General features: G+C 42.0%; 50 protein-coding genes and 4 pseudogenes. 44 read left to right on the top strand and 10 right to left on the bottom strand.

Features of this window, described 5'->3' with window-relative positions:
- Positions 1-483, top strand: a pseudogene (locus T501_RS14015) (radical SAM mobile pair protein B); the annotation flags it as partial.
- Positions 484-815: 332 nt separating this feature from the next.
- Here T501_RS14015 and T501_RS14020 read toward each other — a convergent pair.
- A complete protein-coding gene (locus T501_RS14020) occupies positions 816-1,148 on the bottom strand; it encodes a winged helix-turn-helix transcriptional regulator (protein ID WP_013282515.1) in 333 nt (110 codons plus the stop codon).
- A gap of 145 nt (positions 1,149-1,293) precedes the next feature.
- Here T501_RS14020 and T501_RS14025 point away from each other — a divergent pair, with 145 nt between their 5' ends.
- The 9 genes and pseudogenes from T501_RS14025 to T501_RS14065 all read left to right on the top strand — a co-directional run bounded on the left by T501_RS14025 (position 1,294) and on the right by T501_RS14065 (position 6,417).
- Positions 1,294-1,647, top strand: coding sequence for a cupin domain-containing protein (locus T501_RS14025; RefSeq protein WP_013282514.1), 354 nt, complete (start codon positions 1,294-1,296; stop codon positions 1,645-1,647).
- A 31-nt stretch (positions 1,648-1,678) separates the two neighbouring features.
- Complete coding sequence (locus tag T501_RS14030; RefSeq protein ID WP_334291526.1) at positions 1,679-2,164, top strand: macro domain-containing protein; 486 nt, start codon at positions 1,679-1,681, stop codon at positions 2,162-2,164.
- Positions 2,165-2,327: 163 nt separating this feature from the next.
- A complete protein-coding gene (locus T501_RS14035) occupies positions 2,328-3,263 on the top strand; it encodes an SIR2 family NAD-dependent protein deacylase (protein ID WP_197027964.1) in 936 nt (311 codons plus the stop codon).
- 242 nt (positions 3,264-3,505) lie between these two features.
- The gene (locus T501_RS14040) at positions 3,506-4,054 is read left to right on the top strand and encodes a GNAT family N-acetyltransferase (protein WP_044915488.1); all 549 of its coding nucleotides are present in this window, start codon (positions 3,506-3,508) and stop codon (positions 4,052-4,054) included.
- Between the two features lie 7 nt (positions 4,055-4,061).
- Complete coding sequence (locus T501_RS14045; RefSeq protein ID WP_044915490.1) at positions 4,062-4,463, top strand: hypothetical protein; 402 nt, start codon at positions 4,062-4,064, stop codon at positions 4,461-4,463.
- 67 nt (positions 4,464-4,530) lie between these two features.
- On the top strand, positions 4,531-4,728 hold the full coding sequence (locus tag T501_RS14050) for a DUF3795 domain-containing protein (protein WP_044915492.1): 198 nt from the start codon (positions 4,531-4,533) through the stop codon (positions 4,726-4,728).
- The gene (locus T501_RS14055) at positions 4,722-5,285 is read left to right on the top strand and encodes a GNAT family N-acetyltransferase (protein WP_044915494.1); all 564 of its coding nucleotides are present in this window, start codon (positions 4,722-4,724) and stop codon (positions 5,283-5,285) included. Before T501_RS14050 ends, T501_RS14055 begins: the two co-directional genes overlap by 7 nt.
- Before the next feature lie 169 nt (positions 5,286-5,454).
- Positions 5,455-5,544: pseudogene (locus tag T501_RS22725) on the top strand (MerR family DNA-binding transcriptional regulator); the annotation flags it as partial.
- Positions 5,545-5,670: 126 nt separating this feature from the next.
- Positions 5,671-6,417 (top strand): N-acetyltransferase, encoded by a 747-nt coding sequence (locus T501_RS14065; protein ID WP_044915498.1) that lies wholly within the window; start codon positions 5,671-5,673, stop codon positions 6,415-6,417.
- Positions 6,418-6,436: 19 nt separating this feature from the next.
- On the opposite strand, the gene T501_RS14070 is transcribed toward T501_RS14065, so the two are convergent.
- A complete protein-coding gene (locus T501_RS14070; protein ID WP_330377072.1) occupies positions 6,437-7,351 on the bottom strand; it encodes a LysR family transcriptional regulator in 915 nt (304 codons plus the stop codon).
- A gap of 119 nt (positions 7,352-7,470) precedes the next feature.
- On the opposite strand from T501_RS14070, the gene T501_RS14075 reads away from it, so the two are divergent.
- From T501_RS14075 to T501_RS14095, 6 genes are all read left to right on the top strand, one after another.
- Complete coding sequence (locus tag T501_RS14075; RefSeq protein WP_044915501.1) at positions 7,471-7,992, top strand: flavodoxin; 522 nt, start codon at positions 7,471-7,473, stop codon at positions 7,990-7,992.
- A 20-nt stretch (positions 7,993-8,012) separates the two neighbouring features.
- Entirely contained in the window at positions 8,013-8,135 is a 123-nt protein-coding gene (locus T501_RS22400; protein ID WP_255347439.1) for a hypothetical protein, read from the top strand.
- Positions 8,136-8,139: 4 nt separating this feature from the next.
- Positions 8,140-8,508 (top strand): nuclear transport factor 2 family protein, encoded by a 369-nt coding sequence (locus T501_RS14080; RefSeq protein ID WP_044915502.1) that lies wholly within the window; start codon positions 8,140-8,142, stop codon positions 8,506-8,508.
- A gap of 18 nt (positions 8,509-8,526) precedes the next feature.
- Complete coding sequence (locus T501_RS14085; protein ID WP_044915504.1) at positions 8,527-9,369, top strand: aldo/keto reductase; 843 nt, start codon at positions 8,527-8,529, stop codon at positions 9,367-9,369.
- 171 nt (positions 9,370-9,540) lie between these two features.
- Positions 9,541-10,179 (top strand): class I SAM-dependent methyltransferase, encoded by a 639-nt coding sequence (locus T501_RS14090; RefSeq protein ID WP_026511080.1) that lies wholly within the window; start codon positions 9,541-9,543, stop codon positions 10,177-10,179.
- Between the two features lie 12 nt (positions 10,180-10,191).
- On the top strand, positions 10,192-10,959 hold the full coding sequence (locus tag T501_RS14095; RefSeq protein ID WP_044915505.1) for a hypothetical protein: 768 nt from the start codon (positions 10,192-10,194) through the stop codon (positions 10,957-10,959).
- A 389-nt stretch (positions 10,960-11,348) separates the two neighbouring features.
- On the opposite strand, the gene T501_RS14100 is transcribed toward T501_RS14095, so the two are convergent.
- From T501_RS14100 to T501_RS14110, 3 genes are read right to left on the bottom strand one after another with little or no spacing between them, the layout of a single operon-like run.
- The gene (locus T501_RS14100; RefSeq protein WP_044915506.1) at positions 11,349-11,741 is read right to left on the bottom strand and encodes a C-GCAxxG-C-C family protein; all 393 of its coding nucleotides are present in this window, start codon (positions 11,739-11,741) and stop codon (positions 11,349-11,351) included.
- Positions 11,738-12,328: a 4Fe-4S binding protein gene (locus T501_RS14105; RefSeq protein WP_044915507.1), complete on the bottom strand. Its 591-nt coding sequence runs from the start codon at positions 12,326-12,328 to the stop codon at positions 11,738-11,740. Before T501_RS14105 ends, T501_RS14100 begins: the two co-directional genes overlap by 4 nt.
- Positions 12,321-12,527: a 4Fe-4S binding protein gene (locus T501_RS14110; RefSeq protein WP_026511084.1), complete on the bottom strand. Its 207-nt coding sequence runs from the start codon at positions 12,525-12,527 to the stop codon at positions 12,321-12,323. Before T501_RS14110 ends, T501_RS14105 begins: the two co-directional genes overlap by 8 nt.
- A 104-nt stretch (positions 12,528-12,631) precedes the next feature.
- Here T501_RS14110 and T501_RS14115 point away from each other — a divergent pair, with 104 nt between their 5' ends.
- The 5 genes from T501_RS14115 to T501_RS20860 all read left to right on the top strand — a co-directional run bounded on the left by T501_RS14115 (position 12,632) and on the right by T501_RS20860 (position 14,645).
- A complete protein-coding gene (locus tag T501_RS14115; RefSeq protein ID WP_026511085.1) occupies positions 12,632-12,964 on the top strand; it encodes a winged helix-turn-helix transcriptional regulator in 333 nt (110 codons plus the stop codon).
- Positions 12,943-13,149 (top strand): nucleoside triphosphate pyrophosphohydrolase family protein, encoded by a 207-nt coding sequence (locus tag T501_RS22920; RefSeq protein WP_155994867.1) that lies wholly within the window; start codon positions 12,943-12,945, stop codon positions 13,147-13,149. Before T501_RS14115 ends, T501_RS22920 begins: the two co-directional genes overlap by 22 nt.
- Positions 13,150-13,692: 543 nt before the next feature.
- On the top strand, positions 13,693-14,007 hold the full coding sequence (locus T501_RS22925; protein WP_081843170.1) for a PspC domain-containing protein: 315 nt from the start codon (positions 13,693-13,695) through the stop codon (positions 14,005-14,007).
- Positions 14,008-14,054: 47 nt separating this feature from the next.
- On the top strand, positions 14,055-14,219 hold the full coding sequence (locus tag T501_RS21395; protein WP_155831487.1) for a hypothetical protein: 165 nt from the start codon (positions 14,055-14,057) through the stop codon (positions 14,217-14,219).
- A 249-nt stretch (positions 14,220-14,468) separates the two neighbouring features.
- Positions 14,469-14,645, top strand: coding sequence for an ATP-binding protein (locus T501_RS20860; protein ID WP_081675315.1), 177 nt, complete (start codon positions 14,469-14,471; stop codon positions 14,643-14,645).
- 309 nt (positions 14,646-14,954) lie between these two features.
- On the opposite strand, the gene T501_RS14125 is transcribed toward T501_RS20860, so the two are convergent.
- The gene (locus T501_RS14125; protein WP_044915510.1) at positions 14,955-16,154 is read right to left on the bottom strand and encodes a helix-turn-helix transcriptional regulator; all 1,200 of its coding nucleotides are present in this window, start codon (positions 16,152-16,154) and stop codon (positions 14,955-14,957) included.
- Positions 16,155-16,309: 155 nt separating this feature from the next.
- Here T501_RS14125 and T501_RS14130 point away from each other — a divergent pair, with 155 nt between their 5' ends.
- From T501_RS14130 to T501_RS14155, 7 genes are all read left to right on the top strand, one after another.
- A complete protein-coding gene (locus tag T501_RS14130; protein ID WP_044915512.1) occupies positions 16,310-17,824 on the top strand; it encodes an MFS transporter in 1,515 nt (504 codons plus the stop codon).
- A gap of 18 nt (positions 17,825-17,842) precedes the next feature.
- Positions 17,843-20,056, top strand: a complete 2,214-nt coding sequence (locus T501_RS14135) for a glycoside hydrolase family 2 protein (RefSeq protein WP_044915514.1) — start codon at positions 17,843-17,845, stop codon at positions 20,054-20,056.
- A 19-nt stretch (positions 20,057-20,075) separates the two neighbouring features.
- A complete protein-coding gene (locus T501_RS14140; RefSeq protein ID WP_044915515.1) occupies positions 20,076-22,355 on the top strand; it encodes a family 78 glycoside hydrolase catalytic domain in 2,280 nt (759 codons plus the stop codon).
- Positions 22,356-22,371: 16 nt separating this feature from the next.
- On the top strand, positions 22,372-23,676 hold the full coding sequence (locus tag T501_RS14145; protein ID WP_026511090.1) for a glycoside hydrolase family 1 protein: 1,305 nt from the start codon (positions 22,372-22,374) through the stop codon (positions 23,674-23,676).
- Positions 23,676-24,536, top strand: a complete 861-nt coding sequence (locus T501_RS14150; protein WP_044915516.1) for a sugar phosphate isomerase/epimerase family protein — start codon at positions 23,676-23,678, stop codon at positions 24,534-24,536. Before T501_RS14145 ends, T501_RS14150 begins: the two co-directional genes overlap by 1 nt.
- A 25-nt stretch (positions 24,537-24,561) precedes the next feature.
- Positions 24,562-24,723: a GTP-binding protein gene (locus T501_RS21400; protein WP_242845534.1), complete on the top strand. Its 162-nt coding sequence runs from the start codon at positions 24,562-24,564 to the stop codon at positions 24,721-24,723.
- A gap of 114 nt (positions 24,724-24,837) precedes the next feature.
- The gene (locus T501_RS14155; protein WP_026511092.1) at positions 24,838-25,605 is read left to right on the top strand and encodes a P-loop NTPase family protein; all 768 of its coding nucleotides are present in this window, start codon (positions 24,838-24,840) and stop codon (positions 25,603-25,605) included.
- Between the two features lie 136 nt (positions 25,606-25,741).
- Here the strand turns inward: T501_RS14155 and T501_RS14160 are convergent, their stop codons facing one another.
- Positions 25,742-27,817 (bottom strand): heavy metal translocating P-type ATPase, encoded by a 2,076-nt coding sequence (locus T501_RS14160; RefSeq protein ID WP_044915517.1) that lies wholly within the window; start codon positions 27,815-27,817, stop codon positions 25,742-25,744.
- Positions 27,818-27,819: 2 nt separating this feature from the next.
- On the bottom strand, positions 27,820-28,101 hold the full coding sequence (locus T501_RS14165; protein WP_081843172.1) for a DUF6110 family protein: 282 nt from the start codon (positions 28,099-28,101) through the stop codon (positions 27,820-27,822).
- 196 nt (positions 28,102-28,297) lie between these two features.
- On the opposite strand from T501_RS14165, the gene T501_RS14170 reads away from it, so the two are divergent.
- The 15 genes and pseudogenes from T501_RS14170 to T501_RS14240 all read left to right on the top strand — a co-directional run bounded on the left by T501_RS14170 (position 28,298) and on the right by T501_RS14240 (position 40,866).
- Complete coding sequence (locus T501_RS14170; RefSeq protein WP_050008324.1) at positions 28,298-29,287, top strand: helix-turn-helix domain-containing protein; 990 nt, start codon at positions 28,298-28,300, stop codon at positions 29,285-29,287.
- A 110-nt stretch (positions 29,288-29,397) separates the two neighbouring features.
- Positions 29,398-31,197 (top strand): ABC transporter ATP-binding protein, encoded by a 1,800-nt coding sequence (locus T501_RS14175; protein WP_044915520.1) that lies wholly within the window; start codon positions 29,398-29,400, stop codon positions 31,195-31,197.
- The gene (locus tag T501_RS14180) at positions 31,175-32,908 is read left to right on the top strand and encodes an ABC transporter ATP-binding protein (RefSeq protein WP_044915521.1); all 1,734 of its coding nucleotides are present in this window, start codon (positions 31,175-31,177) and stop codon (positions 32,906-32,908) included. The genes T501_RS14175 and T501_RS14180 overlap by 23 nt, the downstream gene beginning before the upstream one ends.
- A 163-nt stretch (positions 32,909-33,071) precedes the next feature.
- Positions 33,072-33,305: pseudogene (locus T501_RS20870) on the top strand (GNAT family N-acetyltransferase); the annotation flags it as partial.
- Between the two features lie 52 nt (positions 33,306-33,357).
- A complete protein-coding gene (locus T501_RS14185; RefSeq protein ID WP_044915522.1) occupies positions 33,358-33,834 on the top strand; it encodes a pyridoxamine 5'-phosphate oxidase family protein in 477 nt (158 codons plus the stop codon).
- A gap of 208 nt (positions 33,835-34,042) precedes the next feature.
- Positions 34,043-34,519, top strand: a complete 477-nt coding sequence (locus T501_RS14190) for a hypothetical protein (protein ID WP_044915524.1) — start codon at positions 34,043-34,045, stop codon at positions 34,517-34,519.
- Positions 34,520-34,780: 261 nt separating this feature from the next.
- The gene (locus T501_RS14195) at positions 34,781-35,368 is read left to right on the top strand and encodes an HD domain-containing protein (protein WP_026511102.1); all 588 of its coding nucleotides are present in this window, start codon (positions 34,781-34,783) and stop codon (positions 35,366-35,368) included.
- A 12-nt stretch (positions 35,369-35,380) separates the two neighbouring features.
- Positions 35,381-36,196 carry an MBL fold metallo-hydrolase gene (locus T501_RS14200; protein ID WP_442856374.1) on the top strand — a complete coding sequence of 272 codons (816 nt, stop codon included), beginning with the start codon at positions 35,381-35,383 and terminating at the stop codon, positions 36,194-36,196.
- A 172-nt stretch (positions 36,197-36,368) separates the two neighbouring features.
- The gene (locus T501_RS22595; protein ID WP_081843173.1) at positions 36,369-37,493 is read left to right on the top strand and encodes an AlkZ-related protein; all 1,125 of its coding nucleotides are present in this window, start codon (positions 36,369-36,371) and stop codon (positions 37,491-37,493) included.
- Between the two features lie 94 nt (positions 37,494-37,587).
- A complete protein-coding gene (locus tag T501_RS14210) occupies positions 37,588-37,929 on the top strand; it encodes an arsenate reductase family protein (protein WP_026511103.1) in 342 nt (113 codons plus the stop codon).
- 56 nt (positions 37,930-37,985) lie between these two features.
- Positions 37,986-38,465 (top strand): cupin domain-containing protein, encoded by a 480-nt coding sequence (locus T501_RS14215; RefSeq protein WP_044915526.1) that lies wholly within the window; start codon positions 37,986-37,988, stop codon positions 38,463-38,465.
- Between the two features lie 136 nt (positions 38,466-38,601).
- Complete coding sequence (locus T501_RS14220; protein ID WP_044915527.1) at positions 38,602-39,408, top strand: class I SAM-dependent methyltransferase; 807 nt, start codon at positions 38,602-38,604, stop codon at positions 39,406-39,408.
- 71 nt (positions 39,409-39,479) lie between these two features.
- Positions 39,480-40,145, top strand: coding sequence for a DUF4298 domain-containing protein (locus tag T501_RS20880; RefSeq protein ID WP_081843174.1), 666 nt, complete (start codon positions 39,480-39,482; stop codon positions 40,143-40,145).
- Positions 40,146-40,159: 14 nt separating this feature from the next.
- Positions 40,160-40,570, top strand: a complete 411-nt coding sequence (locus T501_RS14235; protein WP_026511105.1) for a peptide deformylase — start codon at positions 40,160-40,162, stop codon at positions 40,568-40,570.
- A 47-nt stretch (positions 40,571-40,617) separates the two neighbouring features.
- Entirely contained in the window at positions 40,618-40,866 is a 249-nt protein-coding gene (locus T501_RS14240; protein ID WP_044915528.1) for a YoaK family protein, read from the top strand.
- Here the strand turns inward: T501_RS14240 and T501_RS14245 are convergent.
- The gene (locus T501_RS14245) at positions 40,832-41,968 is read right to left on the bottom strand and encodes an ArsR/SmtB family transcription factor (RefSeq protein ID WP_044915529.1); all 1,137 of its coding nucleotides are present in this window, start codon (positions 41,966-41,968) and stop codon (positions 40,832-40,834) included. The genes T501_RS14240 and T501_RS14245 overlap by 35 nt on opposite strands.
- Positions 41,965-43,242 carry an MFS transporter gene (locus T501_RS14250; RefSeq protein ID WP_049945851.1) on the bottom strand — a complete coding sequence of 426 codons (1,278 nt, stop codon included), beginning with the start codon at positions 43,240-43,242 and terminating at the stop codon, positions 41,965-41,967. The genes T501_RS14245 and T501_RS14250 overlap by 4 nt, the downstream gene beginning before the upstream one ends.
- A 246-nt stretch (positions 43,243-43,488) precedes the next feature.
- Here T501_RS14250 and T501_RS21925 point away from each other — a divergent pair.
- Positions 43,489-43,699 (top strand): annotated as a pseudogene (locus T501_RS21925) (IS5/IS1182 family transposase); the annotation flags it as partial.

Below are 43,699 nucleotides of genomic sequence, written 5' to 3' on the forward strand. Positions count from 1 at the left end.
GATGAAGAGTTTAAAGATGATATGGATGCGGCAGTAAGCATAGAAAGAAGGCTTGCTGCAATGAAAGAGGTATATGCGGCAGGCATTCGTACAATTTGCTTCATTTCACCCGTGTTCCCGGGGATTACGGATATAGAAGCAATCATAGACAGGACAAAAGATCAGTGTGACCTTGTATGGCTTGAGAATCTGAATCTTCGCGGAGGTTTTAAGGCAGATATCATGAAATACATTTCCGATAAACATCCGGATCTGGTGCCGCTGTATGACGAAATCTATAACAAAAAGAACCGCAGCTATTTTGAAGCGCTGGAAAAGAAAGCAGAAGAGCTGGCTAAAAAGTATGATTGCAGGTTTGTTGATAATGAAACTCCGTATGAGAGAGTAGAGAAAGGACATCCAACAATCGTAGATTACTTTTACCACGAAGAAGTAAGAGGAACTGCCAATAGTGGAAAGAGAAATGTAATACATAATCCTTGATGGAAGAATAAACGGAAGTTAATCGCACAACTTCAAATTTGTGCATATAGAAACACTTTTGTAAAAAGGGAGATACATTTTTATGATAGAGATCCCGTAAAAGAAGCTGATTGTCGATTATGGCAGTCAGCTTTATTTTTTGCATTGGCATGCACGCAATGACTACATTAAAATGAGGGTAGATAAATACACGCATTGACTACATTGATGGAGGTAGCCTATGAAGAAAGATATTTGCGATCGCAGATGCAAAGCATGTCGTAGAGGCTTTTTCAGATGGAAAGAAGCTCTTTTGATGGACAACAATTTACAATAATGAAAAAGCTGAGGGCTCAACCTTCAGCTTTTTCTATTTCTTTAATATATTCAAAGCCGAAAAGTTCAATCTGATCCAAGACCTTCCTGAATTTTTCGCCCATTTCGCTAAGACTATATTCAACTCTGGGAGGAACTTCGGCATATACCTTTCTGGTTATCAGTTTGTCATTTTCCAATTGTCTTAACTGTCTGGTCAGCATAGCTCTGGTGATGTCTGGAATATTCCTTTCAAGTTCGTTAAAACGTTGTGTTCCTGTACTAAGCTGAAAGAGTATAACTATGGCCCACTTACCTTGAAGGACTCTTTGAGTTGTGGCATAAGGACATTGACCGTAAATGCTTTTCATTAATATTTTCTCCTTGTATTTCCACAATAGTATCAAAAATGTGACTATGTATTATAAATGTTCGTACTTGTTTGAAATTGCCTAAGGGATAAAATGATGATACAACAAACAAAAACAAATATCAAATACATGGAGGAAAACAAAAATGTCAAATTTCAAAAAAGTAAACGTAACAGAGGCTCCTAGAACAGAACTTCATGATGCTCTTGGTTTAACGGGAGCAGAGATAAGTATCAATCATCTTCCTGCAGGAGCAGGTGTTCCCTTTGTACACTCACATAAAAATAATGAGGAAATCTATCTTATTCTTTCCGGAAAGGGTAAGGCTGTAATTGATGGAGAGGATGTTGAAATCGCTAAAGGTGATGTGGTTAGAATTTCACCTGAAGGAAAGAGACAGTTTCTTGCTGCGGAAGATTCAGAGTTAAGCTATGCATGTATCCAGGTCAAGGCAGGTTCAATTGGTGGATTCACTGCAGAGGATGCAGTGATGTACTGATCCTCAAAAGACACCAGCTTTTTCCATAACCATGCCGAGTCTCGCAGTGATGAGCTGTGTGATTCAGAAGGGTGTCGCAAACTGTATCCATACTTTTGCAGGAGTGCAATTAAGAGCTGAGTGCTACAGGCAGATGAATGAACTTCGAATCAGATATGGAAGAGACTATGAACAGCCGACCGCCGTTCCAATGCTTACTGAAGCTTATAATCTTCCAGCAAAGAAAGTAATTCATATAGTAGGACCAATTGTTCAGTACAAACTTACTCCTGAATTGGAAAAGGATTTGGAGAACTGCTATAGAAACACTTTGGATATGTGTGCTGAAAATAGCTTGAAGAGCGTTGCTTTTTGCTGTATTTCAACAGGAGTATTTCATTTTCCTAACAAAAAAGCAGCTGAGATTGCCGTTGAGACTGTATCAGAATGGCTCATTGATAATCCTGGTAAGGTAGAAAGGGTGATATTCAATGTTTTCAAAGATGAAGATAAGGCCATTTATGAAAAACTTATATGATGATATGACTTCTTGTGGGCTTCTTAAGGAAAAGCCCACAAGAACTTGGCTTCGCCAAGCAACATTTTCTTTCTAAAAATATTGGTCCATTTCCGGTTCTTGTTTTTCTGAGGAAAAACAAAAACCTATGCCTAATGGTTATCAGGAAACTATAGAGAAAGGAATGAATGCTGTGAGATACTTTACTACAAGCATGTCCTATGGTAAGGGAAGCAAAGAAGAGCAAATAGAAAGGCTTTTGCATGAAATCAAGGAAGCAGACGCAATTGTCATTGGAGCAGGAGCGGGACTATCAGCATCTGCTGGCTTAACATATAGCGGCAAGCGTTTTGAAAAATACTTCTATGACTTTGCCAAAAGATTTGGAATAAGAGATATGTATTCAGGTGGTTTCTATCCGTTTCCGAGCGAAGAAATACGTTGGGCCTGGTGGGCGAGACATATTTATTTTAACAGATATATTGATGCTCCAAAGCCAGTGTATAGGGATCTTCTTAAGATGGTTTTCGATAAGGATTATTTTGTTATCACAACAAATGTAGATCACCAGTTTCAAAGAGCAGGTTTTGACAAGAAAAGACTGTTCTATACTCAGGGTGATTATGGTTTGTTTCAGAGCGTGAATCCTGCTATTCAGAAAACCTTTGATAATGAAGAGTGGGTAATGAAAGCTATGGAAGCACAAGGTTTTGTAAGAGATGATCAGGGAGTATTTCAGGTACCGATTGATGGTAAGCTACTGATGGAAATTCCTTCTGAGCTGATTCCAAAGTGTCCTGATGACAGCTCTGATATGACTATGAATTTGAGAGCTGATGATTCTTTTGTCGAAGATGAAGGATGGCATAGGGCTTCTGCAGCATATGCTGATTTTATTCGCAGACATGAGAATCTTCATGTTCTTTATCTTGAATTGGGAGTAGGAGCTAATACGCCCGTAATAATAAAGTATCCGTTCTGGCAGATGACGCAGGCAAATGAAAAAGCGGTATATGCCTGCTTAAATTATGGTGAATCATTCTGCCCAGAGGAAATTGCAGATAGAAGTATATGCATTGATGGTGATATAGGAGAAGTATTTGAGACGCAGATTCTTTAAATGTCTGCAAAATGTGGTTTTCTCGCTATGAAATATTACAAAACCAGATTGAAAATACAAGTTTAACGTTGGCGTTTTTGCAATTAGATTAAAAACGATAACGTTAAAACTATGATTGTAATAGCTCTGGAATCAAGATTTGATTAGTTGATGTCCGGAGCTATTTTATTTTTGTCTGAAAAAAGGTATGATAATCCATAAGTTGTCGAAAAAAAAGATAGGAAAAGGGAAAGTAGGATAAGATGAAGCATTGCGGAACACAGACTATCGAAACAGAAAGACTTATACTGAGGCAATTCAAGAGAGAAGATGCCGATGCCATGTTTAAGAACTGGGCAAATGATGAAGAAGTTACTAAGTATCTTACTTGGTCACCTCATGGAACGGTGGATGTTACAAAAGAGATTTTAAAACAGTGGGTGGATTTATATAAGGATGAAAAGTACTATCAGTGGGCCATTGTTCTAAAAGAAATAGATGAACCAATAGGCAGTATCTCTGCAGTTGGTATGAAAGAGAGTATAAACATGATTCATATCGGATACTGTATCGGAAAGCGCTGGTGGAATCAGGGTATTACATCTGAAGCATTAAAAGCAGTCATAGATTTCTTTTTTGACAAGGTGGAAGCAAATCGTATCGAATCAAGGCATGATGTTAATAATCCACACTCCGGTATGGTCATGAAAAAATGTGGAATGAAGTACGAAGGGACACTCCGTAGCTCAGATATTAACAACCAGGGACTTAATGATTCCAGTTGGTACGCAATTCTAAAATCAGATAGGTGAGGGAAGAATGAAAAGGTTAATAAGCAAGATTCTTGCTGGGCTAGGAATTACGATAGTGGCGATTCCGGTTCTTCTTATAGAGCTATTTGTAGTGATAGAGGTAGTGGGATATGTGGCTAATCATGCAGCAACTGATAAGCAGACAAAAGAGCTGACGGCATATATAGAGAAGTTTGTAGAAGATGCAACTATTGTTGACTCACATTCTTTTACCGGAAACACTTCTGGATCAGGTAACCATGTCGAGTGTGAGTCCATGGTCACATTCAATTCAGACATGGCTGAAGATGAAGTGGACCGCATATTTGATGCAAAATACGAGTATCGTGAGCTGGAAAAGACTGATGGGAGCTATATCGTTACAGTATATGGTGATGCGCCTTTCCCAGACAACTTAGAAGGGCATTAAAAATATAACTTCCAGGATTATTAACGATGAGTGAGGAAGATAATTATATAAAGGCTAGGGGATAAGGATGATAGAAAAGATAATAGCGGCTTGTGGAAACGATTGTGCTGCATGCCCCAGATATGTTGGACATCCATATGAAAAGACAGGCGAAGAACTCCGCCACACTGCAGAGCTTTGGATGAAGATTGGGTACCGGGATCATCTCGTGACGAATGAAGAGATTTCCTGTACGGGTTGGAATTTAATGGAGAAACTATGTTAAAAGATTATGAAATAGATAAGCCAATGCTTGAAACTGATAGACTGATCATTCGAACTCTTAACGAAGCTGATGTGCCGGATTTGAGAGAATGGTTGGGGAGAGACGAAATTTATACCTATTGGGGACGAAAAGCAAGTAAGGGTGAGAAAAATCCTGAACTTATGTTTATTGACCCCCGCCCTTGGGTAAAAAGAAAACTTTCTCCTGATTTTGATTGGGGAATCATATTGAAAGAATCCAATAGAGTGGTAGGCATGATCTCGGTATTTGATATCCAAAATGCCAGAATGGGTGATATAGCATACAGAATTAATCCTGAGTACTGGAATATGGGAATTACTACAGAAGCCCTAAAGGAAGTTGTACGGTTTATATTTGAGAACACGGAAATAGAACGATTGAATGGGCGCGCTGATGTAAGAAACATTGCCTCAAATAAGGTTATGGAAAAATGTGGATTTATAAAAGAAGGAACCATTCGCCAAGGAAAAATGGTTTCTGTTTATTGCGATTATAACATTTATGGCATGCTTAGAAATGATTATGGGGTACTGTAAATATGAGTTTTTACGATCCCGGCAATAATGTTATCTACTTTATTCTCTTTAAAATGAGTAAAATCACGAAGGGAGAAATTTTTGCTAAAAAGTGTATTGACTCTCACATTATGTGAGGGATTATCGTTGTAGTGAGCTCAAGAAAATACATCCATGGAGGTTGAAACAAATGCTTAAGATAGGCGAATTTTCAAAGTTATCCAGAGTAAGCATCAGGATGTTACGCCACTACGATGATATCGGACTCTTGAAACCGGCAGACCCGTGCCTTGCGGCGGCTGAATTTCTTGATCCCGAGTACAAGGAAGAAAATTCCCTATTGAGTAAATACTATCTATGCCAAGGAGCTTAAGTGTTCATTGGCATATTATTGAAAGGAGCGGTTATGGAATATATTCATGTAACAAAAGATAACCTCGAAGAGGAGCATATTTGCTGCGCGATATCAAATAATAAGGATGTTCAGGTTTCTTCTAAGAAGGCATGGCTTTCGGAGAGGTTTGATGAAGGACTTGTTTTCCTAAAGAGCGTAGAGCGCGGAAAGTGCTTTATCGAATATATCCCGGCGGAAAACGCATGGATTCCGATAGAGGCAGATGGATATATGTACATTGACTGTCTCTGGGTGTCCGGGGCTTTCAAAGGACATGGATATTCTACTGATCTACTTACTGCCTGCATCGAGGATAGTAAGGAAAAGGGGAAAAAAGGGATTTGTATTCTTTGCGCTTCAAAGAAGAAACCGTTTCTGGCTGATCCGAAGTTTCTGAAGTACAAAGGATTTGTCGTGAGCGATGAAGCTGATAATGGTATTCAGCTTTGGTATATGCCGTTCGATAAAAATGCAAAAGCTCCGGTGTTTAAGGAATGTGCAAAACATCCGCATATAGAAGAGAAGGGATATGTTCTGTACTATACGAATCAGTGCCCATTCAATGCAAAATATGTCCCGGCTTTGGAGCAGACAGCAAAAGAAAATGGTATTGCATTCAAGGCAATACACCTTGAAAGCAAAGAAGAAGCACAGAATGCACCGACACCGATTACGAATTATGCATTATTCCATGATGGGGAGTATGTTACAAACGAGCAAATGAACGATAAGAAATTCTTAAAACTTACAGGAAAGTGATAGTCGTTTATATACGAAGTTAAAGTGGAAAAGCCACTGCATCTTTGTACAGCTTTTGAAGCGTCTTGATAAATGAGGCAAGGCTCTCACGACTATCCGTCTTGTGGGTGCATAGGACGCAGTGAAAACATTCCCTGCAGTCATAAGGGATCCACGCAAATTGTCCGCTATGGTCGTTTAAGAATCCGGGAGCAAGGCAGATACCTTTGCCGGATGCGACATTTACAAGAGTAGAGTCGTGATCGGGACTGTTAAAATACTCGATCTTCCCGGAGGAGATTAGTTTTTGCTGGACGGATCGTAAAGCGTTCGGAGAGCCGCCGCCTACCATGAGGGTGCGTCCGTAGATGTCTTCATCCGTGATGATGTTCTTTTTAGCCAGAGGATCGTTTTTATCGGTAATAAGGTAGATACCAGAATCAAAGAGTTTGTGGATGTTGATTCCCGGGATATGTTTAGTCTGTTCTATAAGTGCAAAGAGGATGTCGGACTCATCCTTTAAAAAGCTTTCTACACCGTTATCGTACTGAAACAGAGGAGTAACCTGGACACCGGGTTGCTCCTTTTCAAATATGCGGATAGCTTCGGGCAGAAAGTATATGGCTTGTCTGACCATCATGGAAACAGTTATGTTGTCCCTGTATCTGGCACTGAAATTCTGTCCCTGTTCGATGGCGCGTTTCATATCCTCACGCATACCGGAAAGATAGGTTACGAACTGCGCACCGGCCGGAGTGAGTGCAGCTCCTTTGCCGTTTCTTTCAAATATCTTAAAGCCTACCTCATCTTCCAAAAGCTTTAGCTGATAAGAAAAGGTTGGCTGACTTACAAATGTGTTCTCAGCCGCCCGGCTGAAGTTAAGGGTATGAGCCAGTTCTATGCAGTAATCTATCTGCTTGGTTGTCGTCGATATATCTCCTTGAAAGTCAGCTATTTAAAAATTAAATCAATTATAGGATATTTGAATTGGATTATTCAAGTGTTTTGCGTGATAATCAAGTCATAGAAACAAAAATAAATGTAAACACCTGTAGATAAAAGGAGGAGATCAAGATGGCAAAAACATTGATTACATTCTTTTCAAGAGCGGATGAAAACTATTTCGGCGGAGCAATGAGATACGTAAAGGTCGGAAATACAGAAATCGTTGCAGGTCTTATGAAAGAGCTGATCGACGCGGATACATTCAAGATCGAGATGAAGGATCCATATTCACCGGTATACATGTCCTGCATCGATGAAGCAAAGAAAGACAAGCAGAACAATGCACGACCTGAGCTTACAAATTATCTTGATAGTATCGATGAGTATGACACCATAGTACTTGGCTACCCGAACTACTGGGGGACCTTCCCGATGGCAGTCGCAACTTTCCTTGAGAGATATGACTTTACAGGAAAGGCCATCCTTCCGCTTTGCACAAATGAGGGAAGCGGTATGGGTTCCAGCGAGAGTGATATAAAGAAATGTGCTAAAGGGGCAACAGTAAAGAGTGGTCTTGCAATCACGGGTTCAAAAGCCGCAGATTCCCAAGATGCCGTAAAAAAATGGTTTGCAGCAAACGGACTGGTTTAAGAAGAAGGATGGTGACGGAGATGGATTACGAAAGAGGATATGTATTTGATCTGATGGAACAGGGCGGTCCCACGGATGCAGTAGTCGGAGGCGTACCTGCCAAAGTGATCAGGATGCAGGATCCATCTGAGCAGAGGGAATGATCCGATGAATGAGGAAGAACAGATCAGAGAATTATACAGGCTCTATTGGAAATACATGATAGATAAGGATGCAGAAGGGCTTCATTCAATCCAATCAGAAGACTATTTTCTTTGCCATATGACAGGTGTAAGGCAAATGAGAGCAGAATTTGAAAAAGGACTTTTAAACGGCACCTTCAACTACTATTCGGCAGACCATGACAGCATTGAGGTCATGATAGATGGAGATACAGCAAGGATGATCGGATGCAGCACAGTGATCGCAGAGGTTTATGGCGGAGGAAAGGGAAGCTGGAGACTGCAGGGAGATTTTACCTTAAGAAAAGAAAATGGAACATGGAAATTGATGAGTTCAAAGGCGTCAACATATTAATGAATGGAGGATTATGCAATGGAATATGTAACACTAAATAATAAACTGGAATGTCCCGCAGCCGGAATCGGAACCTTTATGCTTTCGCCTGCCGATGCAGAGAACAGTGTAAGAGAAGCACTTAAGATGGGATATCGCCTCATTGATACTGCCAATGCATATGTAAACGAGCGGGCCGTTGGAAGAGGCATGAAGGATAGCGGAGTAAAGAGAGATGAGATCTTTCTTTCCACCAAACTCTGGCCCAGTGAATATGAAAATCCAAATGCTGTGGATGAGACTTTGGAGCGCCTTGGTGTAGATTACGTAGATCTTCTTTATATACATCAGCCGGCCGGCAACTGGCTTGCTGGATACAGACAGCTTGAGAAGGCTTATAAGGAAGGCAAGGCAAAGAGCATCGGTATCTCTAACTTTGAAGGAAAGTATATCGAAGAACTTGAGACGAAGTGGGAGATCGCACCGCAGTTTATCCAGGTGGAGGCGCATCCTTATTTTACCCAGAAGGAACTGCGAAAGACTCTTGATAAGTATGGGATCAGGCTTATGAGCTGGTATCCGTTAGGACACGGCGATAAGAGCCTGATAAATGAGCCGGTTTTTGCCGAACTTGGAAAGAAGTACGGAAAAACTCCTGCACAGATCATCCTCCGCTGGCATACACAGATGGGATTTGTTGTGATCCCCGGCAGCAAGAACGTGGATCACATCAAAGATAATCTCAACATCCTTGATTTTATGCTGACAGACGATGAGATGGCAAAGATCGCTAAACTTGATAAGAATGAGAGATATTATCACAGGACAGATGAGCAGCTGGTCCAGTTTGCAGGATGGAAACCTGATTTTGAAAAGGCGTAATGATATGAAGAAAATACTAAAACAATTAGGAAGTGAACATATGAGATTACAAGTAATTGGGACTGTTATTAAGCAGTCCTTTTTATTTTGAAATGAAGTTAGCCAAAGCTAACGCTATGGTGTATCATTGACTATGGTGATCTAAATATTTGACATATGGGGGCATTTATAATGAAAACAGCAGAGCAATACAAGAAACTTACAATTAGTGAATTTACCAAAGCAGCGGAAATATATGAAACCGATCATGCAGGAATTTATGAAATGTGCAAGGATGATTACCCGTATATTGAGGCAGAACTCTCACATATAGAATACCAGGATCTGTTGGACTGTGGATGCGGTACAGGTCCTATGATATCTCTTTTACATGAAAAAGACAGTTCCAAGCATTATGTAGGACTGGATCTAACGCCTAAGATGATAGAGGTTGCCAAAAGCAAGAACCTTAAGGGAACGGAATGGGTAGTTGGGGATTGTGAAGATTTGCCCTTTGAGGACGAGTCTTTTGATGTCATCATATGCACAAACAGTTTTCATCACTATCCAAATCCCCAGAAGTTCTTTGACAATGTAAAAAGAGTATTAAGACAAGGTGGAAAGCTCATCCTTCAAGACTATACAGCACCGACTCCTATTTTATGGCTCATGAACCATACAGAGATGCCGCTTGCTAATTTGATAGGTCATGGTGATGTTGGGGCATATTCTCTTGGTCAGATCAGGGATTTTTGCGATAATTGCGGACTATATATTGAGAAGTTGGAAGCGGCAAGGAAATTTAGGATGCATCTGGTGGCAAGGAAGTAAGGAGATTGCGATATGAAATACGAAGAAATGGGACTTAAGACAGGAAAGACACTTATGCTACTGCCTGGAACATGCTGTGACTATCAGACCAACTTTGCTAATGTCCTGCCAAAGCTCTCTGAGAAATATCATCTTATCTGCGTTAACTATGATGGTTTCGATGGAGGGGATGAAATATTTCCTGACATGATAACTGTGACGGAGAAGATTGAGAAGTATATTATCGAAAAACATGGTGGGAAGATTGATGGTGCAATAGGATCGTCTCTTGGTTCAAGTTTTGTGGGACAGCTTGTGCAAAGAAGAAATGTGCATATTGATCATGCGATATTTGGGAGTCCCGACCTGGACCAGAGCGGTAAGTTTAGTGCATGGCTTCAGTCCAAAATGGTAGTTCCGCTTCTCACAAGCTTTACCAAAAGTGAAAAGAAGCAGCAAAAGACCAAGGAAAAGCTGAAGAATATTTTTCTTATGAGTGACGAACTTGCAGACCAGTTCATGGCCTGCTTTTCCAAATTCAAACCGGAGTCGATTAAGAATGAGTACTATACGGATCTTATCACATATCTTGAAGATGATATAAACGTGAAGCACACAAAAGCTCATTTTATCTATGCAAACAAGATGGGTGAAAAGTACCTGAAAAGATATAAGAAGTACTTTCATGATCCTGATATCAGGGAATTTGATATGCAGCATGAGCAGTGGCTTTTTGGAGAGGAAAAGTATGCCCTGCAGGTACTTACTGTGATAGATGAATTTATGGAAATGCCGGTTTGACATGACTATACTGTACCAACAATTATGACCTCCTTGTAAAAATCTTAAGACAGGAGTGGGATTTGATGGTGTGGTAATGAGTGATTGGGATTCTATGAAAGCAGATCAGGGTGTTTGTATGAAGGCTGTAACCGGAGATGTTTTAAAGGCAATGGGGCCCAGTGCGACCTGATCTGCCCCGGAAGACCAGATCAGGCAAACGAAGGCAGTGCCTTGCTATTACATGACCTGGACATAAGAAAATAATGAGCAGTTTCAACAAGAGTAATGCTTAATGCCATGCTTGATAAGGCAAAAGAACTTGGTTTTATAGAAGTTACGTTCACAACCAAGCCTGAAGTGATGAAGGTTGGATATGAGCTGTATAAGCGTATGGCTTTACATATTGATCAAATCGAATCTATTACTTCTCCAAGAGAAATAACTGCATTTCTTACACAATCAGGACATTCACAAATAACATTGCCGGTGGTGATTCCCTTTAGATCTTTGCAGATAGTTGCGCCGCACTTATCATTGAATTTATTAACCAGATTCTTGGAATACCTGGGAGTGCCCTTTCCATCCGTGATCATGCCGGCAACCATGACTGCTCCAATAAGAGCACCGCATGTACTCTCCATACAGCCCATTCCTGCTGCGAATCCGGAAGAAAGCTTGGAGAGTTCTTCCGGGGCGATATCAATCTTATCTTCAAAAACTTTAAGCACAGACTGTGTGCAGTTGCACTGGCCTGTAGCTTTCAAATTTGCTGCAATATTAGCTCTTTCTTCTATAGTCATTTTGAAGCTCCTTTTTCTTTTATCTTACAGATACCTTGTGTCATTGTTCCCATGGGGCAAAATGTACACCAGGTCCTTTCTCTATATAGTACCATCACGATCAGCCCGATCAAAGTGGATGTGAGCATAAGGCTGTAAAAACCAAAACCAAACTGAGCTACCCAGTCCGGGAAAATACTACCGGAATATGCCCATTTCCATGGCAGCTTGAAAGTCCAGAATAGTTTGATGGCTTTACGCAATGTGTCTGCACCTGCAAAGACCTGATAGGTCTGAAATATCATTGTGCCAAACATCGTCATGAAAAATGTCAGAAATCCATATCGGAACCATTTTGACGACAGCCACCTGGGAGCAGGCTTCTTTCTGGAACATCCTGCCTTTCTTCCGAGTATCCAGAACAGTTGTCCCCTTCCGCACATATTGTTGCAGAACCATTTGTTGCCTCCAGCGATAGCAAATATAAGCGGCAATATGAAATCAATAAGCCCAAGCCAAGCAAAGAGTATATTAAAGAATCCAAGCGAAAAGTAAATGATGCTCCAGATCCACAAATAGCTGTACCAGTGTTTTTTCTTGTTAGTCATTAACTGATATCCTCTCTTTCAACTCAATAACGCTTGCAGGACATGCCTTTTCACATAATCCGCATCCTACACATAAGCCATCTTCAACAACTGCATAGCAGCCTTTGTATATGGATATTGCCTGTCTTGGACACTGCAGTGCACAAACACCGCAGGCAACACACCTTTCGACATTCACATTTGCTTTTCTCTTAACCATGTGCAGATTCCTCTCAATTTTTCTGTTCGACAAGCTAATTATACGTGGTACAATAAACTTATCAAGTACGCAATTTTTATTAACCTGGTAAGGAAAAACTGACTATGAAAAAAGAACCATTATGCGATGAAATCGCAGGAGAAGGCTGTGGATTAAAGAAAGTGTTAAACATTGTTGGAGGCAAGTGGAAGATTATGATTCTCTGCGTAATAGACAACAATGAAGTGGCAAGATATGGAGATCTGCGCCGCGCAGTGTTTGGAATCACCAATACGATGCTGGCTCAGTCTCTTAAAGAATTAGAGGGTGACGGCCTTATAAACAGGACTCAATATGATGAGATGCCTGTACGTGTTGAATACACACTGACCGATAAAGCCAAAAGTATGATACCAATCTTGCTACAGCTGAAAAAATGGGGAGAGGAGAATTTGTAGATGATCATCTACAAAGCAATGAAATGACAGAGATAAGCAGGCTGAAACGTATAGTAGAGACACTTCGAAGTGAAAACGGCTGCTCATGGGATAAGGTGCAGACACATTCCAGCTTGAAAGCGGCGTGCACAGAGGATGCTTTATGGTCGATAAAAAGCGTGTTCCTATGGAAGGTCTTGAGATAATCATGAAGTATCTTGATAAAAAAGACTGATTATTTGATGTACATATGTTTGGAGATTATCTGTGGCAAGAGAACTAACTGACAGCTACTAAGAGAATAATGCATGACTATGATAGAGCCGTGGTATTTGTATTGATTTACAAGTACCGCGGTATTGTTTTTTTAAGGGTGCCCGGAACTGCGCTATTCCGGGCGTGTTGTTATGAAGATTGTATGAAAAAACTTTCTATTATAATTTCCAGAAGATTTTCATCTCCCGATGGATGTATATTAGCATCCGAAACTTAAGCGAACATAAAAAGAATTGAAATTTTAATTCATGTATTATAAATGATTTTCGTGCAAATTGGACCATCTTTAGTGCGCTTAGGTTTGCTTTTCTGCACGAGTGATATCATTCGTGCAGGATAAATTAGTAAAAAACTCTGTAAAAGAAGAATAGATATGCCGTTTTTGCAGTGGCAGACATTTATCTGAAGACAAGAGGAATTTACAATCGTTATATGAACAGATGGTGCTTTTAGAAATCGGAGGGTTAGCAGTTATGAATGGAAAGAAATTGTACAAGAGTACAGATAAAAAGGTTTGTGGCGTGTGCGGAGGCATAGCAGAATACTTTGGCATCGATCCGACAATTATAAGACTTGTATATGTGATACTTGTCATATTTACAGGAGTCGGAATCCTGCCATACATAATAGCAGCAATCATCATGGATGATAATCCTAAAAATATAGTATCCGTTAAGAGAATCGAAGAAAACAGTTACTCGGCAGAAAATGTCTATGAATCGGCTGAGCCGGTAGGTTTCAAGTCAGGTTCTTATGACAATGGTAAAATCAAAGGCTTTAATCTTTGATCAGATACCCAGGATGGAATTTCTAGAACTTTTATGAGGAGGACAGCATGAACCGCAGATTAAAGAAATATGCAGGTGTATTAGCAGTTATCGTTGGGGTGCTATTTACATGGGAAGCAGCCACTGAAGTAAATATGATGTTCATGGCAGAGAGCATCTGTCTTGCTGTCATTGGAATATGCTATGCATTTCCTATGCTTGGGGACGAGTAAGTTATACTGGGAGTTATTTACAACTATGCCCATGACTATATAATAGTTCTTTTTGAAGGGATACCATTCACCTTTATCTACAATTACTTTTTAGTGCACAAGATTGCCAAATTTATCGGGCGCATATACTATAAAAATATAGTTGACCGCCCAATAAATTCAGAATTCAATACAGTTAGATTTTAATGGGCGAATTTAAACGATTGGATATTTATTCAGCCCGATAAATATCACTGCAAGAGGTGCCAAATGATTGGAAGAGAGAAAGAAATAAAAGAATTAGAAAAGATATATAGTTCTAATAAGGCGGAAATGGTTGCTGTATATGGAAGGCGAAGAGTTGGAAAGACATATTTGGTTGATGAAGTGTTTCAGGGCAGCGGAATATTTGTTAAGACAATCACTTTTGATGATTTGTTTAGATAAAGTCTGAAGATTCAAATTGTTATTGTGTGGGAATAATCATAGAAAGTTCAGAATAATGTTAAAATGGCCAGGTAGTAGGATATGCATATGCCGGAGCTTATAGTGCAAGAGAAGCGTACAAGTGGAGTGTAAGCACTTCGATTTATGGCGCAGGCTATGAAAATGCCCACGGAAGATTTGAATACGTCCCCATCAGATCCATGGAAAAGAACGTGGAGATCCTCCTCAATATCTGTGAGGAGTATGCTGATATTCGATGAGCTGCCCCTCCAAAAAGCGCAGGGCTGGCGGGTCAGATAAACACCTCCCTCAGGCATTTTTCCTGAATTCTGTAGGCGTCATATTATAGTTTTTTCTGAATACTTTAACGAAGTAATTATTGTCGGAGTATCCGACATAGCTGCTGATCTCCTGAATAGGAAGATTCGTCTTCTTCAGGAGGCCGGCAGCTTTTTTGCAGCGCATGGAAGCGGCGTATTCCGTCATGGTCACGCCTGTTTCCTTTTTGAACAGCCTTGCAAGGTGGGAAACAGACATACTTGCGGCACTTGCAAGGTCTTCGTTTGATATGTGATCTCCGAAATGGAGACTAATGTACTCAAGGACTCTCTGAATTGGCGCAGAAAACCTGTCCAGGGACAGTTTGTGATTTCGAACTGCTTTCGTGAGCTCAACGATCATTTCGATCAGGTAGCGGGTCTGCAGCTCCGGTCTTTTTGTAGCTGATGAGAGCTGAGTATACTTCTGAGTGATCTCATCTATTGTAATGACCGAAAGCCCTGATTCTTCCGCAGCTTTTCTGGAAAGGGCTTTAAGTATTGCCAGACCATAGCCCGAGGCATAGTAGTTAAGGGTCTCTTTAGAAAAGTCGGAAAGAGACTCAGGGCCGGATAATTTTTCAAATGCTGACATGACGTTTTTGGTATCCCCGTTCCTTATCATTGAGAGGAACTGTTTTTCCTGGTCGTATCGCCTGTAGATCTCGCTGTAATTCTTTTCAGACAGCTCCGTCCTGTCGTCTTCCTCGGATACATTCTGGATAAAACCCGTAAGCCTTCTGTACGAATACTCTGACTCCGCAGGAGAAAAAGAGATTATGCATTTGTTTACCACGCTGGTGATCTGCTCAGTATATACTATTGGAAATGCAGTGTAATACAGCTTAAACGCCAGTGATTTCGAGGAGGATTCATCGTTTCTTGCAAGCACGGTCTCTGTCTTAAGTTCCGAGTATTTCTCTTTTACATAAGGTCCGATTAAATAATACCTGTTATCAAATGTAAAAAAAGACATACAAATGCCCAGCTGGTCTATGAGTTCATAGATCATTTCTCCTTTGGACGAGCTCAGAAGATAGTGCAGGGCATCCTGTGTAAACATGGGCTGCATCCTGATACTGAAGCAGTATTTCTTTTCGAAGGCCTCAAGAGATATGTCCATATCCGTGGCATCCGTTACATCTACTGAGAGCAGATTATTTAGAAGAGCTGAAAAAAGAGCATAATCCATATTCATTCCTCAAAAGTAGCAAAATAATACTATAATAGACAAAATAATTCTAACATATCCCGGAGCTGAATGGTACTATGACCCTACCAGGAAAGCTTTCACTATTTAACAGATTCTCAAAACAGCAATAAAGATGTAATTGAAAGGGGCTTACAATGGGCAAGGACAGATCTCTTTTTAGGGAAGAAAATGGGGTAACTTACAAGAGGGCAAGGACGTGGCATATCGCTCTTGCAATGATGACAGGTGCCGGGCAGATGGCTTTTTATCTGCTGATGAACGGGGCAACCTATATAGGAAATTCGAACTTTGGAATACTCGTGGCAGTTACAGGCCTTATTATCACGGGATCAAGGCTTTTGGACGGTATTACAGATCCGGTAATAGCTTTTTTCTTGGAAAGATTTAATTCAAGATTTGGAAAAGTACGTTTTTCGATCATGTTCGGATGGCTGCTGATGGCAGTTTCAACCACACTGATGTGCAATATTGGGGCGAAGCTTTCGCTATCCGGAGCGGCAGGGATAACTTTCTTTGTTCTCTGCTATGTGATCTACATCATTGGTTATACCTTCGTAAGTATAGCCGGCCAGATCAACATGAGCATTCTGACCAATGATCCCAAGCAGCGTCCCACCATCGGCGTCTGGAGCACAGCATATTCATACCTGGTTCCAATGATCATGAGCGTTGTGGCATCGGCTGTGATCCTCCCGAGATTTAACAACATTCAGGGAACGGAATACTTCGCAACTTACAACATAGTGGTGGTACTTGTTTCGCTCTTTTTCTATATTCTGGCATGTATAGGAATTGCTCCTTATGACATCCCCGAGAATTTTGAAGGAATTAAAAAGGATGGCGAGACCGATGAAAAGCCAAGCTTTAAGGACATGCTGGCGCTGATAAAAGAGAATAAAGAGCTTCAGAGATTCATCATGGCTGCAACCTCGGATAAGCTGGCTCAGACCATAGGTTCAGCTGCGGTGGTATCCACAATGCTCAACGGCATTATGCTGGGATCAATGGCTATCTCATCGATTCTCTCTGCTGTGGCAATGCTTCCGTCCATCATCTTCGCCATCATAGGTGCAAAAATTGCAGGTAAGCAGGGTAGCAGAAAAGTCATGATCGACTGGACCAAAAACTGCATTGGACTGAACATCGCATTTGCCGTATATCTGCTGTTTACTCCTACAACCCTTGTGGGAACGGTATTTGGCGGCAATTTATCAACAGGCGCAGTTCTTATGGCCATTACTTATGTGCTCTTCACCTTCGGAAACAATGCGATGAAGATGGTGGTTTCCGTTTCGACAAGCGCATTCAGGATGGATGTGGTCGACTATGAGATGGATCGCTCCGGAAAATACATGCCTGCGACAGTATCTGCCACCTACAGCTTCGTTGACAAAATAGTTTCATCATTCGGTGCAACCATCGCAACACTAATGATCGGACTTATAGGATATACGACTACAGCTCCCCAGCAGGGAGATCCGCTTAACTTCGGCGTCAAAGCCATGACTGTTGTGCTTCTGATCGGCTTCCCCATTATCGGATGGGTCTGCACACTTCTGGCAATGAAGAATTCCGAGCTCACATACGAGAAGATGGAGGAGATCCAAAAGAGTATTGGCGAAAAGAAAAAGGCAACAATGGAGCAGTAAAAGCAGGAGAGGAGAAGCATGAGAACAACAATTCTTTGGAATGATAACTGGATATTTGAAAAAGAGGGCAGGAGCGAGGCAGTAACTCTCCCCCACACATGGAATGCTGTTGACGGACAGACAGGTCCGGATCCGTATTACAGGGGAACCTGCACTTATAAAAAGACATTTGAACGGCCTGTAACAGAGGAAGGCCAGCGGGTGTTTGTGGAATTTCGCGGGGTCAATTCTTCCGCCAAAGTTGTTTTAAACGGCCGTGAACTCATAAATCATGACGGCGGATATTCCTGCTTCAGGGCGGATATTACGCAGGCGCTTTCAGATTCAAACGAGATTGAAGTCTCTGTCTCCAATGAGCCCAATACAAGGGTGTATCCTCAGAAAGCGGACTTTACCTTTTACGGCGGGATATACCGGGATGTCTATCTTGTGATCGTGGATGAAAAGCACTTTGACATGAACTGTTATGGCGGCAGGGGACTGTATGTCACACCAAAAATAAACGGAAATGAAGCTGAAGTTGAGGTCAAAGCCTATGTAAACGGCGGCGAAAGTGTAAAAATATCCATAGACGGCGTAACAGAGAAGGAATTCGAGGTGGTTCCGTCAGATGAAGCCACCGCCGGATATATGGCCTGCGGCACTATCATTATAAATGATCCGCATTTATGGAACGGGCTTAAGGATCCGTTTTTATACAATATCACAGCGACTCTTTTAGATGAATCAAAAGAGTGCGACAGGATATATGACAGATTTGGAGTGCGGCAGTTTCATGTTGACCCTGAAAAGGGATTTTTCCTAAACGGAGCAAGCTACCCTCTTCGAGGCGTCTCAAGGCACCAGGACAGGGCAGGAGTCGGCAATGCACTGACAAAAGAAATGCACAGGGAGGACCTTGAGCTTATCCTCTCCATGGGAGCCAACTCTATAAGGCTCGCGCACTATCAGCATGATCAGTATTTCTATGATCTGTGCGATGAAAAAGGCGTAGTAGTATGGGCTGAGATCCCATATATCACCGTACACATGGACAGCGGAAGGCAGAACACCATATCCCAGATGAAAGAACTGATAAGCCAGAATTACAATCATGCATCAATAATGTGCTGGGCACTTTCAAATGAGATATCTCTGCAGGGCGTGACCGAGGACCTCCTGGAGAACCACAGGATATTAAACGATATTGTCCACGAGATGGATCCTGTAAGGTTTTCTGCCATGGCAAATCTGTTCCTTCTTAAGACAGATTCTCCCCTGGTGACACTTCCCGATATTCGCGGATACAACCTGTACTATGGCTGGTATGTAGGAGAAATGGAGGACAATGACAGGTGGTTTGACGACTTCCACAGAGACCATCCGGGTGTCGCAATAGGACTTACGGAGTACGGCGCAGATTCAGTGATCACGCTTCAGTCTCCAATGCCTGAAAAAGGTGATTATACTGAGAGCTATCAGGCTGTTTATCACGAGCATATGCTTGAAATGTTCAGTACCCGCCCATATATCTGGGGTACCTACCTCTGGAATATGTTTGAATTTGCCGCAGCCGGACGAGACGAGGCCGGAGATCCGGGCAAAAACCACAAGGGTGTCATCACCTTTGACAGGAAGCAGAAAAAAGACGCTTATTATATCTATAAAGCTTGGTGGTCAGATGAGCCCTTCATCCACCTTTGCGGGAAAAGATATCACGACCGCATAGAGGATATTACCGAGATCAAGGTGTATTCAAATCAAAATAAAGTCACACTCTTTGTGGACGGGAAAGAAACAGGATGCTTAAGCGGAGAACACGTATTTAAGTTTAATGTGCCCATAAGCGGAGTTCATACAATAAAAGCCGTCTCAGGAAATCTCTCTGATGAAATGGAGATAGCAAAGGTTTCCGAGCCCAATCCCGCTTACTTTGCTCCTGACAAAAAGGTCAGGAACTGGTTTGACAAGAAAGATGCGCCTGAGGAAAAAGAGGGCTACCTTTCCCTTTCGAGTACAATGGCAGAGATTCAGGCTATACCTGAAGGAAAGGCAATACTCGACAGAATGATGGCTGCAATGACTGCAAAGACAGCTGGCGGCATGGGTGAAGGAGTGGAGATATCCGAAGCCATGCAGCAGATGATCGCCCGCCAGCCCCTCATCAAACTTTTGCAGCAGGGCGGCATGGACATAGAATCTGACGAGATTAAGGCACTTTCAAATGCTCTTATGAATATTAAAAAGCAGTAAAGAATGCAAGAGGTGTTAAATGGAAGCGGCTAAGATTTTTGAAAAATCAAAGTGGATATCGCCTGAAAACGTCACAGAACCTGAAAAGAGAAAAGGAGCAGGGTATCTCAGGACTACATTCTTTTATAAAGAGGGAGATGTCAGGGTATTTGCCACAGCCCATGGCCTGTATGAAATACTTATAAACGGACGTAAGGTCACCAAAGCACGACTGACTCCGGGATGTGATGAGTATGATAAAAGGCTTCAGTATCAGGAGTTTGCGATCACAGAGGCGCTTAAAGTAGGAGAAAACGAGATATTCGTCACACTGGGCGACGGCTGGTACAGAGGCTGCAGCGGAATTGACGGTATAAGAAATCTGTACGGTGAGGATATTTCTTTTTTGTGCTCGCTCATAGCCGGAGACGACTTTGATAATCCCATCCTTGTATCTGACACAGTGTGGGATGCCTGTGAAAACGGGCCCATAAAACTTACGGACCTTGAACTTGGAGAAACTTATGATGCCAATGTACCGTTTGATGAATGGCATAAGGCAAGGGAGATGTCTTTTGACAAGGGAAACCTCGTGGCCCAGTCCGCGCCATTTGTTACGGAGCATGAGGTGTTTGAGGGAAGGCTCATCACCACCCCTAATGGAGAAAATGTCTTTGATTTCGGGCAGAACCTTGCCGGTTATACGTCTTTTGTCGTAGAAAATGCCAGGGGAGGCGAAAAGATCTGTCTCATCCACGGTGAAACCCTGGATGAGAATGGAAACTTCACAATAGAAAACTTCCAGCCCGGAGAGCGCAACAAATCCGGCGGAATAAAGCAGGAGATAAACTACATCTGCAAGCAGGGCAGGAATGAGTTTAAGCCGCTTTTTTCCATGTTTGGATTCAGATACGCAAAGATAACTGGTGATATTTTACCGCCTGACATCCGGATAAAGAGCATTGCCGTGTATTCAGACATGAAGGAAACAGCATACTTTGAATGCGGCATGAGTGAAGTAAACAGGCTCTTTAAAAACAGCGTATGGTCCATGAAGTCAAACTTCTGCGATATACCGACTGACTGTCCCACAAGAGAGAGGGCAGGCTGGACCGGGGATGCGGCGGTTTTTGTGAGGACGGGCGCATATCTCATGGACTGTAAGGGCGTATATGAGAAATGGCTTGCAAACGTCAGGATAGGGCAGCATCCTGATGGCAAGATGGCCTATATCTGCCCCAGAAATTCCAATCCCGGCAAAATAGCAGAGATGTTCTCAGCTTCTGTGGGCTGGGGCGATGCAGCGGTCATCGTGCCCTGGAATCTTTACAGAATATACGGCGATGAGCAGATACTTAAAGACAATTATGAAATGATGAAGAAGTGGGTGGACTTCCTCGGAAGAAGAGCTGGAAAGAGCAAGCTCAAGAACCGGTTTGGGAAGAACCCCTACAGAAAGTACATCATCGACACGGGAATGGACTACGGCGAGTGGTGCGAGCCCGGGGCAGATGTCATGAAGACCATGATGGCGGCCTTTAAGGACGGACAGCCCGAAGTAGCCACAGCTTACTACGCCTATTCTTCAGGAATCCTTGCCAAAATATCAGACATCCTGGGATTCAAAGACGATGCCGACAAATACAGAGAGATCTCAGAGAAGGTGACAGAGGCATACCGATATCTGGTTTTAAAAGACGGGCATATAAGATCTGAGAGGCAGTGTGAGTATGTAAGGCCTCTTGCGTTTTCTCTTTTAACGGAAAAAGAGGCAGAGGATGCAGCGGCGGATCTGAATGACCTTGTAGTGAAAAATGGCTGCCATCTGAACACGGGCTTTCTTTCAACGCCTTTCCTTTGCCGGGTGCTGGCTGATCACAGCTATACGGACACGGCATACAGGCTGCTCCTTAATAAAAGCTATCCATCATGGCTCTATGCTGTGGAGAAAGGCGCCACAACAATCTGGGAGACCTGGGACGGTATCAGGGAGGACGGGACCGTCCACGATTCGCTTAACCACTACTCCTACGGAGCTGTTTCCGGATGGCTCCTATCAGGCGTTCTGGGAATAAGATACGATTTTGACAAGGTTCTGATAAAGCCGCTGCCGGATAAGAAACTAAAATATGCCAAGGGATACTATGATTCGCCGAGAGGGCGCATAGTTTCCGAATGGAAATATATCGAAGAGACGGATTCTTTTACCTTCCATTTTGAGATTCCGGAAGGTATGGAAGCAGAACTTGAGCTCCCCGGGCAGGAAAAGAGACTTTTCACCGGCGGCAGCTTCGACATGGCAATAGAAAACACAAAGTGATTTAGGAGGATCAAAGATGAATAGATTTGAGAACGGATTCATGCTTGGCGCATCAACAGCAGCTCACCAGGTTGAAGGAAATAATACAAATTCAGATTACTGGGTAATGGAGAATATGGAGTATTCCCAGTTTGTGGAGCCATCACTTGACGCTGTCGACCACTATAACAGATATGAGGAAGACATCAAAATGCTGGCGGATGCGGGCCTTAACACCTACAGATTTTCTGTTGAGTGGGCACGCATTGAGCCTGAGCAGGGCAGATTTGACGAAAAAGAGATTGAGCACTACAGGAAGATGATCAGATGCTGCAGGGACAACGGCGTTGAGCCTGTTATTACCCTGATGCACTTCACCTCACCTGTGTGGCTTATAAAGCAGGGCGGCTGGGACAACGAGCAGGTCGTAGAGCTTTTTGCAAGCTATGCAAGATATGTCACAGAGCAGCTTGGCAGCGAGATTAAATATATCTGCACCATAAATGAAGCAAATATGAGATTGCAGATCGGCGCTCTCATGGAGAGATTTAAGAAGCAGATGATGGCAAAAATGGCAGATGCAGCCAAAAACGGTGGTGATTCCATGGAGGGGCAGGTTCAGGTCGGCCTTAATCTCTCGGATCCCATGGAGAAAATGAAGCTGGCAGCTATGGAGAACGCCAAAGTATTCGGTGATCCTCAGCCCCATACCTTTGTCTCCGCAACTGATGCTAACGGCGATATGATAGTGATAAAGGCACATCAGGCTGCAAAAGCGGCGATAAAGGAAGTTAATCCTGATATTAAGGTTGGCATCACACTTTCCCTTCACGACTGTCAGTACATCGAAGGCGGCAGGGAGCGCGCCGACAGTGACTGGAACGAGGAGTTCAGCCATTACGTTCCTTATATCAAGGATGACGATTTCTTTGGACTTCAGAACTATACCAGAACCACTTACGGCCCAGACGGAATCGTGCCTGTTCCTGTGGGAACTCCAATGACACAGATGGATTATGAAGTATATCCTGAGGCCCTTGAGCATGTAATAAGACGCGTACATGAAGAGATGCCGGAAGTGCCGATCCTGGTTACCGAGAACGGAATTGCAACATCAGATGATACTCAGAGAGTTAAGTTTATCGACATGGCAATTGAGGGCGTTCAGAGCTGTATCAGAGATGGCATTCCCGTTATCGGCTACTGCCACTGGTCACTTATCGATAATTTTGAGTGGCAGAAAGGCTATGCGCTGACCTTTGGCCTTTGCGCAGTTGACAGAAAGACACAGATAAGGGCACCAAAGCCCAGTTTGAAGCATCTTGGAGGCTATTTGAAATAATGACAGGCAGAATACTTACAGGCGTACAGCAGATAATGATAGGAAGCAGATGCGGCAGCTATGAAAGTGCCCTGCGCACGCTTGAGAGCATCAAGAGTGCAGGGTATGACGGCATTGAGCTCAATGAATTCATGATAAGGCCAACACCTTTTATCGTGAGACTGCTTACGAAATTTGCCGGCATGCCCACGGGAAACAGCGGAAAGCTCGACTGGAAGAAGCTGATCTCAGAGAGCGGCCTGAAAGTCATAAGCCTCCACAGCTATCTGAATAGCATTGAAGAAAAACCCGAGGCTGCTGCGAAAGAAGCTTTGAGCTTTGGAACGGACACCATTGTTATAACCGGTATGTACAGGTTTGATTACGGGAATTTCGCTGAGGTAAAAAAACTGGCTGTGCGCCTGAACATGGCCGGAAAAGCTCTTTTGCCCTATGGAGTGAAACTTCTTTATCACAATCACAACGTAGAGCTGCAGAGGGTCTCAGAAGAAAAGACCGCCTATGATCTGATCGTAGAAAACACAGATCCGCAGTATGTCAACTTCGAGCTTGATACATACTGGATGGCAGATGGAGGTGCCGATGTCACAGCCCTTGTAAACAAACTGTCAGACAGGATGGTGATGTGGCACATAAATGACAGGGGCTGCAGGAAGAAGGGGCCTTTTATTACGCCTATACTTAAAGAGGACGCCGCGGAACTCGGCACAGGTAATATGGCTCTCGGAACTATCTTGGAAGCCGTAAAGGCCAATACCAGAGTAGAAGCGATCGTTCTTGAGACCCACAAAAACTGGATAGATAATGACCCGGTTAAGAGCCTTACGGTAAGCGCAGAGTGGTTTAGAAAACACCGATGATTGAATCATCACTTCGAAGCAAAATATGGATTCGAAGGAAGAGGAGCTGGCTCCTATAGTTGAGGATTTTCCCGACCTTAAGGATGACTGGGACGAAGTTTATGGAGACAGATGCAATCAGGTAGTGTTCATAGGCAAAGGATATGAAAAAGCGGACATTGTAATACTGCTCTATGAGTGCATTTGAGAATGACGGATTTATGAGAAATATGGATGGGAGTTCTTTTGCATGGCGCAGGGTGATGGAGAGCCTGAGCCGACAAGACTTTACATTCACAGGTGATCACGAAAGGGGGACTAAATGAACTATTTTGTTGAAGGACTTCAAGGAAGTGGAAAGAGTACGCTTGTAAAGAAACTTTCCGAGAAGTATTCTGATTATATGGTCAGTTATGAAGGTGACTACTCTCCTGTGGAGCTTGCCTGGTGTGCCTATGTTGATAAAGAGACGTATGGTGGGATCCTTGAAAAGTACAGTGAAATCCGTAGTGAAATTGAGGAGAAGAGCGTAGGAGAAGGTGATCACATGATCATCTGCTATACTAAGATCATCACTGACATCCCGGGATTTCATAAGGATCTTGAGAAGTATGAGATCTATAACGGAAATATTACTACGGATAGATTTGAAGAGGTTGTCCTGCGGAGACTTCGAAGCTGGAGCGGAGATAAAAGTATATTTGAGTGTTCCATTTTCCAAAATATAGTAGAGGACATGATCCTGTTTCAGAAGAGAAGTGATCAGGAAATCATTGATTTTTATAAGAGAGTTAGCGAAGCTCTTACCGGCAAAAAGTATCAGATAATGTATATCATGACTGAGGACGTTGCATCAAATATTGATGTTATAAGAAAAGAAAGGTCTGATGACAAGGGAAATGAGATGTGGTTTCCACTTATGATGCGATATTTCAACAGCTCACCTTATGCAACAGCAAAGGGACTGTCAGGAACAGACGCTCTGATCGACCACCTCAGGCACAGACAGGAATTGGAACTTAGGATCTGCAGGGAGATATTTGACGGAAGCTACACGCTATTAAAGTCGAAAAACTACTGCTTGGAATAATAGCAGTTTACGGGCTTTATAGGCGTTAACATTTGGGCGGGGAACATAATCCGGAGAAGAATACATTCCCCTTGAACCAAGGATGGAGCTGGTTTCTGAAAGAAGCTTCCCTTTGATGATGAGTCTTTTGATGTGATCATTCGTCTAAAAGATTTGTCATACTCTTCATGCTTAGTGCAATTGTTGACGCATTGTGAAGGAATGCAGTGGTGGTTGGAGTAAAGGTTCCAAGCATGCCCATGATTATCAGGAAAGAGTTAAATCCGATAATGGAATTGTAATTCATGTTGATCCGTCGCATCAGTTGAGAACTGAGCTTTCTAAGAGTTAGGAGAGCTCCGATATCATCTGAAGAAATCGTTATGTCCGCGATTTCCCTTGCGATGGATGCACCTGTACTGACGGCAATTCCGGCATCGGCCTCGGAAAGGGCCGGAGAGTCATTAATACCATCACCTATCATGATTACCTTTCTTCCTGCTTCATGCTCTCTTCTTATGAAGTCAGCTTTGTCTTCAGGAAGGACTTCGGAGAAGTACCTTGTAACGCCTGTTTTTTCTGCAACAGATTTTGCGGTTCTTTCGCTGTCCCCGGTCATCATAACGAGATCTTCAAAACCAGCCTCTTTCAATCTCTTTATTACTGAAGGGGCTTCATCTCTCAGAGGATCTTCAATAAGTATTACTGCAGCAAGTTCTTCACCTATAGACATATACAGGTGCGAATATTCAGGTGGAAGAGAGTCGAATTTTTCAGTGAATCCACTTGGAACAGTACATTTTTCGTCCTCAAAGATGTAGTGATGACTTCCTATACATATTTTTTTACCATCAATTGTACTGGAAATGCCATGTGCAACGATGTAGGTTGCTTTGGTATGCTTCTCTTCATGAGTAAGCCCTTTAACCTCAGCAGCTTTAACTACAGCATTGGCAATGGAGTGGGGGTAGTGCTCCTCAAGGCATGCGGCCAGACGAAGCATCTCATCCTCGTTTTGGTCGCCAAAGGTGACAACCTTGGCAACTTTGGGCGTGGCATAAGTCAGAGTGCCGGTTTTATCGAAGACGATAGTTTTTGCTTCGGCCACAGCCTCCATGAACTTCCCGCCTTTTATGGAAATCTTGTGGTCGCCTGCTTCGCGCATGGCAGATAAGACGGCTATTGGCATGGCGAGCTTCAGTGCGCAGCAGAAGTCAACGTTAAGGATGGAAGTTGCTTTTGTGGCGTTCCCGGTGATGAACCAGGTGAGCAGAGTTGCACCAAAGGTATAAGGAACAAGCCTGTCCGCCAGGTGTGCAGCTTTTGCTTCAGCCTCGGACTTTAGTTTTTCGGATTCCTCTATCATAGACACAATCCTGTCATAACGTCCCTGCCCCTGAGCTTTCTGCACGGCTATGATCAGTTCGCCTTCATCAATAACAGTACCGGCATATACAAGAGAGTCTTCTGTTTTGTGTACGGGCTCAGATTCACCGGTCATGGCAGCCTGGTTTACAGAAGCATCACCACTAAGGACAACTCCGTCAAGAGGTATCATAGTACCGGTTCTGACAACTATCCTGTCATTTTCCTTTATATCCGAGACATTTGAGAGAATTTCCTGACCATCAGAGGAAATCATCCATACCTTGTCAACATTGAGGGACATTGCTCTGGCCAGGTCATCAACCGATTTCTTATGCGTCCAGTCCTCCATCATCTCACCCATTTCAAGAAGGAACATAACATTGCTGGCTGTTGCATGGTCGCCCCTGATAAGAGATACTGCGATGCTGGTTGCATCAAGAACGGGAACTTCGAGCTTTCCGGAAAGCAGGCACTTAAGCCCTTTTATAACGTAGGGAATAGCCTTTAAGTAAATGATCACCCTTCTAATCTGCAAAGGGATGATAAATCTGCGGACGAGTTTGCTTGCAATATGAAAGAACATCCTGTCCTCATATGCAATGCGAAGTTCCCTTCCGGTATGTTCCGGAACAGTGATTTCCATTTTTTCTTTATATGCGGAAAAAGCCTGTATCAGATCATCCCTGAAGGCGGAGTCATAGGAAACTATGGCATTCGATGTTCGTTCATTTACATCTGCCTTTTTTACAAAAGGAAGTGAAGACAGGTAATATTGAATTTTGTCAGCTTCAAAAGAAGACATATGGCGTACAGCGATGTGTACACGCATACGTCCCCCATTTTCGTGCAATATTTTACAATTCATAGTTATGCCTCGGCGCTAGCAAGAACAGCCTTTGCATCCTCTATTTCTTTTGCTCTTTCTTCAGCATATCTCTTTTCGTTGATCTCTTTGGCATCAGCGCTGATATCCTGACAGTTCTCCTTGATGTTTGTGTAGGTCTCAAGGCAGGTGTCTTTGCATCTGTATACCGCAGCGGTTATATGTGTATAGCATTTTTTTGCATCCTTACTGGAAAGAGCTTTAACCCCTACTGTACCAAGTGCGAAACCGCAAGCTACTTTTCCTATTGTGCTCCAACTGATCATAAACAATCCTTTCTGTACTTGGAAATGTACACAATTAATTTAATAGATTTAATTTAATTATATATCAGGAGGAGGATTGAAGATATAAATAGCTGATGAGAATTTTTATCAAAAAGACATGATTGTTTCTTTATCAGATTGTAAGTTGATGCTAACATTAAAGGGGAGTGATTGATGGCGGGAGGATTATAAAAAGATGATGGTCACAAATGAAAATCATAAGGGAATACAGCAGATAGATTTTGTTATTCGCGGTGAAGATTACAAAAATGATGGAAAAATGAAATGGATGGTGTTGAATGACAATATTTTTGTCGGATATATAGACATATATTCAAGATTTCTTCCAAAAAGCATTTTTACGACATTTTCCACAATAAATGAGGGAAAAACACCAATTAAGATCAACTACTGTTTTCGTGGCCGTTGTGAAGTCAAGCTTGGCTCAGGTGCTACAACCTTTGTAGTGGGGGATGAACTCGCAATAGACTATGGAACTTCCAATAATGACGAAGAGGCTTTTTTCTATCCCTCATCGGAATATGAAGGGATAGAGATAATAATCTTTCCTGCAAAAGAAATGGGGAAAGAGCTTACTGAATTGGGTGGCGCAAAGACGATAAAAGGAATCACAAGTAAATTTTCAGACCGGACAATACCGCTTATAACAGTGTCTGACAATCGGATAAAAAGATGCATGGAAGACATCAGGGAGGATATCTTGAACTTCACGGATGAAAAGCTTTTAGAGACAGATGTTATTAAGATCCTGCTCTTACTGAAAGGTGTATCTTTTGATGCTGATAAAAGAAGAACATTCTGTACCGGTTCCCAGGCAGATATAGCCAAAAAGGCATTCGAGATGGTGAATGGGGATCTTTCAAAAAGATATTCTGCTTCAGAACTCGCATCTGTTTTTGGTGTTAGTGAATCCTCACTCAAGAACTATATAAGGGTTGTCTTTGGCAGAGGATATAAGGAACTGGTAAATGAGACCAGGATGAAAAAGGCTGCTGATCTCATTATAAATAGTGAAAAAAGCATGGGTGAGATAGCTGAATCCGTGGGCTATCAGAACCAGTCAAGGTTTTCGGAAGCATTTCTCAAATATCACAAAGTGTTACCGATGGAATACAAAAGAATGCACTACGTTGCTAAAAAGGATAAAAATACTATTTTGTTATAGAAAATGCAGATGTAAATAGCTAGAATCATGTATTGATGTTAGCTAATGCTAACGCTGACTGGAGAATGGAGTTGTTGCTGATTTTATAACGGGCGGAGAGAGAGGAGAAGATGGAAAAGAAGAAAAGCGTTATTACGCAGCTGTTTGAATATGCAGGAAATCATAAGTATTTTACGATCAGTTCCTGGATACTTGCGGCCATAAGCGCTCTTGTGGCACTGGCGCCATTCTATTATATATGGCGCATCATAAAAGAAGTTGTGGAGGTAAGGCCTGATTTTTCAAAAGCGACGCATATAGTATCCTACGGATGGAGTGCTGTGGGAATGAGCCTTCTGGCCATGGCCATATATATTGCAGCACTTATGTGCTCTCATGTGGCAGCCTTCAGGGTTCAGGCAGGCATGAGAACTGCCATGATGGAACATGTCATGAAGCTTCCCATGGGGTACATTGAATTCGAGGGAAGCGGAAAGATAAGAAAGATAGTAGCAGAGTCGAGCGCTGCAACGGAAACCTATCTGGCACACAGCCTTCCGGATAAGGCAGTAAGCTACGCAACGCCGGTTGGCCTTATTGCCATGCTCCTTATTTTTGACTGGAAGATAGGACTTATATGTCTTATCCCTGCGGCTCTTGCATTTGTCATGATGGGCGGCATGATGGGTGAAAAGATGCAGAATGATATGAAGGAGTATCAGAACGCTCTGGATGAGATGTCGGCAGAAGCTGTTGAATATGTCAGGGGTATTCCCGTTGTTAAAACCTTTGGTCAGTCTGTTTTTTCTTTTAAGAGATTCAAGGAAGCAATTGATAAATATGAAAAGTGGACGATAACCTACACAATCGGCATGAGAATGCCTATGATTGGTTTTACCACTGCGGCGAATGCAGTGTTCGCAGCACTTGTAGCCTGCAGTTTCATTTTTGCCAGAAATGGCGTAGCTGATACATTTCTTTATAATATTCTCTTTTACATCATAATCACGCCGATACTTACTGTTACTCTCATGAAGGTGGCATACGCCGGGGAGAGCCAGATGATTGTGGTTGATGCATTGAATAGAATGTATTCTCTTTTGGATGTTCAGCCCCTTGAGGAGACGTCAAATCCTAAGAAGCCGGCAGACAGCAGTATAGTCATGGATGACATAGTCTTTTCTTATGATGAAAATAAAGGCAATGCTATAGATGGCATAAGTCTGGACATAAAGCCGGGTGAGCATATTGCCTTTGTGGGACCTTCAGGTGGTGGCAAGACAACCCTTGCATCACTTATCGCAAGGTTCTGGGATGTGAAGCAGGGAAGCATCAGGATCGGAGGAGCGGATGTAAGAGATATTTCATCAAAAGAGCTGATGAAGAACGTTTCTTATGTTTTTCAGGATAGCAAACTTTTAAAGATGTCGATCCTTGATAATGTCAGGATGGGCAGAGAAGATGCCAGCGATGCTGAAGTTATACAGGCACTTAAGGATGCAATGTGCTGGGACATTATCGAGAAGTTACCTGAGGGGATAAATACAGTAATTGGAAGTAAAGGTACCTATGTGTCCGGTGGAGAGGCGCAGCGAATCTCCATAGCTAGAGCTTTTCTTAAGGATGCACCCATACTGATCCTCGATGAAGCCACTGCTTTTGCTGATCCGGATAACGAGATGATGGTTCAGAAAGCCTTTGCGAATCTTTCAAAAGACAAGACAGTTATCATGATAGCCCATCGCCTTTCTACAGTCGTTAACGCAGATAAGATCTGTGTCATAAAGGATGGAAAGATAGCTGAAAGTGGAAAACATGAAGAGCTGCTTTTAGCCAAGGGAATTTATAGTCACATGTGGAATGAGTACCAGAAATCTGTGGGCTGGAAGGTTGGTAAGGGGGCCAAAGATGATAGAAAAATTACAGCATAAGTACGCGCTCTCCGAGCAGGGAGCAAAAGATATGATAAAGGCATTTGCCGCGTGCACTCTGGCAAATCTGGCACAGATGATGCCTGTGGGAATACTGTTTATGATGACCGGGGATCTTTTGAATGGAGCACTCCCCAAAAATCATCTCGTGATATTTATTGCAGGATCAATAGTCTGCCTGTTTCTTGTGGCATTTACAGAGTATTTGCAATATAACGCCACTTTCTTTTCAACCTATATTGAGAGCGGCGTCAGAAGAAGGGCTTTGGCAGAAAAACTGAGGAAGATTCCGCTTTCTTTTTTCGGGAAAAAAGATCTGGCGGACCTGACAAATACTATCATGGCAGACTGTGCAATGATTGAGACGGCTTCATCTCATTGGCTTCCTGAACTTGTGGGGGCATTTATTTCTACCACCCTGGTCGTGATAAGCCTGTTTTTCTTTGATGCAAGAATGGCGCTGGCAGCCGTATGGGTCCTTCCTGTTGCTTTTTTCATCGTATTTACATCAAGAAATGTAATTCATAAAGTTAACAGAAGAGGAAGCAGATATAAGGTTGAGTGTCTTGATGGAATACAAGAGGCGCTTGAGACCGTAAGGGATTTAAAAGCATATAATGCGCAGGATGCCTATATGAAAGGTCTTAATAAGAAGATAAAGGCTGTAGAATCCCATAACATATTTGCAGAGTTTATAAATGCAGCCTTTGTCTGCAGTGCCCAGATGATATTAAAGCTGGGAATTGGAACTGTGGCAGTAGTGGGATCGGCACTTCTTTTAAAGAATGAGGTGAGCGTTATCACCTTCTTTATGTATCTTCTTGTAGTGTCCAGAATGTATGAACCGCTTCAGATAGCACTTCAGAATTTTTCTGCGCTTATAGCTACTGATACCCAGTGCGAGAGAATGGATGAGATCCTGTCTCACTATGAGCAAGACGGCGTTGATGTCATGACGAACAATGGGTATGATATTGAATTTAAAAATGTTCGGTTTTCTTATGAGGATGGAGAGAGTGTATTAAGCGATGTTAGCTTTACAGCAAAACAGGGCGAAGTTACGGCACTTATAGGGCCTTCAGGCGGAGGAAAAACTACTGTATCACGACTTGCTGCAAGATTCTGGGACATTGATGAAGGAAAGATCACCGTTGGAGGAATGGACATCTCAAAGATCGATCCTGAAAAACTTCTTTCCATGTATTCCATAGTATTTCAGGATGTAACGCTGTTTAATAATACTGTTCTTGAAAATATCCGAATCGGTAAGAAAGAAGCTACAGATGAAGAGGTAAAAGCGGCTGCCAGACTGGCGCATTGTGATGAGTTTATTGAGAAATTACCTGAAGGATATAACACACTTATCGGAGAGAATGGCTCTGAATTATCAGGTGGAGAACGACAGAGAATATCGATAGCAAGAGCTTTTCTTAAGGATGCCCCTATTATACTTATGGATGAGGCGACAGCATCACTTGATGTAGACAATGAATCTCTCATCCAGGAAGCGATCAGCGACCTGATAAAGGACAAGACGGTTCTTATAATTGCCCATCGTATGCGTACGGTCGATGGCGCAGATAAGATAGTGGTGTTGAAAAATGGAACGGTAGCCGAGTCTGATGCCCCATCAAAACTGCGAGGGAAGGATGGGATTTATAACCATATGTTGTCTGTTCAGATGCAGTCTGAAAACTGGAAAATGGCATAAATTTACCCCCAGGGGCTGATCTGATCTACAGGACAAGCAATTCAATGATAGTCTCTTTGGATTTAATATACATTTTTAGTAATCTTGGAATCTGAGGTAGATGATATTGTACAGAAACAAGCTGATTAACAGAATATACTGTTAATTGGCTTGTTTTTTGTTGAGGTACAGCCACAGGTGTGATGTTGCAATTGCTCTATACAAAGAATACTGCGGATACGGTATAGGAAAAGCTATGCTTCAGACTGTACTTGATGTTGCAAAGAGCATAGGCTATGAGCAGGCAGAGCTTGAAGTTATGGCAGAGAATAAGGATGCCATTGCTATGTATGAGAAGTTGGGATTTTTCTTTTTCATGAGAAACTGTCAGTTCCACAGGTCATATGTGTTATTATGATCGTAGTTGGAATTGCTGGATTAAAGCTATTGGTAAAGGAGTGAGGTGCACTATGTTTAGAAAGATGAGAAGATTTAAGCAACAGATTACAGATGAACAGTGTATTGAAGTATTGAAAAATGCAAAACGCGGAGTACTATCCCTGGTTGGTGATGATGGTTACCCATATGGTTTGCCAATTGACCAATGGTACTGTGAAGAGGACGGGAAGATTTATTTTCATGGAGCTAAGGAAGGTCACAAGATTGATGCAATCAAGGCCTGCGACAAAGCCAGCTTCTGTACATGGGATGAAGGCTACCGAAAGGACGGCGAGTGGGCTCTAAATATTAACAGCGTAATTGTATTTGGCAGAATCAAGCTTGTAGAGGATGAGGATACTGCAATAAAGATATGTACTCATCTCACAAAGAAGTTCACAGATGATGAAGAGTTTTTACAAAATGAACTGAAAAATGCACTACCGAGAGTACAGTGCCTCGAACTCATTCCTGAACATATGACAGGGAAACTGGTTAATGAATCTTAGGATATGGTAAAAGTCGCGAACCATTTAGGACTTATATTCGCTCAACAGAACTATTGCAGAGAAACGTGCAAACCATATTATAAATTCCTTGTATACAATGAGATGTACAGACTTTATGATGATAACGCAAAAATAGTATAGACAGTGATTTGTCAGTTAATTATACTTGCAACTAAAAATTTTCAGAGAGAGAGAAACTATAGATTAAATGAAGAAAGCAATATTTGTGGCATTTATGCTTACAATGACATTAGGAACAGTAGGATGCGGTGCGAAGAATGAAGACACCGATATAATTGGTGGAGCTTATGAGCCAACATCAATTTCTTTGCATTCAAACGAGAGTGAGCCTGTTATATTAGGAACGTGGCAGACAGCATCTATAGGTTATGAGGCTGATGGAGAGATGCAGCCTGAATACTATGTGCAGTTCACTGATTCAGAGATAATCTATGGACACAGGGAAAATGATGAGTTTGTTCCTGAATATGCGGATAGTATTTCAAAATTTGAGGAGCTGGCAGAGGGTGGCTATAAAATACAGGCTGAATCTGAAAGTGGAGTGCAGTATACTTATCAGTCCGCTGAGGGAGATGCAAATATTCTGGAATATTATGCAACATGGAATGAGGAAGAATTCTCAGATATGTACAGTGGCGGTTCATCTCTTAGCAAATGTGAATAGTGGAGAAATATATTGTTAGATGAAGGTAGCAGCTTACCTATATCTGCGCATTCAAGTCTGATATAGCCAAGTTTGCTTACATATATTTTCAACGATGAGCAGTCCTCCAACAAGTACAGCCGGGAAAAAATCGTAAGGAACGTGACCGCAAGTGTAGTTAAAAATATAATGATGTATGTCCGAAACATGAGTTAAAAGAAGAATAGTTATTCTGAACATGCATTTTACAATACCTGTAATCTCGACTAATGAGGATAAGGAATGGATGACAGACTGAGAAGGCAAATGGAGTTTGCTTTGGAGATAGATAAAGAAAAGAATGTATTCAGGCAGACCCATCTGTCAGGAAAAGGCAGAAATGAAAATGATGCGGAGCACGCATGGCATATGGCAATCATGGCATACCTGCTTAAGGAATACTCAAATAAGGATGTTGATATTTCAAGGGTCATGATAATGTGCCTTATTCATGACATAGTTGAGATTGATGCCGGCGATACGTATGCTTACGATAAAGAAGGGCTTGCTACCCAAAAGGAACGCGAGGATGCAGCTAAGGAAAGGATATTCTCGATTTTACCTGATGATCAGAAAAAGGAACTGATAGCTCTTTTTGATGAGTTTGAGGAAAATGAGACTCCTGAATCAAAGTTTGCGCATGCTATGGATAACCTTCAGCCACTTATACTGAATAACAGTAACGGTGGAGGAGACTGGAGAGAGCACGGTGTCACCAGGGAACAGGTATATGGCAGGCAGTCAAAGACAAGAGAAGGTTCAGAAAAGCTCTATGAGTTTACAGATAAGATCATAAGGGAACATATCAGAAAAGGAAATATCAAAGGATAAATGCTGTATGAAATGGTTGGATTTTGGTATGAAGCTCTTTCATACATATTGAATATAGCTGACAAAACTACGCAAAGTAGGAAATGTAACATTTTTCATCTTATATGTAAGATAAAGGTAGATAATCAGTTTGAAGATTCTGATTCTATCATGATATCGAATGAAAACCAAAGCGAAGAAGTTGCAGAAGGAGGAAATGAAATGAGTGAGGCTACATTATTGTTTCAGGGACACGCAAGCATGAGGATTATTACGGCAGAGGGAAAGGTTATCTATGTTGATCCGTTTGCCGGAGATGGATATGATGCTCCTGCGGATCTGATACTCATAACACATGGGCACTTTGACCATACGCAGACTGGTTTGATCACATCTAAGAATGCCGATTGTAGAACAATAACATATACTGAGGCACTTAGTGGTGGGCGGCATCAGAGCTTTGACCTGGGGTATGTCAATGTTGAGGCGGTTGAAGCGGGATATAACAAGAATCATGACGCAAGTGAGTGTGTGGGATATATACTCACATTTTCGAATGGTGCAGCATTATATCTGTCGGGAGATACATCAACCACGCCTCAGATGGAAGAACTTGCAGACAGAAAACTTGACTATGCTTTTATCTGTTGTGACGGTGTATATAATATGGACGTGACGGAAGCTATAGAGTGTGCTAAAACTGTCGGAGCCAGGCATACTATTCCATATCATATGATCCCGGCGGATAAGACAAATAACTTTGACCAGAAAGTTGCAGAGAGCTTTGAGGTACCTGGAAGGATAATACTAAAGCCGGGAGAAGAACTTGTGTTAGAAAAAGCAGATTGAAATTATTCTAAATATGACGTGGAACAGATGAGCGGAGAGATTTGGAGAGAGGAAAACGAATATGAAATGTTGTATTGCTTATGCTTCAACACATCATGGGAATACAAAGAAGGTTGTCAGGGCACATTACTAAGAACGGAGAGAAATAGATGTCAGTTAAAGAGGGGAATGTATGGCTAATGAAAACGGTACCTGGATTATGTATGGCGTGGAGTGGGATGACCCTGAATGTCTGCATACAGTCCGGGATGCAATAAATTACTTAAATGAAGTGGGATTTTTGCCACTTTTTAAGAACGATATTCCGGGATTCTCACTTGAGGAGCGTACTGTTCCGGAGTATTGGTGGTGCGGTGACCCAAAGGTGGATCCATGGGAGTGGCGTGAACTCATTGCCAGGAGCGGAGAAGTGGCATATGGAAAGTTTTTTGAGAAAAAAGCTGGATTCATATCCAAGGAATGGCTGCCTTTTTTTGCCAACTATAGGCGGGATGGCTATGATTTTGATGCGCTTTGGGATGATGAAAAAGCTTCCAGGCGTCAGAAGAAAATCATGGACTGCTTTGAAAAAGAGGACGAGCTGTATTCTAATGAACTGAAGCTGAGAGCTGGCTTTGGTAAAGACGGAGAAAAGGGATTTGATGGAACAGTCACGGATCTTCTTATGAAGACTTACCTTTGCGTTAAGGATTTCAGGCAGCGTAAGAATAAAAAGGGTGAGTTTTATGGCTGGCCAATAGCTATTTATTCCAAACCCGAGGCTTTATGGGGATATGATTATGTGACTTCGAGATACGATGAGTCCCCGGCAGAATCGGGTAAAACGATTGAGAAGCATGTAATGGATATGTATCCGATTGCGACGGCTGCTCAAATAAAAAGACTTCTTGGTGGGGCATTTGGTACAGAGGTAAGAAGTAAAAAGAAAAAGTTCAGACAGCCTAAGGAATGGATAATTCCTGCCAATCCAAAGTACTATGACATCGTGCATGCTTTCGATGATGAGACAATTATTAACTGGAAGCAGGGAGCGGGAATAATTGAAGGTGATACTGTTTTTATGTATGTTGGAGCACCGGTATCATCGGTTCTTTACAAGTGCAAAGTTATTGAAACAGATATACCATATGAATATTCTGACAGGAATCTTACTATCAAAGCGCTGATGAAAATCCAGTTGCAAAAGAAATATAATCCGGAAGAGTTTACTTTTGAAGTTCTTAAGAATGAATATGGAATTGCTGCCATCAGGGGACCTAGGGGGATTACCAATAGCCTGAGTGAAGCACTTAATTAAGTAAGAGAGTAATAGATTGGGAGTCGAGAATTCTGATTATTGTGTTTTAGTATTACGAAGAAGACAAGAAAAAAGTTTTAGTGGGGAATAATTGATGAACATACAAATATTTGGAAGCAAAAAGTGTAATGATACAAAGAAAGCGGAGCGTTTTTTCAAGGAGCGTGGCATAAAATATCAGTTCATTGATATGAAGGAAAAAGGCATGAGCAAGGGTGAGATGACATCTGTTGCAAGTGCTAATGGAGGCATCATGAATATGATAAATCCTGATGCAAAGGATAGAGATGCGGTTGCACTTATCCAATACATTGCTGATGAAGATAAATTGGAAAAGCTTTTGGAGAATCAGCAGATAATAAAGACACCGGTTGTTAGGAACGGCAAACAGTCCACACTGGGATATCAGCCTGATGTGTGGAAGAAATGGGAATAAGGATTGGCTGATAATAACTGTACATTTTGGTTGTCGAAGAAAAGAGATTTTAATCAATGGATTTTGGTAGAATTGAAAAGCTGAAAACAACATATTGTCTGGAAGCGCATCCTGAAGGGGGCTGGTTTTCTGAGTGTTATACATCCAAGGACGAAAAGGATTCACGGTCACTTGCCGGAAGTATTTACTTTTTGCTCGCTGGAGATGAAATTTCTCATTTTCATCAGATAGACTGTGATGAGATTTGGTACCACCATGAGGGATGTGCAGTTAAGATCACGGTTATAACTGGTGGACATATCGGTGAATATTTGCTTGGCCAGGATATTGAGAACGGCGAAAGGGCTATGGTTGTTATCCCGAAAGGAGCCATTTTTGCTGCAGAAAATCTCGATAAGAATAGTTACTGCTTCATGTCATGCGCTACAACGCCTAAGTTTAGATACGAATGTTTCAGGCTTGTTGGAGAAACGGAAATGAAGGAAATATGCGGAAAGGATGCAGATAAGATTTTGTATCTGGCATATAGAGGATAAGAAGCGTGTTAACAGAGAGATTGTTTTAGCGGTTACCGGCTCTGAAGGCTGGTGCGTTGTATGTAAGGGGTAGGAAGAAATAATCGGTGATGAAATAATTATGGATATATAAATGATGAGGGGGAAGAACTAATTTATGGAAAAATATATTGAAGGAAATAAGGCGGCATGGGAAGAGGCGTTTGACAAAAGAGATGGATCATGGGGTTCCGATATAACAGAGCGCATACAGAAAGAAGATTATCCCTTTTTTGAAAAAGAAATGGTTGATGTTTTACAAAACATAGATATAAATGGAAAGACAATCGGTCAATTCTGTTGTAATAACGGCAGGGAGCTGCTTTCCTTGGTGAAAAGCGGAAAAGCAGCGCAGGGAATAGGCTTTGATATTGCTGAAAATCAGATTGCCTTTGCAAACGAAAAAGCTAGAGAATTAAACCTGCCGTGTACATTTGAAGCCGTAAATGTCTACGATATTGATGAGCGCTATGAAAAACAGTTTGATATTGTGATCATTACTATAGGTGCGCTGTGCTGGTTTGAAGATTTGAATCGTTTTTTTGAAATCGTGGCTAAATGCATGAAGCCCGGAGGTTTGATTGTAATTAATGAACAGCATCCCTGCACGAATATGCTTGCAACTGAAGGGGATGCAGAGTTTGATCCGAATCACAGGATGGAATGTCATTTTTCATACTTCGAGCATGAATGGACCGGAAACGGCGGTATGTATTATATGACGCTGAAGAACTATCATTCAAAGACTTTTACCGATTTTACTCATTCGATGTCGGATATCATATCAGGTATGTGCAATAACGGAATTGTTGTCACAGGGTTACAGGAGTTTGATTACGATATTAGTAGCGGGTTTACTGCAATAGATCATAGCGGTTTTCCGCTCTCGATGATTGTGCAGGGGAAGAAAAAGAGGACTGAATGATTATTCAGGATATTGATAAAGGAAAATCCTTTGACTGGGGAAAAACAGCTAAAGATTGGTTTTGAGTATTTATGGATAAGATTACAGAAGCTATACAACGTGTGACCGGGATGGAAGGCATTTATGATCGGGCACTTAAGATAATGGATAATGTAGAGAACGATCAGGAAGAGTTCTTGAACTATCAGGCTGAGCTTATGAAACTTGCAGATTATTATTCCAGCCCAGACTGGAAAGATGACTTTGCTCTGGACGAAGAAGGAAAGCTTCCGCAGGATCTCAAGCGTGGAGTGCTGTCAGAGGATGGCGTTTACAATCTGCTTGAGAGAAACAAGGAGCTGCTAGATCAGAGACGGAAAAGTGGGAGTAATATTGGGATGAAGTATTTAAAATTGCTGAATTTGATACCGCTTATTATGTTCTTCATAATAGATAAGCTGAGAGGAACATTGATCAGCAGGTATTTACTGATAATAATTGTTGCGCTTGGAGTTGTGAATATGTTCCTTGCAAAAGGTATGAAAGATTATCTTATTTCATCGCTGATGCTTGTAGCATCGACTGTCGTAGGAATGATTATTTACACTTATTTTTACTACTATTTTGTCAGCGCTAACCCTGATGCTCCGATTGTTGGTGCGGCTATCATGATGGTTTATGGCTTTATCGCTTTTGCCGTGGCAGCAGTTGGAACTGTTGTGGTGGTCATAAAGGATAGGAAAAACAAGGAGAGATAAAGGAAAGGGTAAGTATGGTAAAGAAGATAGTAAGAGACCAGTTCTTTTTACAACAGAAGTCAGAGCCTGCAACTGAGGAAGATAAGCAGGTTGTCGAAGACCTTATAGATACATTAAGAGCAAATCAGGACAGATGCGTGGGCATGGCTGCGAACATGATTGGAGTAAAGAAGCAGATTATCGTAGTGGCTATGGGACCATTTATTTTCCCTATGATAAATCCGGTAATTACTAAAAAGACTGGAGAGTATCAGACTGAGGAGAGCTGCCTTTCGTTGGATGGCGTAAGGCCCTGCACAAGGTATAAAGAGATTGAGGTTGATTACCTGGATCAGGACTTCAAACCAAAGCATGGAAAATACAATGGTTTTACGGCACAGATAATCCAGCATGAAATCTCACATTTTTCAGGAGAGTTGATCTGATGAAGTCTAAGATGAAGAGATGCAACCGGAACACTATGTAGGGTTTGATGAAGTACTGGATATTGTCTGCTCATTTATTGAAAAAGTTTGTTGCTAACGATAAGGTAAGTGCTTTTTCAAATTACCTGAGGACAAGGGATGCAAAAGACCTTGGTAAAGCCAGGGACTATATTGCGTTTATTGTCGTCTCTGCACTTGGAGCAGTAATCGGAGGAAACAGCTCATTAGCTTTTGGTGAAAGGTCAATATGGACTTCGGCAGTTATTCGTGCAACAATTCCTTTTTTACAAAGTTAATCAAGGCGCGGATCATGTCCGGGTTAGCGCGGTAGTATACCTTAGTGTCTACCTTATCCAGGGTCAGCAGATTCTGATCAAGGAGAGCTGAGGTGTGGTGAGATATAGTAGCAGTGGTAAGCCTCAGCATTGATGCCAGTTGCGCACCGTATGCGGGCTGGTCCACTGTAGCTGACAAAATCTCAAATTTACTCTTATCTGCGAGGAGCTTGAGCATTAGGAGCACCTTGTCTTCATCGAGGGTGGCCTGGTTCTTCAGAAGGTCCTCTATTCTAATGGATGGATCAAAGATAGCCCCAATGTTGACTATCGCTTTAGGGGGCATGGAATCTCCTGTAAAGGATAATCCCATTGAAGCACTCTTTATATAAGAAATATAGACATCACATTCCTCAAAATTATTCTCAGCTTCAAGATCACCATAGAATTCCTTCATTATATATGCTGCCAGAGATGTCCTGTTAAGGAGACTCTCGAAGTGTTCAGCTACTCGTTTTCCCTTAGCAATAAGTTTTTTTTCAAACTTCTTAATAATCTTGGAAGAACGCTCCATCAGGGGGGCAAACTTCTCACAGTATTCCTTATGATGAATATAAAGCTTTTGCAGGTGCAATTTTTCAGCATCGGAAAAATCCATCTGCTGTATCAGATCAAATATCTCCAGGGCGGATATTTCGCCTTCAGTTTCTTCATCTACAGTACGGGAGCCAAAGGCCTTAACTTCATCATAAAAATCTCTGGCGTATTCAGCATCGGAAAGACCTTTAAGCTCATCATAATATTTTGAGACAGAGATCTCCCAGTGTGCGCTTTTTCCTGCCAGCATCATAATATTGGCAAAGGAGACTACGTTGTCACTAAGCTTATTCATGCCGCAGAAAAAGCGAATATCCTCAGAATCCTTGGAAAACTCAGCCCTGGCAGCGTCTTCAATCTCCTGGAGTAGCTCCACATATTTTTTTGCTTCCTCGTCCGGCGTGATGCCATATCTTGCAGCGATACTATTCATATATTCTGTTTCAAAGCCTGCCGGCTGAGCAATCATATTAAGTAATGTAATACTTTCAGGTACGTACTGTACTTCTAAATGAAACTGATTCATGCTGCCTCCCTAGTTTCTGCATTATCTGTAGTTTCCTGTTCATCAAGATTACCTTTTGCAATAAGAACGATGCAGAACACGATTGCCACAACCCCTGCGCCAAGAAATATCTGTGCCACATTTGTGAATTTAAGTAAACCACTGATGAGGCCTGCAGTTATGGGCATGATGGCTGACCCAAGGGCATTTCCGATGCTTGATGTTCTTGCAAGATATTCTTTATCAATTATACGATAAGACTGAACACCAAGGAACATGTTAGCGATTGTTATAAAAAGGCCAAGAATCGCGGTAAGTACAACAAGGAAACCAAGAGCGACATAATAATTGGTGTAAAGCGGTGATGCAGCAACGAGGATGAAATATACAGCGGTGATAACAACTGAAACCATTACAAGTACCATTTTTGAATCTAAACGCTTGTAAATCATAGGGAAAACCAATGAACCAACAAGCATGCTGGCAACGAAGGTAGCACCAAAGGCTGATAGAAAGAATGCATCGCCATGAAGCAGTTCGCTGACCATAGGAGTCTGAAGGCTGTTCAGTGGAACCAGAATTCCATTTAAGAAAAGAATTATCATGGTGATGGCAACAAGCTTTTTCTTGGTGGCGCAGTATAAAAAGCCGTCCTTAAGATCCCTCATATATACGGAAACATTGAAACGTTCTGCGTTTTTATTACTGTCATCCTTAAGCTTCATGGAGAAGATGATAAGAGCTGAAAGTATGAAGGTTATCATGTCAACGTAGATAGCTCCTGAGCTGCCGATAAGAGCGATTATAACAGCGGCAACGGCTGTACCTACAAGTTCAACGGTACCGGAAGCAGCTTTGTTGATAGACATGGCCTCGCCATAGAGATGCTCGGGAACAATCTGTGGGAATATAGCTGTTCCTGCAGGAACTCTGAAGGCCTCTGCGCTGGAGATCACAAGGCTCAGTACTGCGATCATCGGTGCATTCAGAAATCCCATGAGAAGTCCTGTTGCAATGAGCCCTACACATATAGCTCTGATAAGATCCGTTATCACCATGATCAGCTTCTTGTTCTGACGTTCAACCCAGGGACCTGCCAGGGGAGTCAGGATAATTGTAGGGATACGGTTCAGGGCATAAATAAGAGCTGACCAGCTGGCCTGACCTGTGATTTCATATACGATCCATGAAGACGCGATGGCATCCACTGAATCACCGAAGCGGTTGATGAGCTCTGCTGATAAGCTCTTACGATAGTTTCTGTTCTGGAATAATTCACGAATCTCTGCTTTCATATGGGTTCTCCTGCATTAGATATTTGTCTAATAGTTATTTGATGAATATAAAATATCATAATATTCGATGTGTGTCAAACATAAATGTTAGATATATATCTATTGATACATAAAATGCTATGCACTATTATAGAAAAGGGGCTGTCGCACTAAGAATTAGTGCGAGGCCCCTTTTTAGTGCTAAAAGTCTTGATTAACACAAAGACCAGGCTTCGAAAAGCCTGGTCTTTGCTGTAAAATATATTTATGCTACTAAATAAAATCTTACAAGGAAATTATAGCCTTTCTTCCTTAAATCATCAAATAAAACTTCCGCTCGACATAGTCCTATCAGTAGCAGATGACGATCCGGTACGCCTGGTAAGCGCATTCGTGGAGGAGATGGACCTTTCTGATCTTTATGCAACATATGAAAGAATCAGAAAAGGCCAGGCAACGCCCCGTCATATGATGAAGA

This window comes from Butyrivibrio sp. WCE2006 (genome assembly GCF_000701985.1).
Taxonomy (GTDB): Bacteria; Bacillota; Clostridia; order Lachnospirales; family Lachnospiraceae; genus Butyrivibrio.

What these genes read in the sequence shown, in the direction of transcription:
- T501_RS14020 (WP_013282515.1), bottom strand. Translation starts at nt 1,148, where the DNA reads ATGAAAAGCATTTACGGTCAATGTCCTTATGCCACAACTCAAAGAGTC.
- T501_RS14025 (WP_013282514.1), top strand. Translation starts at nt 1,294, where the DNA reads ATGTCAAATTTCAAAAAAGTAAACGTAACAGAGGCTCCTAGAACAGAA.
- T501_RS14030 (WP_334291526.1), top strand. Translation starts at nt 1,679, where the DNA reads ATGCCGAGTCTCGCAGTGATGAGCTGTGTGATTCAGAAGGGTGTCGCA.
- T501_RS14035 (WP_197027964.1), top strand. Translation starts at nt 2,328, where the DNA reads ATGAATGCTGTGAGATACTTTACTACAAGCATGTCCTATGGTAAGGGA.
- T501_RS14040 (WP_044915488.1), top strand. Translation starts at nt 3,506, where the DNA reads ATGAAGCATTGCGGAACACAGACTATCGAAACAGAAAGACTTATACTG.
- T501_RS14045 (WP_044915490.1), top strand. Translation starts at nt 4,062, where the DNA reads ATGAAAAGGTTAATAAGCAAGATTCTTGCTGGGCTAGGAATTACGATA.
- T501_RS14050 (WP_044915492.1), top strand. Translation starts at nt 4,531, where the DNA reads ATGATAGAAAAGATAATAGCGGCTTGTGGAAACGATTGTGCTGCATGC.
- T501_RS14055 (WP_044915494.1), top strand. Translation starts at nt 4,722, where the DNA reads ATGTTAAAAGATTATGAAATAGATAAGCCAATGCTTGAAACTGATAGA.
- T501_RS14065 (WP_044915498.1), top strand. Translation starts at nt 5,671, where the DNA reads ATGGAATATATTCATGTAACAAAAGATAACCTCGAAGAGGAGCATATT.
- T501_RS14075 (WP_044915501.1), top strand. Translation starts at nt 7,471, where the DNA reads ATGGCAAAAACATTGATTACATTCTTTTCAAGAGCGGATGAAAACTAT.
- T501_RS22400 (WP_255347439.1), top strand. Translation starts at nt 8,013, where the DNA reads ATGGATTACGAAAGAGGATATGTATTTGATCTGATGGAACAGGGCGGT.
- T501_RS14080 (WP_044915502.1), top strand. Translation starts at nt 8,140, where the DNA reads ATGAATGAGGAAGAACAGATCAGAGAATTATACAGGCTCTATTGGAAA.
- T501_RS14085 (WP_044915504.1), top strand. Translation starts at nt 8,527, where the DNA reads ATGGAATATGTAACACTAAATAATAAACTGGAATGTCCCGCAGCCGGA.
- T501_RS14090 (WP_026511080.1), top strand. Translation starts at nt 9,541, where the DNA reads ATGAAAACAGCAGAGCAATACAAGAAACTTACAATTAGTGAATTTACC.
- T501_RS14095 (WP_044915505.1), top strand. Translation starts at nt 10,192, where the DNA reads ATGAAATACGAAGAAATGGGACTTAAGACAGGAAAGACACTTATGCTA.
- T501_RS14100 (WP_044915506.1), bottom strand. Translation starts at nt 11,741, where the DNA reads ATGACTATAGAAGAAAGAGCTAATATTGCAGCAAATTTGAAAGCTACA.
- T501_RS14105 (WP_044915507.1), bottom strand. Translation starts at nt 12,328, where the DNA reads ATGACTAACAAGAAAAAACACTGGTACAGCTATTTGTGGATCTGGAGC.
- T501_RS14110 (WP_026511084.1), bottom strand. Translation starts at nt 12,527, where the DNA reads ATGGTTAAGAGAAAAGCAAATGTGAATGTCGAAAGGTGTGTTGCCTGC.
- T501_RS14115 (WP_026511085.1), top strand. Translation starts at nt 12,632, where the DNA reads ATGAAAAAAGAACCATTATGCGATGAAATCGCAGGAGAAGGCTGTGGA.
- T501_RS22920 (WP_155994867.1), top strand. Translation starts at nt 12,943, where the DNA reads ATGGGGAGAGGAGAATTTGTAGATGATCATCTACAAAGCAATGAAATG.
- T501_RS22925 (WP_081843170.1), top strand. Translation starts at nt 13,693, where the DNA reads ATGAATGGAAAGAAATTGTACAAGAGTACAGATAAAAAGGTTTGTGGC.
- T501_RS21395 (WP_155831487.1), top strand. Translation starts at nt 14,055, where the DNA reads ATGAACCGCAGATTAAAGAAATATGCAGGTGTATTAGCAGTTATCGTT.
- T501_RS20860 (WP_081675315.1), top strand. Translation starts at nt 14,469, where the DNA reads ATGATTGGAAGAGAGAAAGAAATAAAAGAATTAGAAAAGATATATAGT.
- T501_RS14125 (WP_044915510.1), bottom strand. Translation starts at nt 16,154, where the DNA reads ATGGATTATGCTCTTTTTTCAGCTCTTCTAAATAATCTGCTCTCAGTA.
- T501_RS14130 (WP_044915512.1), top strand. Translation starts at nt 16,310, where the DNA reads ATGGGCAAGGACAGATCTCTTTTTAGGGAAGAAAATGGGGTAACTTAC.
- T501_RS14135 (WP_044915514.1), top strand. Translation starts at nt 17,843, where the DNA reads ATGAGAACAACAATTCTTTGGAATGATAACTGGATATTTGAAAAAGAG.
- T501_RS14140 (WP_044915515.1), top strand. Translation starts at nt 20,076, where the DNA reads ATGGAAGCGGCTAAGATTTTTGAAAAATCAAAGTGGATATCGCCTGAA.
- T501_RS14145 (WP_026511090.1), top strand. Translation starts at nt 22,372, where the DNA reads ATGAATAGATTTGAGAACGGATTCATGCTTGGCGCATCAACAGCAGCT.
- T501_RS14150 (WP_044915516.1), top strand. Translation starts at nt 23,676, where the DNA reads ATGACAGGCAGAATACTTACAGGCGTACAGCAGATAATGATAGGAAGC.
- T501_RS21400 (WP_242845534.1), top strand. Translation starts at nt 24,562, where the DNA reads ATGGATTCGAAGGAAGAGGAGCTGGCTCCTATAGTTGAGGATTTTCCC.
- T501_RS14155 (WP_026511092.1), top strand. Translation starts at nt 24,838, where the DNA reads ATGAACTATTTTGTTGAAGGACTTCAAGGAAGTGGAAAGAGTACGCTT.
- T501_RS14160 (WP_044915517.1), bottom strand. Translation starts at nt 27,817, where the DNA reads ATGAATTGTAAAATATTGCACGAAAATGGGGGACGTATGCGTGTACAC.
- T501_RS14165 (WP_081843172.1), bottom strand. Translation starts at nt 28,101, where the DNA reads ATGATCAGTTGGAGCACAATAGGAAAAGTAGCTTGCGGTTTCGCACTT.
- T501_RS14170 (WP_050008324.1), top strand. Translation starts at nt 28,298, where the DNA reads ATGATGGTCACAAATGAAAATCATAAGGGAATACAGCAGATAGATTTT.
- T501_RS14175 (WP_044915520.1), top strand. Translation starts at nt 29,398, where the DNA reads ATGGAAAAGAAGAAAAGCGTTATTACGCAGCTGTTTGAATATGCAGGA.
- T501_RS14180 (WP_044915521.1), top strand. Translation starts at nt 31,175, where the DNA reads ATGATAGAAAAATTACAGCATAAGTACGCGCTCTCCGAGCAGGGAGCA.
- T501_RS14185 (WP_044915522.1), top strand. Translation starts at nt 33,358, where the DNA reads ATGTTTAGAAAGATGAGAAGATTTAAGCAACAGATTACAGATGAACAG.
- T501_RS14190 (WP_044915524.1), top strand. Translation starts at nt 34,043, where the DNA reads ATGAAGAAAGCAATATTTGTGGCATTTATGCTTACAATGACATTAGGA.
- T501_RS14195 (WP_026511102.1), top strand. Translation starts at nt 34,781, where the DNA reads ATGGATGACAGACTGAGAAGGCAAATGGAGTTTGCTTTGGAGATAGAT.
- T501_RS14200 (WP_442856374.1), top strand. Translation starts at nt 35,381, where the DNA reads ATGGTTGGATTTTGGTATGAAGCTCTTTCATACATATTGAATATAGCT.
- T501_RS22595 (WP_081843173.1), top strand. Translation starts at nt 36,369, where the DNA reads ATGGCTAATGAAAACGGTACCTGGATTATGTATGGCGTGGAGTGGGAT.
- T501_RS14210 (WP_026511103.1), top strand. Translation starts at nt 37,588, where the DNA reads ATGAACATACAAATATTTGGAAGCAAAAAGTGTAATGATACAAAGAAA.
- T501_RS14215 (WP_044915526.1), top strand. Translation starts at nt 37,986, where the DNA reads ATGGATTTTGGTAGAATTGAAAAGCTGAAAACAACATATTGTCTGGAA.
- T501_RS14220 (WP_044915527.1), top strand. Translation starts at nt 38,602, where the DNA reads ATGGAAAAATATATTGAAGGAAATAAGGCGGCATGGGAAGAGGCGTTT.
- T501_RS20880 (WP_081843174.1), top strand. Translation starts at nt 39,480, where the DNA reads ATGGATAAGATTACAGAAGCTATACAACGTGTGACCGGGATGGAAGGC.
- T501_RS14235 (WP_026511105.1), top strand. Translation starts at nt 40,160, where the DNA reads ATGGTAAAGAAGATAGTAAGAGACCAGTTCTTTTTACAACAGAAGTCA.
- T501_RS14240 (WP_044915528.1), top strand. Translation starts at nt 40,618, where the DNA reads ATGAAGTACTGGATATTGTCTGCTCATTTATTGAAAAAGTTTGTTGCT.
- T501_RS14245 (WP_044915529.1), bottom strand. Translation starts at nt 41,968, where the DNA reads ATGAATCAGTTTCATTTAGAAGTACAGTACGTACCTGAAAGTATTACA.
- T501_RS14250 (WP_049945851.1), bottom strand. Translation starts at nt 43,242, where the DNA reads ATGAAAGCAGAGATTCGTGAATTATTCCAGAACAGAAACTATCGTAAG.